The sequence below is a fragment of the Clostridium sp. CM038 genome (genome assembly GCF_055081105.1).
Map to the genome: position 1 here is coordinate 3,290,359 of NZ_CM143651.1, position 57,671 is coordinate 3,348,029.

Below are 57,671 nucleotides of genomic sequence, written 5' to 3' on the forward strand. Positions count from 1 at the left end.
CCCACCTTATACATGGCAATTACTGTATCATCAAAAGGTATTCGACTTGTAACCCCACTCATAGCCAAATCTGCAGTAGTCAAAGCACTTACTGCACCAGCTATATTTCGTTTAGCACACGGCACCTCAACCAACCCTGCGACAGGGTCGCATACTAGTCCTAAAATGTTTTTTATAACAATAGCAGCTGCATTTAGTGCCATAGCGGGAGTACCACCCATCATTTCCACTACAGCTGCTGCGCCCATGGCAGCGGCAGAACCACATTCAGCCTGACATCCACCTTCAGCTCCTGACATTGTAGCATTTTTAGCTATTATAATTCCTACTCCAGAAGCTGTGAATAACGCATTAATTAGCTCATCTTCAGTTTTATTTAACTTCTCTCCTGCTGTAATAATTACTGCAGGAAGTATTCCACAAGACCCCGCTGTCGGCGCAGCGACTATTTTTCCCATGGCTGCATTCACTTCTGAGCAAGAAAGAGCTCTCGCCATTGCTTTTATCATAAATTCACCTGTCAGTGTATTTCCCCCCTGCGCATACCTATTCAGTCTAATTGCATCCCCACCTATTAATCCACTAATAGATCTAGTTTCATTTGTAAGCCCATATTCCGCAGCTTCTCTCATTATATTTAGATTTTTCCTCATCTTTTCAACAATTTCACTACGCGTAAATCCACTTTCTTCTTGTTCACACCTTATTGTATATTCCGAAATCGGTATATTTTTCTCTTCACATACACTTAAAAGTTCTATCCCTTTGTTTACAAACATATTATTTCCTCCTCGCTGTATTACGACCGTTGCACTGGTGATATTTCTCTTATACTGTAAATATCCTCCATAGACTTAATCTTACTTAATACGTTTTCAGTTACTATGGTATCTGTCTCAAACACCATGGCTGCTTTTAGCCCTCTACTATTTCTATACACATTCATAAATGCTATGTTAACATTTCCATCATATAACAAGGTACTTACTTTTGAAATCATCCCTGGAATATCTTTATGGCTAATTATAATTGTTGGATAGTTACCTGTAAATTTAACTGGTTGGCCATCAACTTCAAATATCGAAATATTTCCTCCTCCAACAGACGACCCAACAACTTCAACTATTTTCTCATTTTTTTTTGTTATAATAAACTTTACTGTATTAGGATGAACATCTCCCAAATCGTCCTCAGCAAACTCTATTTGGAGCCCTTGATTTTTAGCTATAGCTAATGAGTCTTTAAGTCTATCATCCCAAGGATCCATCCCTAAAATCCCTGCTACTAATGCTCTATCCGTTCCGTGGCCTTTATACGTTTTAGCAAAAGAACCATGTAAAACAAATTTTACTGATATTATATTTTTCCCTGAAATTATAGCGGCAATTTTACCAAGCCTTGCAGCCCCTGCTGTATGTGAACTTGATGGCCCTACCATAATTGGACCCAATATGTCAAAAACACTATAGTTTTTCATTTGTTTCCCTCCTTGTAAGCATCTGCACAGTATAACGTAATTATTTTATTTCCAGGTGCTTTAGTATTTATAAAAGCAACTTCCGCCAGTAAATTCTCTTATTATTGAATTATCTGGTACTAAATCTTTATCTACATCTTTAAAAAAATTAAGAAAGCTTCTTAATCTACTTGCCTCATAATATACTGGACTTTCTTCCCCAACTTTATTAAGCTCGGCTAATGCAAATTTCTTAAGCACACAAAGCTCATATACTACGCTAGAATTAAACATTGCATCTGCCTGCTCTTGAAATACAAAAATATTTTTTTCCTCTCCACGTTTTATAGAAGGCCACATTTTCAGTGTATCTTCAACGCCGTATCCTCTTGATAAATAATCTCTAACTATTCTCCTTGTCATTCTTACGTCTGTTGTAGAAATCCTGTTGTGATCATCTAAATTAAGCTGTGTTAAAGGACTTATATATATTTTAAATTTACTATCCTTAGATATAGATGAAGTTAAAATCTCATTTAATCCATGTATTCCTTCTACAATCATAACTCCATTTTCGGGCATTTTAATTTTATTACCATGCCATTCCCTTTTCCCTGTTTTAAAATTAAAACTTGGTACTTCAGTCTCTTTGCCTTCCAGTAATAATTTTAAATCCTTATTTATAAGCTCTAAATCTAAAGCATATATAGATTCAAAATCATATTCTCCACTTTCATCTCTTGGAGTGATTTCCCTATTAATAAAATAATCATCTAATGAAATAAATATTGGTATTAAGCCGTTTACCCTCAATTGAATCCCTAATCTTTTTGAAAAAGTAGTTTTCCCTGATGAGGACGGTCCAGCAATAAGAACCAATTTCACCTTTCCCCGCTTATAAATCATATCCGCAATATATGCAATTTTCTTTTCATGAAGTGCTTCTGCTACTCTAATTAAATTAACAATATCGCCATTTACCACTTCATTGTTTAGTGCACCAACACTTCCAACACTTAGTATTTCTCCCCATTGCGCTGCTTCATAAAATACTTTAGCTAGTTTTTCGTGTTTATAAAATTTAGGGATTCTATCTGGTTCATCATTTGTTGGATATCTTAATATAAACCCCGGCTCATAGTACATTAAATCAAATATTTTTAATATTCCTGTTGAATAAGCCATAGGGCCATAGAAATAATCATATCTCCCATCTAGTTCATAAAGCTTTATCTCTTTTCCTGTTACATATTTTAAAAGCTTAACTTTATCTTGCATATCATACTGCGTAAAAATTTCCACTGCCCTCTCTTTTGAAAATGCTATCTTTCTTATAGGAATATCCGCTTTTATTATTTCGCTCATTCTGCTTTTTATATCATATATGTCATCAATATCTAGTGCAAGAGTCTTATGAATCTCACCAAATAATCCCTTACTTAAAGAATGTTCGATAGAAATTTTAGCTTCAGGGAATAATTCAGAAATTGCTTTTATTAGTACAAATTGAAGGGTCCTAACGTACGCCATCGTTCCGATTCTACTTGTAATATCTACGAGTTCAAAATCACCCCCATGCGTGATAGTACTTCCTAGCTCATAAAATTTATTGTTGATTTTACCTAAAACTACTGGAAAATCGCTCACTAAATTATTTTTTTTAATAATATCATTTAATATAGTTCCCTCTGGAACTAAAATGTTTCTACCATCCTTAAGTCCTATATTGAAACTACGCATACAATCATCCCCTATTTTTAGTAGTTATTACTATTATACTTTAGTTTTTAAAAAATGTATCCTTTCCCCCTTATAATTTTTGAGTTTAAAGGAAACATATACATCATATGTTAAAGAGGTGTTATTATGCTTATTTTAGTAATCAGAACTTTTGTCTTATACTTTACAGTAATATTTATTATGAGAATGATGGGTAAAAAACAAATAGGTGAGCTTGAACCTTTCGAACTTGTGATTGCATTGATGATTTCTAATCTTGCAACCTTCCCCATGGAAGATATAAGAATACCAATTATACATGCAGTTATACCAATATTCACTTTGTTATTTCTCCAAATAGCCACTTCCTATATTGAACTCAAAAGCGAAAAGGCTAGAAAAATTTTAACAGGTACTCCGAGCATATTAATAAAAAATGGCAAAATTGATATTGCAGAGCTCAGATGCCAAAGATTTAATATTAATGATTTATTCGAAGAACTTAGATTAAAAGGGTATTTTAATTTATCCGATATCCAATATGCTATTTTGGAGACTAGCGGTGAGCTATCCATATTGCCTAAAACTAGTATTTCTAATGCAACTAAGGATGATTTAAATATATCCATAGCCCAAGAGTCTTTGCCTATACCTTTAATTATGGATGGCAATATAAATTATAAAAATTTAAATCTTTTAAAAAAAGACATAACTTGGTTAAACAATATATTAAGAAAAAATAATATTTTATGTGCTAAAGATGTTTTCATAGGAATGATTGACTCTAAAAATAAGTTCTATTATCAACTTAAAGAAGGGAAAGATAAGAAAATATGAAAAATGTTATTGTAGCCTTCGGCTTATTTTTTACAATGATTATAGGCATATTTGTATCTATTAATCTTATAAATTATAATTGCGCCCATTTACAAAATTTGAATTCTTCCTTAGAAAGCTATATACTTAAAGAGAACTACGAAGATGCATACAATTTATCACTAGATTATGTAGCTGATTGGAAAAAAGCTTCTAAATTTTTAACTATATATATACATCATGAAGATACAGATCATATGGACAACGAGCTTTTAAAATTAACTCAATATATAAAAATGAAAGATAAGTCTGAATGTTTAGCCACTGTACATAGTATGAAATATCTTATAGATCATATAATGTCTCATGAAAAAGTATCTATAAGCAATATTTTTTGATTTTTTAAATTTATGGGTACAATTTATAGTAAAGGGGTAGAAAATAGTCCAATTATAGCTTATAATTATAACATATCATAAAAGTCCCGCAGGGACAATATATGTCCCTATTACAAAATTTGAAAGGTGGAATTAACATGGCTTTAGTTACTACTACTAATATGTTTAAAAAAGCTTTAGAAGGCAATTACGCTATTGGAGCTTTCAACATCAATAATATGGAAATAATTCAAGGAGTTGTTGATGCTTGTGCTACTCACAAGTCAGCTGTTATACTTCAAGTATCAGGCGGCGCTATGAAATATGCTAGACCTACTTACCTTAGAAAAATGGTAGAGGCAGCTGTAGAAGACACTGGTCTTGACATTGCTCTTCATTTAGATCACGGTTCAGATTTAGCACAATGTAAACTTGCAATAGCTTCTGGATTTACTTCAGTAATGTATGATGGTTCTCATCTTGATTATGAAGAAAATGTAAGAACAACTAAAGAAGTAGTTGAATATGCTCATTCTAAAGGTGTTGTAGTTGAAGCAGAACTTGGAAAGCTTGCTGGAATTGAAGATGATGTTAATGTTTCCGCAGCAGACGCAACTTATACTGATCCAGAACAAGCTGTAGATTATGTAACAAGAACTGGTATTGATTCTTTAGCTGTAGCTATAGGAACAAGCCACGGTGCATATAAATTCAAAGGCGAAGCTAAACTTGATTTTGAAAGATTAGCAAAAATCACAGAAAAATTAGAAGAAGCTGGAAAGCACAATTTTCCAATAGTTCTTCACGGAGCATCTGCAGTTGATCAAGATTACGTTACTATGATCAATGAATTTGGTGGCGAAATGAAAGGCGCAAAAGGAATTCCACTAGATATGCTTAGAAAAGCAGCATCTATGGCTGTTTGTAAAATAAATATGGATACTGATTTAAGACTTGCTATGACTGGTTCAATAAGAAAAGTTCTTACAAAAAATCTTGGCGAAATAGATCCTAGAAAATATTTAGGCGAAGCAAGAACTAACATAACTAAATTAGTTGAAAGCAAAATCACTAACGTTTTAGGTTCTTCTAATTCTTTAAAATAAATTAGATTAAATTCATTTAAATCTAAATTGTTAAAACAAAAATACCCACAGTATATTCTACTGTGGGTATTTTTGTTTTATTTTTTATTATATAGGAAACTATAATGTTTTTATACTTTTTTTCTTATCTATTTTTCAACATAATTGCTTACATGTTTAATAACCATATTAATTGTGCCATCACCATTTCTTTGTATTTCAAAGCGACTATTATCATGATACGTTTCTTCATTTACGTATAAATCTATATCTTTATCAATTTTTAGTCTTACTCTTTTTAGCTTTTTGTCTATCCACTCTTTATCAAGGCTAATATTTTCTGAAACTCCTTGTTCTGTTATAAATTCAACAAATTTTTCTTTAGTATCATTATTTTCAGAAAACATTTCCTCAGACAATTCTTTAAGATCAATATTATCTTCTTCTCTAAGCTTTCTTTTTATAGTACTTCTAACAACTTCTGCTTCATCTGCATTTTCTGCAAAGTTGTTTTGCGTGAATTTTTCAGCTGCCTTCACGAAGTTTTTAGTAACATCTCTTTCATTATCAATAATTGTGCAACCTAAGAAATTACTTATAAAGTAGTTTGAGCCATATTCCTCATCTTCTTTATTCTTGCTTTTTTTATCGATAACCATTAAATCAAAATTATTTTCATCTCTAATTGGTTTTAAAAACGTACATTTTTGTATTCTTTGAGAACTACCAGGTAACCCTGTAACCTGCGATACTATATCAATGCCTAACTTATTATCTACAAATTCGATAGTGTGCACATAGTTTTTAATATAATCCATTTTAAATATCCCAAGCATTGGTCCAAACTCTGTGGTAAAAGATACTATTACCAAATCACAGGAAGGAACGTTCCCAATAGATCTCATTAAAATAAACATCTGCCTTGCTAGTTCCTTAGATACCGCCAGTAAATTATTCTCACCATTTAAGTATTCTTGTGATAAATCTTTTACTATATTTCGATCGGAATTAAAGACTCCATACTTTAATTCTTCATCCTTTAAGCACTTCTGGATATGTTTCAGTAAATAGTTATATTTTTCTTCATCTAAGTCTAATGCATATTCATTCAAGATAGGTTCATCTGCATTGTTATCTAAAACATGAATAATAGCCTCATTTATATTAACTTCTTTTATATACTCCAAAAAAACACCACCTTAATATTTATCTAAGGCGCATTTAAACAAATAACAAGTCAATAATGCTAGTCCATTTATTTAAACGTGCCCAATTATTATACTATGTATCGTCACTTATAACAAAGTCATATATTGCTATTATCCTTAGTTCTTAACAGACTATTATTGTGACTACCTATTTTCCTGTATTGGAATTTGTAATTTTAAAGCAATATTAATGTTACTTTACTTAAGTTATGATATAATCACAATTAATGGTATAATAAAGAATTAATGATTAGATGTATAAAAATAGAAGCATAACAATTAATAACTGCTATGTTCCTAAGAGTGACAAGGAGGAACTACTTTGAGAGAAATAGAACTTAGAATTATAGATATTGATGTACAAGAAATCCGCAAAAAACTATTAAACATAAATGCTATAAAAGTAAAACAAGAAAATCAAATAAATAATATTTATGATTTCTGGGATAAAAGGTTACTAAACGGCAAAGGCTATGCAAGAATACGAACAGTGCATGATGAACTAACAAATTCCACGGTTCATTACATAACCACGAAAAAACTCATAAGCCAAGAAAAGTATAAAATTATGGATGAACACGAATCAGAAATTAAAGATGCAGCTGCTGCCAAGGGTATATTCGAATCCTTAGGTCTAGAGCTTATACAATCTATTAAAAAATATAGAGAAAGCTATAAATACAAAAATACTCTTATTGAAATAGATATAAATGAGAAGACATTTTGTCCTTTTCCTTACATAGAAATTGAAAGCGAGGATGAATTCGAAATTGAGGAAGTTGTGACTTTGCTCGGTTACCGATTAGAGGATACAACGGCTAAAAGCATTTATGAAATATTAAAATCAAAAAAATCATCAAAGGAACTATAATGTTTGGATATGTAACTCCATGTAAAATGGAAATGAAGATAAAAGACTACGAGAAATTCAAAGCTTATTATTGTGGCCTATGTAACTCTATTAAAAATAATTTTGGAAACCTACCAAGGCTTACTTTAAATTATGATATGACTTTCTTGGCAGTACTTTTGGATGCACTTTCAGAGAATAAATACAATTTTATTAAATTCAAATGTATTATGCATCCACTAAAAAAAAGGATTATGATTAATAATAACCAGACAATAGATTATGCCGCCTTTTGTAACATTACTTTAGCCTATTATAAGATAATGGATGATGTTTACGATAATAAAACAATGAAAAGTAAAGTTTTTTCAATGTTTTTAAAAAACTATTTATCAAAATCAGATATAGCATATAATGATGTAATGAATTATACAAAAGAAAAGCTTTTATTACTAAATACCCTCGAAGCGGACCATAAGGATCTATGCATTGATGAGCAGCTATCTATAGATGAGCTTTCTCATGTTTTTGCTGACCTTACAGGCTTTATAATATCATTTTATTATAAGACTGCTTCCTTTAAGGATGATTTATATTGGCTTGGGTATAATTTAGGTAAATGGATATATATTATAGATGCTTATGATGATTTAGAAAAGGATATAAAAAGTGATTCTTTTAATGCTATAAATTCATTGTTTAATACTGATAAATTAGATTTTAAAAGTTTTAGTATATCGATAGCACCCCGAATTGATTTTTTATTATCTACCTGCGCGCAGCAATGTTTAAACTATCTAAATAGATTACCTTTAATAAAAAATGAAGCCATATTATGTAATATACTAGAACTCGGACTCATGGAAAAAATGGATAAGGTTTTTAACGACATTTCAGAAGGAAAGTCTCCCACTTCTATAAGTGGGAGTAACATACCCTAACAAGTAGAAAACTTCAGTGGGGGTATAAATATCCTTCTGAAGTCGTTAATATTACATCACCGCAGGTGATGATTTAATAAAGAATGTAACATTAATAATTTAAAAGGAGTGGAATATAAAGATGATAAATCCCTATGAAGTACTTGGTGTAAGACAAGGCTCATCTAAAGAAGATATTAAAAAAGCCTATAGAGAGCTAGCAAAAAAATATCACCCTGATCAGTATGGTGATAATCCTTTAAAAGATTTAGCAGAAGAAAAAATGCAGGAACTAAATGAAGCCTATGATTCACTTATGAAAAATACTAGTTCTTCAAGTAGCAATGGTTCTTCTAACAGTTACAATTCGTCTAATAATTATGGTTCTAATTCAAATAATGACTATACTAATAACAATATATATCAATCTATAAGAATGGATTTAAATAGCGGAAATATCGCTTCCGCTGAGCAGAAATTAAATTCCATGAATACTAAAACTGCCGAGTGGAATTATTTAACGGGAGTGCTTCACCTCAAAAAAGGCTGGCATGATAGTGCTTATAATTTTATAAGCCGCGCTTGCACGCAAGATCCTAATAATATTGAATATAGACGAAGTTTTAATGAACTAAATTCGCGTACTTCAAATTATAGAGATAACTATTATGGCAAGCGTAACAATGATTTTGGCATGGGTAATCTATGTCTTAACTTGTGGTGTGCAGATAGTATTTGTGAATGTTTAGGCGGAGATCTTATATCCTGTTGCTAATTCTATTAATTTAGGAGATGATTTTTATGAAATCTAATAATATTGCTAAGGGTGGAATATTCGCAGCACTTAGTTTAATATTACTATATCTTTCTTCTATTTTCCCTACAAATAAATTTTTTATGTTAGGCATTGCTTCCTGTATTATTCCACTTTCAATTTTAACTACCGGAATAAAGAATACCATTGTAGTATATAGTGCTGTCTCCTTGCTTAGTTTATTTATTATACCTTCAAAGCTTATAAGCATTGCATATATACTAATTTTTGGTTCCTATGGCTTTGTGAAATATTTTATAGAAAAATTAAGGAGTATGATTTTAGAAATTGTGCTTAAGTTATTGTATTTTAATATAGCCTCCGCTATACTTATATTTATTTATAAATTATTTATATTATCAAAACTTCCTAATATAAATATATATTTAACAATAATTGTTATGGAGTTTGCCTTCATAGTATATGACTATGCGCTTACTGTATTTATATCCTATGCAAATAAAAATCTTGTTATGAAATTTAAGTAAATCACATAGCCTTGACACAAAATTCTATTTAAATTATAATGAATAATAATACAATCTTAAACAAATGATACTATAATAAATTGCTTTTATTAGGAGTAGTAGTATTTATAGCATTTTAAAGAGAGCTGCTGTTGGGTCATTAAGATAAATAATGTCCCATAGGTGTGAAGCAGTAATGATATAATATGAACTTGCCTATGAGCTTATTTTTAAGTAAAATCTTACTTGTAAGTAAAAGCTTACTTGTGAAAACAAGTACGGTTAAAACCGTTATATTCTTAAGTGAGGCGTAATGCCTAATTAGAGTGGTACCGCGGAATATTACTTTCGTCTCTTTGTTGAGATGAGGGTTTTTTTTATTTTCTAATTTAAAACTAAGTGGAAAAGATTAATAATTGTTTTTAACCTATAGATCATAATAAGGAGGAATACTAATGGCAAAATATACTACAACTATCGATGAAAAATGGCAACAAATATGGGAAGAAACTAACCTTTATGAATTTGATGAAAATAAAATTGATAAGAAGTTATATGTACTTGAAATGTTCTCTTATCCATCTGGAAGCCAATTACATGCGGGGCATTGGTTTAACTATGGCCCTGTAGATTCTTGGGCTAGAATGAAGAAAATGCAAGGATACAATGTATTTCAGCCAATGGGCTTTGATGCTTTTGGTCTACCTGCTGAAAACTACGCAATAAAAACAGGAGTGCATCCAAAGGATTCTACGAAGCAAAACATTATTAATATGGAAAAGCAATTAAAAGCTATGGGAGCAATGTTTAATTGGGATCATGAAGTTGTTACATGTCGCCCTGATTATTATAAATGGACTCAATGGTTATTCTTAAAACTATTTGAAAAAGGCCTTGCTTACAGGAAAAAAGCACCTGTAAATTGGTGTCCTAGCTGTAGTACAGTACTTGCAAATGAGCAAGTAGTAGATGGCTTTTGCGAAAGATGTAACACTGAGGTTACTAAAAAGAATTTAACACAATGGTTCTTAAAAATAACTGACTATGCTGATGAACTACTAGAAAAGCTTGATACCTTGGATTGGCCTGAAAAAACCAAATCCATGCAAAAACATTGGATAGGCAAATCTACTGGTGCTGATGTTACTTTTAAAGTAGTTGATTCTGATGTAGACTTTAGTGTATTTACTACAAGAGTAGATACTTTATTCGGTGTTTCATATGTAGTCATAGCCCCTGAAAATGAACTTGTAGATGTCCTCACTAAAAGTGAATATAAAGATGCTGTTGAATCTTATAAATATGATGCTAGAAAACAAACTGATATAGAAAGACAATCTATTACAAGAGATAAAACAGGTGTATTTACTGGTTCTTATGCTATTAATCCTATTAATGGACGCGAGGTTCCAATTTGGGTAGCTGACTATGTTCTAAACACTTATGGAACTGGTGCAGTAATGGCTGTTCCTGCTCATGATGATAGAGACTTCGCATTTGCTACTAAATACAAATTGCCTATTGAAAGAGTAATTATTGGTTTTAAAAGTGTAAATGGAGAGGGCGAAAATCTCCCTTATACTGAACATGGAAAAATGGTAAACAGTCAAGAATTTGATGGTTTATCTACCATCGACGGAAAAAAAGCAATTGTAAAAAAATTAGAAAGTATAAGTCTCGGCTGTGAAAAAGTAAACTTTAGACTTCGTGATTGGTTAGTTTCAAGACAAAGATATTGGGGCGCTCCTATTCCAATAATTCACTGCGAAAAATGTGGGGCTGTTCCTGTACCTGAGGATCAACTTCCTGTAGAACTGCCGTACAACGTAGAATTTGCACCAGACGGAGAATCACCACTTGCTAAATGCGAGGATTTTATGAATGTCCCTTGCCCAGTTTGTGGCGGCGCAGCTCATAGAGAAGCTGATACTTTGGATACATTCGTTTGTTCTTCTTTCTACCAATTTAGGTATGTAGATAACAAAAACAATGAAAAAGCTTTTGATAAAGAGTTAGTAAACAAAATGCTTCCTGTAGACAAATATGTAGGCGGACCTGAACATGCATGTGGTCACTTACTATATTCAAGATTTATAACCAAGGCTCTTCGTGATATGGGGTATTTAGATTTTGATGAACCATTCTTATCTCTTACTCACCAAGGTTTAATTTTAGGACCAGACGGAGTGAAAATGAGTAAATCAAAAGGAAATACTATTTCTCCAGACAAGTACATAAAAGAGTTCGGCGCAGATGTATTTAGAATGTACCTAATGTTTGGTTTTGGTTATATTGATGGTGGAGCTTGGAGTGATGATGGTATAAAAGCTATTGGAAGATTTGTTGATAGAATTGAAAGATCAATCGACACTGGAATCAGCGTTATGTCAAAAGAAGTTAATAACAAAGACTCTCTAGGCATAGAAGAAAAAGAATTAAACTACTGGAGACATTTCGCAATAAAAGGAGTTACTGGAGATACAGAAAAACTTCATTTTAATACTGCTATTGCAAGACTTATGGAGCTTACCAATGCTATATTAAAATATGTTAATGGAGACAATATAAATACTAAATTTTTAAAAGAAGTGCTTGTGGATTACCTTAAGATTTTAGCTCCCTTTACTCCTCACTTTGCGGAAGAGAAGTGGGAAACCTTAGGTATGGGTTACTCTGTATTTAATCAAATTTGGCCTAAATTTGATGAGTTTGCTCTTATAAAAGATGAAGTAGAGCTAGCTATTCAAATCAATGGTAAAATTAAATCCAGAATAACTATATCTCAAGATTTAGATGAAGAAAGTATAAAGAAAATTTCTCTTAAAGATGAAACAGTAATCGCTACCCTAGAAGGTAAAACTGTGCGTAAGGTTATTGTAATTAAAGGACGACTAGTTAATATAGTAGCTTCTTAGTAATAGCTACATACAGTTTTTACAGTTTAAATTCGAATTATTATAAAAGGAGAGTAGAAATTTTTAATTTCTACTCTCCTTTTCAATTTAAACTCCATACATATCTAATGTTTTTTGAGTTGCGCGAAGTAAGCTGCTAATCTCATAAACTTCTCCTTCTTCTATTAGCTTATTTAATTGTTCTCTATACCTAGCTGCATCCGTTGACTTTCCAATCGACGAAAGCACAAGTATATTATTCATTATATCCGACACCAAATTAGATTTTACCTCAAACAATTTTTGTGCATCTTTAATTTCGTCTTTAATTTCTAGCATCTGTTCATCTAATTGAAAAGCAGCATCTGCAGCATTTTTAAGTTTTGCCCTTATATTCTCTGGTATATCATGCTTATATTTATAATTTAGAGAATGCTCTACTGTAGCCCAAAAATTCATTGCCAAGGTCCTAATTTGAAATTCTGCTAGTATTTCGGTTTGACCATCAGCTAAGTTTACAGGATACTTTATAATCATATGATAGCTTCTATATCCACTACCTTTTACATTTGCAACATAGTCTTTTTCATAAACCATCTGCATGTCACGTCTTTCACGAATTAGATTTACCACTTTATCAATATCATCTACAAACTGACACATTATCCTTATGCCTGCAATATCTTCCATTTCATATTCGATTCTATCCAGAGGGATACCGAATTTATTAGCTTTCTCAAGAATACTAGATATTTCTTTAACTCTTCCGGTAACAAACTCTATAGGTGAATACTCATTTTTTCGTCTATATTCTCTTCTTATACTTTTAAATTTTACTTTTAACTCTTCTACACCCTGTTCATAAGGAATTAAAAATCTTTTCCACTCTCTTATTGCCATATACTCAGTCCTTTACATAAAATTTCATATCCACATTGTATTAACTTTTGATACTATTCTAATATTTTTAAAGGATCGAAGTTTAAATAATCACAAGAAGTAACTATATATTCTATGCCTTCTATATTTCCTTCATATAGCCTATTTAAAGATGGTCCATGTAAATGACCATATATGACCTTGCATACATTATATTCTTTTACTATTCTTATAAGTTCAGTTTTCTCAAACTTATCATTAGTAGGTGGATAATGAAGCATTACAATAAATTTATTATAACCCTTTTTCACTGCCTCATCGAGTGAAATTCGAAGCCTTATTAACTCTCTATTATATATTTTTTCATCATGAGTTGTAAATCTCGTATTTCCTGGGCAATTCCATCCCCGTGTTCCGCATATAGCAAAATCTTTATAGTTAAAAAAGTTGTTTTGGATAAAATCCATATCCGCGTAGAGAGAATTAAGCTTCGTGATACCACTCCACCAATAGTCGTGATTTCCCTTTATAAGTATTTTTTTACCTGGAAGCTTATGAATCCATTCTAAATCTTCCACACCATCAGAAATATTCATGGACCATGAAATATCCCCTGCAATTAGTACAGTATCCTCCGTTGAAACTTTGCTAAGCCAATTTTCTTTAATTTTTTCATTATGATTACTCCATTTATCTCCAAATATATCCATGGGTTTATCTGAATTTATAGATAAATGAAGGTCAGATATTGCCCACAACGCCATAATATACCTCCTTATTAATCGTTTAGTTTTTTTCCATTAATTGTCTATATCCATTACATAAGCAATAACCTTAGCTATTGCTACACTCATTAGTGCTCAAAGTTTAACCTTAGTCATTTTTTTAACGTCTCTATGCTATTATACCTTTATATTGATTGTATTAAAACTTCTATCACTAAAAAATTCTCCCCAACTTGCCTTGAACCCTTCTCCAGCTTCAAAAGATATTTTACTAAAATCTTTTTACCACTAAAAGAAAAAAGCAAAGTTAAAATATTAATTTCAACTTCGCCCTTTAAAAAAAATTGCTATTCTATAGTTAAAGAATAGTATTTTTTCTTTCCTTTTTTAATAAGTACACAACCATCTTTAAAATTTTCTTCTAAAAGTGTTGCATTCTTATCTTCAATCCTTTTATCATTAATAGTTAATCCGCCCTGCTCAATTAATCTTCTAGCTTCTGCTTTTGATGGCACCACTTTAGTGTACACCAATATATCCATCAATCCCGCATTCTTCATGTCGCACGGTATAGATACTTTAGGTACGTTACTCATATTAGTTCCACCACCAAATAATGCTTCTGCTGCGGTCTGTGCTTTTACAGCTTCTTCTTCTCCATGAATAAGTTTTGTAACCTCGAAAGCTAAAACTTTTTTAGCTTCATTGATTTTTTCATCTTTTAAAGCACTTAGACGCCTGACTTCATCCATTGGTACAAAAGTAAGTAATGATAAGCATTTTTCTACATCTAAGTCTCCAATGTTTCTAAAATATTGGTAAAAATCATAAGGAGATGTTTTATCTGCATCAAGCCACAGAGCGCCATTTACAGTTTTACCCATTTTAATCCCTTCGCTATTTGTAAGTAGTGTGCAAGTCATTCCATAAGAAGCTTTACTTTCTTTTTTTCTTATTAGCTCTATACCAGCAATTATGTTAGACCATTGATCATCTCCACCTAACTCCATAGTACATCCATATTTTTTATTTAACATTAAAAAATCATATCCTTGCATAAGCATATAGTTAAATTCAAAAAAAGATAAACCTTTTTCTAGTCTCTGTTTAAAACACTCAGCAGCTAACATCTTATTTACTGAGAAATGTACGCCTATATCTCTTATAAAATCTACGTAATTTAAATTTAAAAGCCAGTTTGCATTATTTTCAAGGATTGCTTTACCATCACTAAAATCTATAAGTTTTGAAAGCTGCGATTTTATGCAAGATATATTATGATCAATTTCTTCTTTTGAAAGCATTTTCCTCATATCTGTTTTACCAGATGGATCACCAATCATTGTAGTTCCACCACCAACTAAGGCTATGGGTCTATGCCCTGCTCTTTGCATATGAGCCATAAACATCATAGTAATAAAATGGCCAATATGTAGGCTATCCGCTGTTGGGTCATATCCTATATAAAATGTTACCTTTTCCTGTCCTAATATTTTCTTCATTTCATCCTCGTGAGTAAGTTGTTTTATATACCCTCTCTCTAAAAGCGTATCATATACATTTTCCATAATTTATTCCTCCTTATTTTAACGACATTTCAAAATGAAAGTCTTCCTCTTCTATACTATGGCATCCCAAAGTATAACAAAGAGAAAAGTTCAGTTGAAACCTAAGTCTCCTTTTGAAGTCGATATACTTATCTTCTGCGAAGCTGCGAGCACCGCAGGTAATGATTTAATACTGTGTTATTTTTTGAAATAAAAAAAACGCCTCCTAAGAAAGGGACGAAAAAATTCCGTGGTACCACCCAAATTGATTTAACAATCCGCTCATTCCTTATAACGTAAGGTCAACCCGTCTCAGCTTACTTTTTAAAAGCTTATTTCAGCTTAAAGCTCCAGAATGTATTTCACTATATTCCTTAACTAGTTCACACCTACCACTAGCTCTCTTAATAATTCCTACAGTTACTTTTTTCTTTCATAGCCTTTTAGATATAATTATTCATGTTATTAATTATATATGTGTATTTATAATATATCAAATGATATATTTGCTCGTTATAACTGATTAAAACCCTATATATACTATTTACGTTTATTTTCAACTATTTTCTCCATATACAATAAAAGCAGGGCTGAAAACCCTGCCTTACATTCACGTAAATAATATTCTATCTCTTTATGTGATATAATTCTTTAAAAATTGTGGTGGATTTAAGCATTCGCAACCTATATTCACATAAAATTCCAAGTTATACTTATTAGCTAAAATATCCATTTTAGAAAACAATTGTGCCGTATGCTCAAGTTTATCATCAATAATATTAAATACACCATCAACAAAGATGGTATCAATATCATAATCTCTAGAAAGCATACCGCACAAAAATCCATAAAAATCATCATGACTTTTTAAATTGAACTCATTTATTGCTACAAGTCTCATTTTTGTACTTAATTGCAACGTAGCTTTAGTATCATCATCAATATATACTATGTTTCCTTTAACTTTATCAACGGACTGGTTGGCTAATTTAATTAGAGCTTTAGTTTTACCTGAACCCTTTTTACCACAAAATACATGAATCATGTTAAACGCCTCCTATTTTATCTAATATAACCAGATAATTATTAAATAGGTCTACTCGTACACAATATTTTTATACATATTATATATTATTCGTAATATGTTCACAATATTATAGTTTTAAATAAAGTTCTTAATCCCTGGGAAAATCACCTTAAAAGTATTATCATCTTTTGAATCTACAAATATTACCTTACCATATTTTGAAAAATCTTTTTTCATTCGTGCAAATCCTCTTCCTGATTTTATAAATCTTTTTCTATCATCTAATGCTATTAACTTATCATATATCCACATATTCCTTTTTAAATAATTATGGGTATTAATTTCAGTTGAAAATAATAGGTTACCTGGACTAAATACGCTTACACTGTTATAGCTTACCACTATTTCAATTTCCTTATAAAATATAGTATAATCTCTATAAAGTATTGCGTTTTTTACAGCCTCATACACTGCAGCAATAGGATAATTTACTGGAAATATATTTTTAAAAAATTCTTCTGTCCTATCTAGCATATCTAATAAATTCCCTTGCACAATTATAACCTCATCAAAGTTATCGTTTACCTTATTTACTATCTTTATCATATTATGCGGTAAATAGATACTGTTAATTGAAGAAAATACCAATAATCCCCCTAGTGTTACTACCCTCTTATTATAATCTCTTTCAATAAAAGTTATTCCTGCATTGTCCATAAATCCTAATCTACTGTTATCATTTACTAAAATGCCCTTATTTAAAAAGTATTTATTAATTATATTAAAATCTAAACTACTAATACCACTATTTACAATAGGTATAGTTTCGATATTGAGACTTAGATTTTCTTGTAAACAAGAAATTAATTCTTCTTTTCTCATAGTATCTGTTGTGGAACCTCTCCTAATGTAAAATGCACCATTCTCCCTTAATTGATAGGGCCTTTGACCACCATCATATATAGTTATAATCGCCAAATTTTTGCTTTGAAATGTTACGAAATCTAGCGATACTGGAATAGGCGGTTCACATCTTGAACTTATAATTTGTTGTAACTGTTCTTCTTTAAAGTCACATACCTTAATACCTATGATTTTTTTCGTTTTATCCTCTACTCCAATAACAAGGTATCCTCTTCCTCCACGGGAGTTGGCTATAGCACATATATCTTTAGCTAATTCTCTTTTCCCACTTTCTATTAATATATCAATTCTTTGCTTGAAATCTAATTTTGTACCCTCATCCCTCTTTAACAATATGCTAATTTTTTTGCTATCCATATATTTCACTCCAACCGCGCTATAATGATATATTATGCTTATAGTAGTGCAATGTTTCCAAGTATTATACCTTACAACAAAAGACGATGGAATACCACCGCCTTTTTATTAGAAGTTTTTAACAACCCCTGTGTTCATTATTTTCACTTCAACTTCAACTTTTAGCTCAGTTTTTTTAATAATATCATCATTTTTTATCTTTGGATATTTTGCATGAAATTGCTCCGTTATATCAAAAATATCCATATTTAATGCCTTATATTTTGCAAACAGATTATTGCAGGCTTTCAAAATATTTTCTTCTGACTGCTCCTCAATTTTACTGATATTTTCTTTTGTAAGTGTAATTTCTTTTTGAGCTTCTGCTAAATCCACCTTAACTTTAATTTTCTTTTTCAAATGAACAATATTATTATCATAACTGATTTCTGTCTTAGTTTTACTTTTTAATATTTCTAAAGTAATAAATTTATTAGTATCACAGGGATTAGTTGTTTCTAAAGTACCACCTAAAATAGTGTTCATTAAAAAGTTAAAGCCTAACCCTTCATCTCTTTGTAATACGTTAACCATTTTATCGTCTTTAATTACAGCTCCGCCATTTACTTCTAAAGTCCCCTCTAAACTATCTTTTGGGATATCTATTATGGGTACTACATTTACTTTATCTCCAATTTTTCTTTGATTGTAAAACTCATTTAAACTTAGTTTTACAGCCCTTGAAGATGCTCCAATATTTTCTATAAGTTGCACTACAAATGATCCAATGTATTTATCTTCAGGCATATTTAGCTTCATAAGTTCCTGTGGATCTCCTTGATATACTGTAATATACGGTCTTATAAGAAATTCTTGATCACGATCCATAAAATCTATGAAATTATCAACACCGAATTCTGCAGCCTTTTGAGTAAATATTATGGCACTATTCTGTGTATAGTTTAATTTATAACTAGAAGTAGCATTCATATTTCTGACAGCTTCAAACATTGTTTTTCCTGTTGCTTTAAATAAGATTCTTTGATCCGCTCCTTGAGGTGATGTTCCTCTTACTCCCTTAAACGCTTCAGCATATAATATAGGATTACCGGTATTATCTGCATCTATTACTAATGCAGAAATAAATAAAACCTTATTAATATCCTTATAACTAAAACATGATGTCATAGTAAAACAATTCGTTATTATGCATATTATTACTAATGTTTTTTTATACTTATTCATTATAATCATCCCTATCAAAAATACTATTTGATATCTTGCTAAGATCTTTTCTATATAATATATCCTTAAATTTAAAGCTTTCTAGTGTACCTAAAGGGAATAAATATGGATATCCACAACTCTCTAGTCCCGCCATATGTGAGATAAAAATAAAAAATCCAATGTAAAATCCTGGTAACCCAAGCACTGACGAAAACACAATAATAATTATATTCCATATGGATAGAGCGCCATAAAGCTTAGGCACTAAAAAAGAAGAAATAGATGAAATTGCCACAATTACTATAGTGCTTTGTGAGGCTAAACCTGCTCCCACTGCAGCATCGCCTAAAATTAAAGCTCCAACAATGCTCATTGCCTGGCCTATGAGTTGTGGCAATCTTATTCCTGCCTCCCTAAGTAATTCAAAGAAAAAAGTCATTAGTAGTAGTTCTATAACAGTAGGCAAAGGTACTCCTGCTCTAGCGACTGAGAGTTTTACGGCAAATACCTCTGGGATAAGCGAAAAGTGAAAAGTAGTAATCGCCAAATATACCCCTGACAATAAGGTAGCTGAAAAAAAACTAAACACCCTCATAAGTCTTGATAGATTAGTAAAATACTTATTAGAATAATAATCATCTGGTGTTTGAAAATTATCCACAAAAAAATACGGTGCAGTAATTACAAAGGGGGTTCCATCTACGATTATTGCCACTTTCCCTTCTAAAAGCTTTGATGCTGCCACATCTGGTTTTTCGGTAGTTCCAATTGTGTCAAATGCGGTGTTCTTATTTTTTAATTCTTCCTCAATGTAATTTGTGTCTAAAATAAACTCTAATTTTATATTGGTCACCTTTTTCCTTATATAATCAACAAGTTTCTTCGGGGCCACACCTTCTATGTAGCATATTACTGCCACCGTATTAGATTTGCTCCCTAAAATTATCGGCTCAAATTTCAAATTTGAATTTTTTATTTTACGCCTAATCATTGATACATTATCTACAAAAGCTTCCGTGAATCCTTCCCTTGGTCCTTTAATTACATTTTCTGTAGAAGGCTCTCCCACACTCCGCCTCACATATCCCTTGGCCTCACAATAAATTGATTTATTTGCAAAAGAAAATATAAGCACCAAGTCTCCAGATAAAATGTGATCTATAGCCTCCTTATTACTATTAATATCTCCAATGCTATTAGCTGGTAATACTTCTTTTTTTATATACTCTAAATCTACAGTTGTAATTTTATGTTGTATTAGAGGGTTAAATATATATTCACTAATAAATTTAGAATCACATAAATCATCAATAAATACGCCGAATATTATTCCCATATCAGTCTCTATCTCTCTATATTTGATATCGTAGCTATTTTTTAATTTTTCTTTAATATAATCTATATTTATTTTTTCCATTTTAATCACCCAACTTATTATTTGTAATAATTAAGTTTAATATTCTCAAATTGGGAAATAATACAACTATATTGCAAATTTTATTACAATGCAATTTAGAATCAAAACAAGGAGGAGACAAGAAAACAAAATGGATAAGCTAAATACAAAACATTTAATGTTCATAATTTGGGGAACCTCCATTGTAGCAATGAAAACTTACCCCAATGTATTCATTATAAATGGAGGTAGAGATTCCTGGATTTCCGTCACTATTGCTTCTATTATTTTATTATTTTATTTTATTTATTTGATTTTTGTTTGTAAAAAAGGCAATTGCTATGATATGGACAAAATATACCATAAAGCCTTAGGTAAAACCATGGGAGACATCTTTTTAATTTTATTTATCATAACTTTAATTGTCAGCTTAATAGAGAGTTGCTCTGTAGAATCAAATGCCTTGCATCTAAATCTGCTTTCAGATACTCCTCCTTGGTTTTTTCTCTTGTTTATAATAATACCCGCCGTTTATATTACAAAGAAGGGTACTAGAGCGATAACTATAGTTACTATTTTAGTTATTTGTCTTACTATGATAGCTGGGATAAACCTAGCAATTCTTACAGCTAAATATAAAAAGTTTAGTCACCTACTTCCTATAATGGCGGATGGCGTCACTCCCTCTTTTATTTTATCTATAATAAAGGCCCTTGGATGTTACGGTAGTATAGCTGTTTGTATCCCATTTTTTTCTAGGGTAACTAATAAGTCAAAAATCACAAAGCATTGCGTTATTGCAATATTAATAGTAATACAAATGGAGATTTTCGCAAACATAGGCGTTTTAAGTACCTTTGGCGTAGTTAGAGCCTTGGAGATTAACTATCCTAAACTCATACAAACTCAGTTAGTTGATTATTTCGGGTTTATAGAAGGAGGGGAGTTTTATGTAATGCTTCAAATGGTAGGCGGTTGGTTTATAAAATATGTATTAGAGCTAACCGCTATCATGATTTTATTAAAAAAGCTTTCCTTCTCTAATAAATATTGGATATATATTATTACTTTATTTGTATTCATAATCTCCTATTTCATTTCCGCAAAAGTAGTATTATTGTATAAATTTTTAAATCTTTACGTCTATTTTTCTGTAATAGGCTTTATGTTAATACCAACAATAATTTTCACTGTATTTTACTTTAAAAGTAAAAAAAGCGCTAGAAACTAAAAAAAGTATATATTACTATTAATGCATTCACTTCGCTAGGAACTACTAATTTTATTTTTAATTAATCTGCTGAAAAACATAAATTCGCTAGCGCTCAAGCATATGTTTTTCTTAACGCATCTTAATTAAAACTAAAATAGGAAGTTCTAAAGCTTGCTTCAATACATTATACGTAATATATACTTTTTTTGCGCATAAAATATCTTATATTATCTATTAATTTTGCTTTTTAAAGCTGTTATTAAAGGTAATGCTAAAGCAATACCTCCTACTACTTGAAAAACATTAGTAGGTATGTCCTTTAAAGAAATAATTAAGGCTTGTTTAAGTGCAAATTCCTTAGAAATAAAAGTTAGTATAATAGCTCCCCCTAAATAATACATCGCAATCATCCAAATCCCTGCTACTACAAAAGCAAAGATATTATTTGAAAATTTATTTCCATTATAATTTTTTCTATAGGCAATTGTTCCAGCAATATACCCCATTGTACCTTTAATAATGAGTGTAAATGGTGCCCACATGGTATATCCATTTAATAAATCAAATAAACACATACCAACAGCAGAGGATATTGCTGCTTTTTTTCTTCCAAATAATATAGCTGATAAAAAAATCATACTATCTCCTAAATGAAGTACACCCATAAAAGTAGGTATATGTATAACCGAAGCAGCTATAAACGTAATCGCCGCCATTAGACTAATTTGTACTATGTCAATAGTTTTAATTGGTGATATTCTATTTTCCATGTTTATCCCCCCTAAAATTAAATCTTTAATATATCCTTAAGCGTCTTTCTAACATCATTATATACAACATTTATCATCTTTTCAAATGTATGCATACACTTTACACAAATATATTGCATATACTTTGCTAAAATAATAAATACTATATATAAGCCACTTTAGTAGATAACGCTACTTTAGTAGATAACGCCACTCTTATGGGTTTTTAATCTTATATTAAATTGTAATTTTAATAAGTGGAGGTGGAAATATGACCTTTTTACGTTGGTTAGGTGGATTTGTAGTGTTATTTTGGTTAATGGGAGTTCTTTTCAGCATAGGTGGAAGTTTAATTAATATCCTGCTAGTAGTTGCTGCGATTGTATTTGTAATTGATGTTCTATCTAGCAAAAAAAGAAACATGTAAAAACCTTCTAAACGTGAAAAAATCTCTTGAAATTAATTCAAGAGATTTTTCTTTATTTTTTATTTAGTCCTTATCTTTACCAATGTCTGATAAAATCAAGCCTTTATTATGCTCTGTCGCCCAGCTAATACCCCACTCATTTTGGAATACTAATAGGTTTCTGTCCTTAAGGTCTTTAACTATCCTAGCATCACTAGTCAAGTTGAGTTTTTCTTTATCTATATCTATATTACACTTTTCAATCCATCTTATATGTTTAAATGCTAACCTTTCTATCTTAATATCTACATTATATTCATTTTTAAGTCTGAACTCTAATACTTCAAACTGAAGTACTCCTACAACCCCAACTATGATTTGTTCAATCCCTATATGAAGTTCCTTAAATACTTGGATTGCACCTTCTTGAGCTATTTGTGTAACGCCCTTTATAAATTGCTTTCTCTTCATGGTATCAACAGTTCTCACCCTTGCAAAATGTTCTGGCGCAAAAGTTGGTATTCCTTCGAACTCAAATTTATTTGAAGAAGAACATATGGTGTCTCCTATGCTAAATATACCTGGATCAAAAACTCCAATAATATCTCCTGCATAAGCCGTGTCCACTATTTCTCTCTCTTGTGCTAAAAATTGTTGAGGTTGTGCTAATTTTATTTTATTACCGCCTTGTACATGATAAACATCCATGCCCTTTTGGAACTCTCCAGAACAAATTCTCATAAACGCCATCCTATCCCGGTGAGCTTTATTCATATTAGCCTGAATTTTAAATACAAAGGCAGAAAAGCCCTTACTAAAAACATCAATTTTCCCTATACTTGAATTTCTTGGTAACGGCGCTGAAGTTAATTGTAAAAAGTTATCTAAAAAAGGCTCAACCCCAAAATTAGTTGAAGCACTTCCAAAGAACACCGGAGTAAGTTCTCCTTTAGCAACTTTGTCCAAATCAAATTCATCCCCTGCTACATCTAAAAGCTCCATATCTTCCATAAGCTTTTCATATAATGTTTCACCAATAAGTTCGATTGCCTTTTCATCGTTAATACTTATTTTTGTCTCTTTAGCTTCTATTTGGCCATGCTTTCCATCATCAAAAACAATGATTTCCTTTGTACGTCGATCATAAACCCCTTTGAAATCTACCCCACAACCTATAGGCCAATTTATTGGATAAGATCTAATTCCAAATTCATTTTCTATTTCTTCCATAAGTTCAAATATATCTCTAGTTTCTCTATCCATCTTATTAATAAATGTAAAAATAGGTATTTCTCTAATGCTACAAACATGAAATAGCTTTCTTGTTTGTTCCTCGACCCCTTTTGCACCATCAATAATCATTACAGCACTATCCGCTGCCATGAGGGTTCTGTAAGTATCTTCACTAAAGTCTTGGTGACCTGGTGTATCAAGTATATTTATACAAAAATTATTATAATCAAATTGCATAACTGAAGATGTAACAGAAATACCTCTTTGTTTCTCTATTTCCATCCAGTCAGAAACTGCATGTTTAGAGGCTTTTCTAGCTTTAACTGAACCTGCAAGCCTTATTGCGCCCCCATATAATAATAATTTTTCCGTCAGTGTAGTTTTACCAGCATCCGGATGGGAAATTATAGCAAATGTTCTTCTTTTTTCAATCTCTTTTATGTAATCCGCCAAGGTCATCACGCTCCTTTTATTTTTTTACATGCACATATATATATTCTTACAACCACTCTCTGAACTGCTAGTGGTTCTAAATTTCACTTTTCATTTCTCTACCTATCAATTCTAGCTTTAATCAAGAAATCTGTCAACTAAGGTTGTACTACCCGCTGTGAGCTATATATTATAGTATGAAGTTTCTTATTACAATTCCACCTGGAGAATTTTATACTTTATCTTGGTATAAATCCTATTTTCTTTTGCATTTTCCTTAGTGTCTTATTAGCCACATAGTTAGCTTTTTCCGAACCCTTTTTATAAATTTCTTCTAAATAAGCTTTTTTCCCTATGTATTCCTTAATCTTTATCTGTATAGGTTCAAGTTCTGCAACTATTGCTTCTGCTACATCTTTTTTAAATTGAGCATAACCTAATCCTTCATATTTTTCTTCTATTTCACCTATAGAAATACCAGTTATAGCCATTAATATAGTCATTAAGTTCTTAACGCCTAATTGTTCGTCGTTATACTTAACAACCCCTAAGCTATCTGTAACTGATCTGTTTACTTTCTTTCTTATAACTTCCGGTGGGTCCATTATTAAAATGAATCCATTAACATTCTCTCCTGATTTAGACATTTTTTTAGTTGGTTCTTGTAGATCCATTACCTTAGCCCCCGATTTACCTATATATGGTTCAGGTATTACAAAGGTATCACTATAGGTTTTATTGAATCTTTCAGCTATATCCCTGGCAATTTCAAGATGCTGAGTTTGATCTTTTCCTACAGGCACTAAATTAGTTTGATATAATAAAATATCTGATGCCATTAGCACCGGATATGTCAATAATCCTGCTCCTACACTCTCACTGTTTTTAGATTTTTCTTTGTATTGAGTCATTCTGCTTAATTCTCCCATGTAAGTAGAACAAGTTAAAAGCCAAGCAGCTTCACTATGTGCGGATACATGTGATTGAATAAACATAGTATTTTTCTCTGGATCAATACCTGAAGCTATGTAAATAGCCAACATTTCTAAGGTTCTTCTTCTCAAGTCCTTTGGTTCTTGCTTTACTGTAATCGCGTGTAAATCCACCACACAAAAATAGCATTCATATTCTTCTTGTAATTTAACCCAGTTTTTTATAGCTCCTAAATAATTTCCTAGTGTTAAGTCGCCCGAAGGTTGAATCCCACTAAATATTACCTTTTTATTTTCTTCCAAAATAATCATCTCCTATAATAATAATAATAATAATAATAATAATATATTGATCCGAATGCTAATTCTTGTTCATATGCTTTCTAATCAATATCTTATTTTTTCATTATTCTAAATGTGCTAAATACAAAAAAAGCCCTATGGATAAATCCATAGGGCGTATATACACGGTACCACCTAACACTTACAAGCTACATTAAAGCTTCTACTTAAACAGATACACTTGTATATCCTACCTTTATAACGTAAGGCTTACGTCAAGGACTACTGCATTTCATCCCGAGTCTTAGAGATCCATTCAATTTAAACATAGTTATCGTAATTCCACCATCAACGACTCTCTGTGAATCTGTTTTTAAATTTACTTACTTCTCATCAAAGACTATAACATTATAAGTTATTTAAATTATATTATGCCTATTCACTTAAATTGTCAATAATAATTTTAAATTTTATGCTTTCCAAAGTCCGTGTAAATTACAGTATTCTCTTACGAATACCACTTTTTCTTCTAACTTAAATTCTGCTTCTGGTTTATCACCTAGTTTTAAGTATTTTCTGTACACCTTATTTTCTGTGTGTACTTCAATAAATTCAATATGATGTTCTTCAAGCATTGGGTGCTCAACTGCTCCAACCTTAACCCTAATTCCACCTTCTATTTTTTCAATTACGGGAACATGTTTTTCAGCTGCTGCATCCTGAGTATTTTCTACTTTAAGTGTCATTGGTTTTCCACAACATACTAAAGTTCCGCCAGCGTTATGAACAACTTCAACTATATTTCCACATACATCGCATTTGTAAATTTGTCTTAATTCAGTCATTTTTATTCCTCCTTTAAATTTGAAAATCTATAAAATACTTATTATATTTTTTCAATTTATAACCGTTATCTATTGATAGTAATTAGATATATATTATTCTACATTTGTTTGAAAATTACCTCTTTTTTTTGAATTTTATTTACATATGTATTTTATGCTAATTCAATTCATTATATGCACCAATATGATTTAACGACATTTCAGAAGAAAAGCCTCCTATTTCTATAAGTGGGAGTATAATTCGCCTTCTGAAGTCGTCAATGCATCTTCTGTGAAGATGTTTCAGCTCCGCAGGAGATGATTTAACTAATATTACCTTCATTTTTTTCTCTCTTTCGTGGAATACTATATAATACAATATAATATAAAAGGAGGTATGAACATGGCTAAGGACCTTAAGAAGCAAACAAAAGTATATGCACCCTACGATAGAGATTTTTATGAATTAGAAGAGAAGGAGATAAGATCTTACTCTGAAAATGATTCTACTATGCTACCAAACCCAGTAACTGATCCTATAGTTTCTATGAATATATCCAATGTTGAATTTGACTATACCTATAATGGTGGCCAAGAAATTCCAGATACAGAAGACTAACTTGTTTTAAAGCTATAAAAACAGATGACTTCTTATTAGAAGTCATCTCAGGTTGTTTACAAACCCAGTATAATTTTTTTATTATACTGGGTTTTTTACATGCAATTATGCGATAGCATTTTGAGTTATGGATAAATTTAAAATAACAACTATCTTCTTAGTTAGAAAATCAAAAAACAGTAAAGATAGCAGGCTAGCTATCTTTTTCATATTCTGCACTGCTGCTGTAAGCAGACACTGCTCTTGCACATTTTCTAATCCACGCATATGGCAATAGCGAAGCCCATGCAGTTGTTTTGAATCTGCGAAGCTTCGCTCTATAGTTTCTTTTCTTCTTCTATATATATTTCTGCCTTTATCTGTTCTGGTGAACTTTACAACATCTTCTTTATACGTTTCCCAAACATGTCTTCTAATAGTTTTAAACTTGCTTTTTGCAGAAAAGCATTGAGCTCTATTTGGACATATCTCGCAATATTTTGCATTACCAACATATTCTTTATATCCTTCTCTTGTTGTCGTTTTATAATGTAAAGCCCTTAAGTCAGGGCATACGTAAATGTCCTGCTCTTTAACATATTGGAATTTATTTTTTGTGTACATTCCTTTTGTATGTGGAGACCTACGGTATCCCATTACAGATTTTAATTCCCTCTCATATAGTTCTTTACATATAAGATTTGTAGCATAACCAGCATCTGCACCAACATATTTTGTATTAAAATTAAACTTTTTTATTTGCACATCTAATCTATCGATATAAGGATCAACATCATTTATGTTTCCAGGAGTAACATACACATCAGTAATTATATTATGTCTGCTATCGACAGTTCTGTGATCTAAATATGAGAAGCCTTCCGGCTTGCCATCTCTCATCATATATCCACTGTCGGGGTCGGTTGTGCTAACTTTAGTTTCTTTTATTTTGGTAACAGGTTCTTTTTCTTTTAAAGGTTTTTTACCATGGTTTATTCTATCTTCTTCCACTGCTTTATTAAGTTCAGATACATATTCTTTCGGCGTTTTTTCAACTTCAATTTTCACAAGCTTTCGCTTATTAGCATTTGCTTTTAGGTGTGTAGAATCTGTGTAAAGTATTTTACCGGTTACCATCTTAAGATTTATAGCCTTAAATACTACTTCGTCAAATATTTTTTGAAACACATCTGTACCTTTAAACCGTCTACGTCTATTTTGGCTAATTGTTGAATGATCTGGAATAGGATCAGTAAGACTTAGTCCCAGAAACCATCTATAAGCCACATTTACTTCAATGTCCTTTACAAGTTGTCGTTCAGATTTTATTCCAAATAGGTACCCAATAAACAGCATTTTAAAAAGTATAACAGGATCTACGCCAGGTCTTCCATTATCTAAGCAGTAATATTTTTTAGTCAGTTCTCTTATAAAAGAGAAATCCATGTATTTATCTATATTTCTCAGAATATGGTCTTTAGGAACTAAATCTTCCAAATACACCATTTCTAGTTTTTGTTGTGTGAAGTTCTTTTCATTAATCATAATAATGCCCTCCGAATTATAAAGTTTGTATACTATATATATTCGACATCGATGTCCTAAAATCCTTTTTGAATATGAAAAAAACACTCCAATTTTAAATTAGAGTGTTTTACATTTTATGTTTGTCAACGGTCTGAGATGACTTCTTATTAGAAGTCATCTGTTTTTTTAGATTATAACTTCAACTTTATGCACTCCATCAATAAATGGAACCAATCCATCTTCGCATAAATTACCATCAAGCCAAATTCCTTTGTTTCCCTGGCGCTTAACCTCAATCACATATTCGAATTTATCTTTTTTATATATAATCTCATACTGTGGCCATTCCTCTGGCACACAAGGTTCAATGGTAAACCCTTTTCCCGCCTTTAGTTTAAACCCTAAAATTGCCTCTATTCCCGTTCTATACATCCACCCTGAGGTTCCAGTATACCAACTCCACCCTCCGCGTCCTACATGAGGTTCTTTTCCATAAACATCAGCAGTCATTACGTAAGGCTCAGTTTTATATCTTTCACACTGAGGCAGTGTTTTTGTATGATTAATAGGGTTTATCATATTATAGAGCTTTGCCGCCATGTCACCTTTGTAAAGTTTAGCAAAGGCAAGAATTACCCAAGTTGCAGCGTGTGTATATTGTCCACCATTCTCTCTAACTCCCGGCACATAGCCTTTTATATAACCTGGCTCCAAAGTAGATTTATTAAAAGGAGGAGTTAAAAGCAAAATCATTCCATTATCTTCTTTTATTAAATAATGTTCTAATGACTTCATAGCCTCCTCTGCCCTTTCTTTATCTGCAGCTCCTGATATAACTGCCCATGATTGAGATAGAGAATCTATCTTACACTCTTCATTTTGAGATGAGCCTAGTGGCGTGCCGTCATCAAAATATGCTCTCCTATACCAATTACCATCCCATGCGTTTTCCTCTAGATTTATCCTTATATATTCTTGCATCTCCTTGTATTTCTGTAATCTTTCATCATCGTTTTTATATGTGCAAGCTTCAAAGAAATCTCCAAGAATATCATATAAGAACCAACCAAGCCATACGCTTTCGCCTTTGCCCTTATTCCCAACGGTACTCATTCCATCATTCCAATCTCCACTACCCATTAGTGGGATTTTATGAGGACCGAATTTAAGGCTTTTATCTATAGCTTTTATGCAATGTTCATATATACTGCCTGTAAAATCTGCCCTTCCTGAAATATTATATCTTTCATCTTCACCGTCTGTTAGTGGCGTATCCATTAAATACTGAGCTTGCTCATCAAGAATATCAAAATCCCCTGTGTTTTTTATATAATCCATAGTGACATAAGGTAGCCATAATAAGTCATCGGAGAACCTTGTTCTTATACCACTATCTACAACCGGATGCCACCAATGTTGCACATCACCTTCAACAAATTGCCTTGAAGCACTGTATAGAATCTGTTTTTTAGTCATACTTGGCTCAATCATGCCTAGTGACATAACATCCTGAAGCTGATCTCTAAAGCCATAAGCTCCACCAGATTGGTAAAAAGCAGTTCTCGACCATAACCTGCACACTATAGTTTGGTACATTAGCCATCCATTAAGCATTAAGTCCATACTCTTATCTGGCGTCTTAACTTGCAACGTATGAAGTAATTTGTTCCAATATTTCTTTACATTTTCGAGTTCAGTATCCACTCTCTTAAAATCTTCAAATTCGCCAATAGTTTTAGAAATATTTTCTAAATTCTCATTTTCACCAAGCATCGCTACTAATTCAATCTCCATATTAGGTTCTATATGAATTTTTGAAGTAACTGCAAGACATGGATCAAGTCCCGCTCCTACATTGTTTGAAAGTCTTACTCTCTTTAGTACCTCAGGTTCCTCTACACTTCCTCCTCTGCCTAAAAATTCACTTCTATTGCCAGTAAAGCTTTGCTGCCCGCCTCCAAATAATCTTAAGAAAGCATTTATTTTCCCAAAATGCTGACTATAACAATTTGTAGCATATATATATTCCTTCTCTTCATTCAAATAAGTAACAATATGCTGAGCAGTATGCTCTCGTACAACCCCCATTACAAGTTCTGCGTAGTAGGTTATACTTATATCTCTTGCTATATCACTATTATTCTTAAGTTTTATTTTGCATAGCTTAACGTTATGCGACCTAGGCACAAACATGGTTATTTCACCCATAATTCCAAAAGCTTCATGCTTGAAATTTGAATATCCAAAGCCATGCTCAATTAAGTATTCTCCCCCATCCCTTATTGGTTTAGGTGTAATGCTCCACACATTGCCATAAGCATCATCTCGCAAATATATGGCTTCTGAGCATTCATCACTTACCCAATCATTAGACCAAGTAGTAATTTTATTTTCGCGGCTATTAAGGTGCCATGTATAAGCTGATCCACATTCTGATACATGGAATCCAAAATCACCATTTGAAATTACATTTATCCAAGGTGCTGGTGTATTATTAAAATCTTTAAGTAGAATAGTATAGTTTTCACTTTCTACATTAAAGCCTCCTAAGTCATTAAAGTACTCTAACGGTTTCATATTAAACTTGTGCTCTTTCCATTTAAATTGATTTTCTACAATCTGTAATAATGGTTGTTTTTCTATTTTCTTTAAATTGTTCTGAATTTGAGATACTAACATTCCCTTGCGGGAATCTATAACTATTCTAGCTATAGCTATTAAAAGCTCTATATCCTCCTCCATAATAGTAGCCTTATTAAGTATAAAGAGCCCTCCAGGTTTATTTTCTTTATCTCTTAAATGACTACTGCATACAAAATCCTTAATATCAGTTTGTAAAGGCTGATCATATGAGGCTTTTTGAAGATTTATTATTACCAAATCAACTCTTAACCCTTTAAGGCTTAAGTATTCATGGGCATTTAAAAGTTGACGAACGAGGTCTTTATCTTTGCTCTCACGAACTATAAGTAGAATTATAGGTAAATCTCCTGAAATACCATACCCCCAAAGCGTAAATTGTCCCTTCTTTACATTTTTTATATTTTCTTCTCTTTGTTTAAAAGTGGAATTTAAAAATAATATTTTAGAAGCCATTACTTGGTATAAATTTGCTTGGCTAGATTTTATACCTAGATATTTCATTTCTACCTGAGTTTGGCTCCACGCTAGTTCAAACACCGCATTTACATTGTGAAGTTCACTATATTTCTTAGCTAAACTTATTACTTCCACTTTACTATCAGCTATCGAAGTAGTGAAAGCTATAATGCACGTTTCACCAGGTTTTATATTTACTCTTCTTCTCATACTTACTATAGGGTCAAGCACCGCTCCTACAGTATTGGATAAAATTGAGTCCTGCTTCATTGCTATAGGGTGTATTGTATTTTCACCACGCCCTATGAAACTCTCTCTGCTAGTCTCATATTGAACAGTTCCTACGGTAGTTCCCTCCGTTGCAACAGTTTGCATAATCCAAGGTTGCTTTTTACCCTTAGCCCTAGGTCTTCTCGTTGCCAAGATGCAGCTAGGATTATCTATATACTCTGTTTTTACAAATAGATTTCCAAAAGCTGGATGGACTATGTCTGCATCATAATGAGCTAGAGTTACTTCTAAATAGCTTGTTATTTCTAAACTTTTAATTTTGGTACCATGATTTGTAATGGATAATCTTCTTACCTCTGAGTCATCCTCTGTAGACACAGTGATTTCCGTGCGAGTAGTAATATTACCATCGCCCCTTGTAAATTCAGCTTTGTCTAAGGAGAATGTTACTTCATAACTATTCCCTACCTTTTTACAAGGTTCATAAGCTGCACTGAAGTATTCATGTTCATCGATATCTTTGATATACACGAACATGCCTGTATTGTCTTTAGTGACATCTTCCCTCCATCTATAAATCATAGTTCTATCCCGCATGGCATACCCTGACCCACTATTAGAAATCATTAGCGAATAACTTCCATTAGAAATTAAATGTGTTTCTGGAGTTTCCGTTTTAGCTGTAATATATTTTCTAACTATAATCTTTTGTTTTCCTATAGTAGTTTCTGATATATTAAATTTATATTTTCTATCATATACCACTCTCTTAGAAATTTTCTCTTGAAGCAATAATTCTGTAGCTTTGACTTTTGGCAAAGTATGAAATCTTTTTTGAAGAATATTATTTAATAATACATTGTCTATTGCCATTAAGCTCATACCTTCATGATGAATCATGAAGCACTTAATAATAGCCTTAGGTTCCTCCTTTAACATTCTGTTTTTAGTGTAATCTACCGCTTCATAAAAACCATAAGTTCCTTCTAATCCTTCCAAAGCAAGGCTCTTAAGATTATCATAAGATCCTCTAAAATCAGTTTGCAGTGCCATAACAGTAGCGTATGGCGCAATAACCAATTCATCTTCGAGTCCTGACTTGAGTCCTACTCCTGCTACCCCAAATGCCTTGTATTGGTAATTTGAATTTATATCGAAATTATAAAATGCAGATTCAGATATTCCAAAAGGCACCCCTCTTTCATTACAATATTTCTTTTGTGCCCCAATTACAGCTTTATAAGTTTCATCTAGCATTGTTTGTGGATAATTTTTCATTATAAGTAGGGGCATCATATATTCAAACATGGTACCACTCCAAGAAACTAATCCCTTACTTTTACCCATAAGAGTCATAGACCTACCAAGCTTAAACCAATGTTTTTTAGGAACATCTCCTTTTGCTATGGCTACAAAGCTAGCCTGCCTTGACTCAGAAGCAAGTAAATCGTAATAGCTTTTACCTAGACTATCATTCTCAACATCATATCCAATTCTAAACAGTTCTCTTTCTTCATCATACAACATTTTAAAATCAGTAGCTTCTGCCATTGAATTTAGTCTTTCTTTTAAGCTCTCAATGCTACTAATAACCACTTGAGCTTTTTCTTTTGTATTTTGTAGTAAATCTTTTAATTTTTCTAAAGATTCATCACTTTTTGACATGCCATTTAACATATTTAATATGTTGGCGGTTTTTTCTGGAATACAATTTATTGCTGTGTTTTCGATTAAGCTTTTTAAACAATTACTAATGTCTATATCAAAGTTCTTTTCATGGATAAAATCAAGCCAAGGGAAAAATTCATTTATTTCCTCTAAGAACCTATCTACATCACCTTTGAGTTTTTTATTCCAATATGGCTCCTTGCCTTTTTGTACTTCCGTAACCCTTGATGCTAAATCTACAAGCACAGTCCTCCAAGAATAAAAATCTGTTTTGTCATTGCCTAAGGTGACAATCACTTCATGATATAATTCTTTCATTTCCTTGGATTCTTCTATTTCTTCACTAGCAAGCCTTATTGTGTCTTGCAAACCCTCCACTTGCACAAGGTTAAATATCGGATTACGCAAATATTCTTCTAGCGATTGAGAAACCAGCCAAAGATAACCAACTAAGTTCCCACTATCCACAGTGGACACATATCTAGGATAGAGTGGAGTTTTAGTTTTAGTATCATACCAATTATAAAAATGGCCTTTATACGTAACCATGTCCTCAATTGAAGTCATAATTTTCTCTATTCTTTGTGTTACTTCCATAATACCTATATACCCCAGATCATAGGCAACTATATTTGACGTTAATTCCATACCCATATTAGTGGGTGAAGTTCTCTGGGCTAATCCATTAGGCGGATCTTCTTGATAATTATCTGGTCCAAGCCAATTATTTTCGTCATTGACAAAATCCTCAAAATACGCCCAAGTTTTCCTACTTAATTTCCTTAAAAAGATCTTTTCTTCAACCATTATATTAAAAGTTTCTAAACTTCTATCGCGACTTATAACATATGCAATTACAGGGCTTAAAAACCAAAGCACACAGGACGGTATACTAAGAAACCCAATACTCAAGCTTGAATTAAATGCTAAAAATAAAATCAAAAGTGAAATTGCACTTTCAATCCACATAAAAGCTATGAAATTTTTAAGTTTTTTCCCTAGTTTCACCTCTACGTCCGCTGCTGTCTGCCACTCTAATAAATTTTTCTTACTTATCATCATTCTATATAATGTTCTAATTATGGCATCCAACATCATATACGCTTGAAAAGGTATAAAACAAATAATCAAAAATATTTGTTCTATAGCCATAGACCCATTTTGAATTTTACCCGATAAACTTATACCTGCAGCAGGAGAAACTACAGCTTCGGATACATCAAAAAGTATAGGTGCTAGAACAGCAACAAATGCTGCAATAACCCATTTATCCGTCCCATCAGGCAATATTCCACCTAATGCAAGTATGAGCAAAATTGTAATGGAGGGTGCGAGTAAGCTCCTCCTCAAATTATCAAATATTTTCCATTTAGATATTTTATTTATTGGCGAATGTTTTGTAAGCCAAGGTAATAATTGCCAATCACCTCTAGTCCATCTGTGTAATCTCATACAACTAGAATTGTAATAAGCTGGGTATCCATCTATGAATTCCACATCAGTAACTAATGCAGTCCTAACATAGCAGCCCTCTAACAAGTCATGGCTTAATACAGTATTTTCAGGTATTTCATCTTTTAACATATAATTAAATACATCTACATTATAAATCCCTTTTCCAGTAAAAATCCCTTCCCCAAATAAATCCTGGTATACATCAGATACAGCAGTAGTATAAATATCTATACCCGTTTCCCCAGAAAATATCTTTGAAAATAGAGTTTTGTTTGCGCTAAGAATAGACACTCCTACTCTCGGTTGCATTAAACCGTAACCTCTATCCACTTTCTTTTTACTATTATTTATGACAGCATTGTTTAGTGGATGAGCCATAGCACCTATAAGTTTTTTTGCAGAGTCCCTTGGAAGCTTCGTGTCCGCATCTAATGTAATAACATATTTAACCTTTCTAATGTTCAGAGGATTGCTGCTTACTACATCGTAACTAGTATTCTCGTTACCTCTTAAAAACTCATTAAACTCCATAAGCTTTCCGCGTTTTCGTTCAAATCCAATCCACTTGTTTTCTTTTTCATTGTACTGTCTATGTCTATTTAGAAAGAAAAATATCTTTTTATCAGGCTTGCAATACTTTTTATTTAAACTTTCTATGGCTAAAAGCCCAACATTAACTATTGACTTATCTTCTACTTCCTCCTCAGTATCACTATCTTTAAAGTCCCCCAGTAATGCAAAAAACAAATTTTCCTGAGCATTGGCTAAATAGTATACTTCTAAATCATTTATTAATTCGACTACCCTACTAGGATTATTTAATAGTGTTGGAATTACTACAACCGTACTATATCTTTCTGGTATTACTTCTTTGAAATCCATTTTAGGAATAAAAGAAGGAGTACTCAGAACACTCACACTCCAATTGAAAATCGATATTACTATTTCGCTACAGGGTACTAATATAACAATTATGGCAAGACAATATCTCCATAAATCTTTATTACTATCATTTAATAAGCTACTCGCAATAATTAGACATATTATTAACGTTGTAAATATAATAATAGTACCTATATAAAAATTTTCTACATTCTTCTTTATGCTGTTTTTGAGCCTCTCTATACCAGTATTCTCATATCCTATTTTTTGCTTTAATTTATTTAGTCCCTTATCTATCAAATAATATCCAACATGTTGTTCATAGGTATTATTCTCTGAAAATTCACTTTCTTCGCAACATTCAATAGCTTTTTTTGCTATATATGATTCTGGAAGCTTTATATTTTTAGATATTTTTTCTATTTCGTGTCTATACTTATCTCTAGATTGAAAATCCATTTTTCTATAAATGTGCGAAGGATCTTCTCTCAAAATACCCTCTACAGCACTTAGCTTTTCAAAATAATTTTCCCAATTTAAACCTTCAATAACCCTTATACTATTAATTGAATTTGCCATAGATATTTCAAAATTAGCTTCCATTTGATGCTCTAATACTATAATTTCTTCTAGGCTTGTTTCCTGCGCTCCAAGCCTTTCATCTATAAAATCATAAACCTCTTTAGAATCAATACCATTATCCCTTAACAATTTCAATAATCTTTCTGTAAAATGAGAATTGAATGTAAATTTTTCATTTTCTAATAAATATATCTCTTTGACAATTTTATCTTCATTAAAAGCATTGATTAACCGCTCTGCAACTTTTTCTGCTTCTTTTTTATCTTGCTTCGCTTTAACAATTTTTTCAGTTATCCTACTAATATTTTGAATTAATGCTATTCTTAACATTATAGGAATAGCCCAAAGTTCACCAGACGTCAGTACAGCACTCCTTTGATAGGCCCTAATAAAATTTTCAATAACTGTTTCATCCATCCTACCGTCGGTGTGAGATGCTATTTCTATAGCAATATGATAAACTCTTGGATAGCCCTTCATGAAACCTTTGTATATCACCGGTAAGTCTTTATAATAATTTTGTGGCATGTTATATTTTATACTCTTATACTCCTTCTCTACCAAGTAAAGATTATCCAAAAGCCATTCAGAAGCAGGCAATACATCTTTTTTATTTTTTTCTTCTTTATCCATGCTATCATAGCCATTTAAAATCTTTTCATAACTTCTATCTAAATTACTAATAAGCTTTTTCTTACAATTAGTATTTTTCACATCAGCATAATGACGTGCCATTTCGAAAGCATGTTTCTCTAAATCTTCTCTATTCACATTTATGGTTGGAACATCTTTTAGTAAATTTTCCTCTTCATAATAACTCAGATTTTTTCTTATCACTATGTAGATTAAAATACTTATTACGGCTATTGCCCCTAATGTAGCATATGGCATTATAAACACCCTTTCAACACTTTTTGTTAATAATATTTGTAAAGTTTTAGACCTAGTTGAAATTATTATCTCCAACTAATTGTTTAATTATTAGTAAAAACAACAAAAAAACTCACAATGAAACATTGTGAGTTCTTCTTGAATGTGCTTAAGTTATCTTTTTATTAAATTTTATAAAATTCTTCAAATGATTTCGTAACATAAGTATGGTCTATTACTCCGCCTAGTTCTCTTATAGAATGCATAGCTAGAGTTGGACTTCCTATATCTACCGAGCGTATATTTAAATGAGTTGAAGATATTGGTCCTATAGTTGACCCACCACGTGCATCAGAACGATTAACAAATTTTTGCACCGGCACCCCTGCTTTTTCACAAACTAATTCATAAACTGCATCAGAGTTACTATCAGTTGTGTAGTTTTGATTAGCATTAATTTTTATAACTGGGCCTTTGTTCATATAAGGCTTATTTGTTGGGTCATTCTTTTCTGGACTATTAGGATGAACAGCATGTGCATTATCCGCTGATATCATAAAAGATTTAGAAATTGATCTTAAAAAATCCTCACGATTTTTATCTAAAGATATTGTAATACGCTCTAATATATTAACTAGCATATTTGAGTCCGCACCTTGCTTTGTTGAGCTTCCTACTTCTTCATTATCAAAACAAACCATTACATTTGTTGCCTCTGCGGCTGGCGCTATAGCTAGTGCTCTTATTCCTGCATGTACCATAGCTAAATCATCTAATCTTGAGCTTGATATAAATTCATTGTTTAACCCGATAATTGAACCCTTTTCGTATTCATAAAGGAATAAATCAAAATCTATAATTTCTTTATGATCTACAGATAATTCCTTTGCAATGGCACTCATAAGATAATTATCTTTTTCTAATTCGGTGCTCACCATTGAAAGTAGTGGCAATGTATCCTTTTGCTTATTTAGTTCAATTCCAGTGTTTATTTCTCTATTCATATGAATAGCTAAATTAGGAATTATCATTATAGGCTTTTTAATATTTACTAACTTAGTTTCTGGATATAGAATATTTTTGTCTCGCAAAGTTACCCGTCCAGCTATTGCAAGAGGCCTATCCATCCAAGTATTTAATATAGGTCCGCCATAAACCTCTGTGTTTAATCTTACATACGTATTATCTACTACCATTTCTGGTGCTGGTTTAATTCTAAATGTAGGTGAATCTGTATGAGCTCCAATAATTTTAAAGCCATTTTCTTCGATTTCTCCCTTTCCAACTACAAACGCAATTAGTGCGGAGTCATTTTTAGTCACAAAATATTTCCCGCTTTTTTTAAGGTTCCACTTTTCTTCTTCTTTAATTTCTACAAAGCCTTCTTTACATAAATCTTCTTTAACCTTTGCTACAGCATGATAAGATGTTGGACTATCATAAATAAAATCAATAAGATTTTGGGCAAATTCTAATTCCTTATTCATATATATTCCTCCAATGAGTGTTAAAGCACATAGTTACTTTGCTTATCCCCTTCTCTATTATAACAAGTTTTATAATAAAATTTCTATAAAATCCAAATAAATGCTATAATTAATTATCGAATATATGTTTAAAATTAACTTTTTAAATTATACTATATAATCAGAGGTGAAAAATATGTTATCAAAATTTTTAATTTCAAAATTCGTAAAAAATTCGGAGGATGTTAATAATAAAAAAGTAAGAGAAGCTTATGGTTACCTGGGCGGCTTAGTTGGAATTATAGTGAATTTAGTTCTTTTTACTACAAAACTAATTATAGGAATAATATCAAATAGTATAGCAATTACTGCAGATGCCTTTAATAATCTTTCAGACGTTGCTTCTTCTGTCATTACAATTCTAGGTTTTAAACTAGCTAGTAAGCCACCAGACAAGGAGCATCCATTTGGTCACGGAAGGCTTGAATATATTTCCGGCCTTATAGTTTCCTTTTTAGTAATACTAGTAGGTTTTGAATTTATTAAAACCTCTTTTGATAGAGTAATTCATCCCTCAAAAGTAATATTCAAACTTATACCCTTTGTATTAATATTAGCCTCTATAGGATTTAAACTTTGGATTAGTGGATTTAATAAGACCATGGGCAAGGCTATAAAATCCTCAGCCCTTGAAGCTTCTTCAACTGATGCATTAAGTGATGTTGTTAGTTCAAGCTGCGTTGCACTATCACTACTTCTGTCTATTTGGATTGACTTTCCCATAGATGGATACATAGGAATCCTTGTATCCTTTATCATAATATATGCTGGCTACAAGCTTATTCGCGAAACTATGAACCCGCTTCTTGGTGAGGCTCCTGATAAGGGTTTAGTAAACGGCCTTAAGGAAAAGTTACTAACCTATGATCATATTACCGGTGCTCATGATCTAGTTATCCATAACTATGGTCCAGGTAGATGTATGGGTTCTATCCACGCTGAAGTTCCCTGTGATATTTCTATAGTTAAAATTCACGAGATTATCGACACAGCTGAAAAAGAAATTTCTGAAGAATTTAACCTATATCTAGTTATTCATATGGACCCTATAAATACAGATGATGAAGATGTTAATGCCTCTCGTTTGGAACTATTAGATGTATTAAAGTCTTTTTCTATAATAAAATCAATTCATGACTTTAGAGTTGTAGGCGAAGGCGAACATAAAAATCTTATTTTTGATGCTGTAATTGATTTTAACCCAAGCTTTACAGATGTTGATGGACTTAACCTAGAAGATGAAATCAATAAAGAACTAAAAAAATGCTACCCAAATTATAATGCCATAATGACCTTAGATAGAGATTATTTAGGGGTCCAATAAACTTAAAAAAGTATATATTACTACAGATGCATTCTCTTCGCTAAGAACTACTTCAATGCATTTCACGTAATATATACTTTTTTTGCGCATTAGAGGATTCTATCGCTGATGGAGCACTATATCTTATATCTATGTCTATTAAACCCTCCGATTATATAAATAAATTTTATTGTACAATAAAATTACAATATCGACACAAAACATATATTCTTTTCTTACAGGATATTAAGAATATGGTGTTAACTTAACCAGTTATTTTTTTGCCTTTATAAATAAAAACTGGGGGTTTTTAGTTAATTTATCATATATATTAGGCTCTTCAGTTTTAAATTGTTCTACTGGCATAGGTTCCAATAGTTTTTCTATTGTAAAACCCGACTCAATTACTGATGCTATAATTTTGCTTAAAGGTCTCCTATAAAATTGAACTTTTACTTTTCCCTTGTTTGTCGTCCATTCATCATCTAATAATTCTGTCAAAAAGTAATTTTCCTTGCTAGATAGCTTAAAATCCATAAACGGATGATGGACGGAAAAAACCAGTTGCCCTCCGTTCTTTAGAATTCTATTAAATTCACTCATTACCACCTCCCAATTTTTAATATAGTGAAGTGCCAATGATGATAAAACAACATCTATAGATTCATCATCAATAAAATCTAATGGCTCATTCAGATCTGCCCTTATGATTTTAGCTTTATTCCCAACTCTTCTTTTAGTCATTTCTATCATGTTTGGACTGAAATCTAATGCAATTACACTTGCACCCTTATCTAATAGCAACTTGGTATACCACCCCGCAGCACAACCTGCGTCTAGAACTTTCTTTCCTTTTACATCTGGAAGCATTGATACGGTTGCAGGTCTTTCATAGTAGGCATTAAATGGTTTTGTATCTACATATTTAAAATAATGTTCAGCCATTTCTTCATAAGCATTAAGCGAAACTGAGTCTTTATTTATAACTTGCTTCTGCTGTAGTAAATTTTTCAATATAATTCCTCCTCACTAATTGTAGCACTAACCATTGAGTTCTATAGAACCCTAGCTTATGTAAAAAAAATTTCTCAAATTACTTAGGAACGCATAATAGTTATTAACTGTTATGTGTTCCTAAGGAATATTCTATTCTTACTATTTAAAACTATATGAAGTTCCCGCCGTTTTATAACCAGTCTTTTTTACTAATACATAACTTTTCCCTACTGTTTTTCAAGGAATTGGATTTTCCTTTAAAAGACTTTTATTAGTAATATATATTCTCACGTCGCTTTCTTTTGTTGAAAACATTTTTTGCTTTTTTTGCAAAGCATGCTTGACATTTAATGCAAAGTACACTATGCTTAAAATGCAAAGCGAACATTGCAAAGGAGAGATGAGATGAAAACATGTATTCAGGAACTACGAAAAAAACATAAATTATCTCAAGAAGAACTAGCATTAGCAGTTGGTGTTACAAGGCAGACAATCACATCCCTAGAGTGCGAAAAATATACAGCATCACTTGTCCTTGCATACAAAATATCAAAATATTTCAATTTGAAAATTGAAGAAGTTTTTAATTTTTCAGAAGTGGGGGAATTATAAAATGGAAGAATATCGAAAAGTAATAAAGAAAAAAATAGGACTTATGTTAGGATTTAATGTGTTGGCAGCTGCCTTTATCACATTAATTGGAATCTCGGAAAATATGACAGCAATAATTAATGAACCTATTACTGATTTTATACATGGGTTCCAATTAGGTATCTTCATATTTTTGCAATTTGTCATGGTAATGTACATTATGAAATATGGAAAATCATTGAAAAACGAAGATAAATTAAAGAAACTGTATATAGTTGAACATGATGAAAGAACGACACTTATTAGAAATAAAATTGGTGGCGTAGGTTTTAACTTTTCCTTAGGCGTAATTGCAACTACCGCAATTATGGCTGGATTCTTTAATCAAATGGTTTTTGTCACTTTACTTGGTGTTCTAATTTTTATGTCACTCGTAAAAGGATTCTTAAAAGTATATTACAGAAATAAATTTTAGGAGGTATATTCAGTATGAAGAGAGGAAATTATAATAAGTATTTAATCATTGCTAGCTTTTTTGGTTTCATCATATGTTTCATAGGACATTTCATTCATTTGCCCTGTATTATTGTGGGTTTCTGCTTTGGTGCTTGCATAGCATCCTCTACCATTGGTTTATATGCTTTAAATCATGATATAAGTAAATTAAAAAACTTTAAAAGGAACCTTATCAGAAGAATTGCGAATAATTAACCGAATATTGTGTATTTTACTAATAGAGGAAGCATAAGGCTTAAACACAGCCTTATGCTTATCTTTTATATTCAAATAAGCAATTTCTTTTAATTTTATTTACATTCATTATTTTGATAAACAAACTAAACTATTGACTACTTATTTTTAAATTTTAGCGATATTACATATTTAACTACCTAATATAAAATAATAAGAAAAGTAATAAAAATTGTAAAATACAATCAGATAATTCTAAATTAAATGCTTTAACTTCACACAAAACTCACAATCATACTTTACAATTAACGGAAGAGGTGTATATATGAATGAAAAAATACTTGTAATTGAAGACGATTTAGATATACAAGAAATCATACGTGAATTTTTGTGCGCAAGTGGATATGTTGTTGAAGTAGCTGAAGATGGATTAAAAGGTATCGATATATTTAATTCAAGTAAGTTTGATTTAGTGCTTCTAGATATAATGCTTCCTAAGATTGATGGCTTTGTTGTATGTGAAATTATTAGAAAAACATCTAAAATTCCAATTATAATGCTAACTGCTTTAGAAGAGGAAGAAGATCAGATAAAAGGTTTCGAATTAGAGATAGATGATTATATAACCAAACCTTTTTCAGTTAATCTTTTAATTAAAAGAGTGGAAGCGGTAATTAGAAGAATAAATGCTCAAGACGAAGAGTTAAAACTTAGCTTCGAAGATATTCTAATTGATACTACATGCTTTAAGGTTTGGGTTGGTGGAAAAGATATAGAACTTACATCTAAAGAATTTGAAATTCTAAAGATATTCATTGAAAATAAATGTAGAATTTTAACAAGAGAGATAATATTAAATCAGCTTTGGGGATATGACTTTTATGGCGATGCTAGAGTTATTGATACTCATATTAAAAACCTAAGGTGCAAGCTAAAGATTGATTATATTAAGACGATTAGAGGTGTTGGCTATAAACTTGAAAAATAAAATGAAAAAAAGTATTACTTTTAAAATTTTTACAATCACATCTATATTGCTAATAGTATCAGCCATATGCATATATTTAATAATATACTTTATGTTACCAATTTATTATTATAATTATAAACAAAACAATGTAGAAACTGGACTAACGAAATTAACTAGTACTGTACAAAGCCTTTCAATGGAAGAAGCAAAGAAATATTTTGAAGAATTTAATTTAAAATATACTGTTAACTTGAATATACAAGATTTGAAAGGGAATATAATATATACATCTTTAAATTTTATATCAATTGATATGTCTCAAGATACTGCTATACCAAAAGACTCCTTACCACTTTCAAACAAAGCATTAGTGCGAGGTAGTATAAATTCAAATTCAAGCACTAATGAAAATCTTATCAGTATTATTTCAAAACAGATAAAATTTTCAGAAGATAATGAAAGCTACACTATAAATGTTATCATTCCCTTGCAGCCCATAGATGAAGCTTCAAAGGTTTTATTAAATTTAGTGCCCTTAATTGGAATTGTAGTCATTATTATATCAGTGGTAGGTTCCTTTATATATTCAAAGAAAATTACTAAGCCCTTAGTTGAAATAAATAAGAATGCTATACAGTTGGCAGCTTTAGATTTTGAAAAAAGCTGTGAGGTAAATAGTGAGGATGAAATAGGAGAAATTGCATTAAGCTTAAATGAATTAGCATCCAATTTGCAGCATACAATGGGTGAACTTAAAAATACTAATTTAAAGCTTTTGGATGATATTGAAAAAGAAAGGGAAATTGAAAGGAAAAGAAGAGAATTTACTGCTACAATTTCACATGAATTAAAAACTCCTATTACAATAATAAAAGGTCAACTTGAAGGTATGCTTGGAAATATAGGAATTTATAAGGATAGAGATAAATATATGAATAGATCCTTAGTAGTTTTGGATGATATGGAATCAATGGTTAGAGAAATACTTGAAATATCAAAATTAGAAACTCATGGGTTTAAACCACAATACACTGAAATAAATCTATCCTATCTAGTTAACAATTGTCTTGAAAAACTCAGCTATCTTATAAGTCAAAAGGATATAAGTTTAAATTCAAAAATAGCTGAAGAACTATATATTCAGGGAGATGAAAAACTAATTAAAAAGGCCATAGCTAATATTATTAATAACTCCATCACACATACAGAAAGAAATGAGAAGGTTCTTATAAATTTGTATGAGGATAATTATCTAATAGTATTAACTGTTGAAAATGAAGGTATACATATAGACGAAGAGGAATTTGAAAAGATCTTTAACCCTTTTTATCGTATAGAAAAATCTCGAAACAGGAGTACTGGTGGTAGTGGGTTAGGGTTATATATAGTAAAAAAGATACTAGAGGCCCATGCTTTAGAATATAAAATTACTAATACTCAGTCAGGAGTTTGTTTTAAAATTATTTTTAACAGAAGCAATTAAGCTTCTGTTTTTTTGTGCCCTGCATATTAGTACCAAGTTATGAGTTTTACCTACTTGATTCATGTTAAAAACATCTTAACTTCACCTTAACTACATAATTAAAAACTATAATAACATAAGAAAGATAAGAAAAAGAAGGAGGGTAACAAATGAATTTTATTAAAAGATCAATACTAAGTGTTACTAAAAGGAAAAGTAAAACTGTACTATTAATTCTGATGTTTTGTGTTATAGCTAATATGGTGCTAGCTGGATTAGCTGTACAATCAGCTACTTCTAAAGTTGGTGATCTTGCTAGACAAAAACTTGGAGGGTCTGTATCTATTGCCCCTGATTATCAAAAGCTAAATCGTGGAAAAGCAGCAGATGATCTACCTAATCTAAATATGGAGGATATAGATAAACTAAAATCCTTAGAGCATGTTAAATCATATAATTATTTACGGTCAACAAATGCTATGGCAGAGAACTTTAAACCCGTTAAAACGAAAAAAGATGACAGTAATGATAGTGAAATGAATCAGGCATTGCCTGAAGGTACGTCTATTCCTGATTTATCAGTGGAAGGTACCTTATATTCAAATCTTCATCCTGATTTTACTGAAAGAAAAAGTAAATTGGTTGAAGGACGAAATTTAACAAGTAGCGATGAAGGAAAAAATGTAACAATGATAAATAAAAAACTAGCAGATGCAAATAATTTAAAGCTTGGAGATAAAATAAAAATAAAAGCTGAACACGGAGAAGAAACTTTAGACTTAGAAATTGTAGGATTATATACAGCTGAAGAAACTAAATCTGATCCTATGATGGATGGTGTGATGGCTAAATATACTTTTTGGAATCCTTCTAATAAAATATATACACCTGTTTATGTAGCATCCTTAGGTGATTCTTCATCTAAAGGTACTATTCAAAAAGCTACTTATTTCTTGGATGATCCTATAAACATTGAAAATTTTAAAACAGATATAAAAAATTCCGGTATAGCACTAGATGATTTCAAAATAGATGCACAAGATGAGCTGTATAAAAAGCTGATGTCACCTATTGAAAGTGTTGGATCATTTTCAAAAACCATAGTTATTATAGTCGCCATTGCTGGTACAGTAATTTTATCACTTTTAATAAATTTATCACTTAAAGACAGAAGATATGAAATTGGTGTATTGATGTCTCTAGGAGAAAGTAGATTTAGAATTATTGGTCAATTATTATTAGAACTAATAATTGTTGCCACCATAGCTTTTAGTATAGCTACATTCACCGGCAATAAGGTATCGCAGAAAGTAGGTAATACTTTATTACAAAATGAAATAAAAGCAAATGAAAAGGAAAAAACAGAATCACAATCAGGAGTTATGACGGTAGGTAATTCACCAGTGTTTGATGCTGAGGCTATAGACAAAATTGATGTTAGCGTGAGTTCAAAGGATTTACAAAAATTATATCTAATGGGATTCATTATAGTGATTTTAGCAACATCAGGTTCAGCTGTTTCAGTACTTCGATTTAATCCAAAAACCATATTATCTAGAAATGATTAAGGAGGCTTTATAAAAATGAATACAATATTAGAATTTAAAAATGTGAGTTATCATTATCAGGATGGTTCAAAAAAAACAACGGTTTTAAAGCAAATAGGTTTTAAGTTCGAAAAAGGAATTTTTTACACAATACTTGGCTCCTCTGGTTCAGGAAAAACTACATTTCTTGCTTTAGCTAGTGGTTTAGATACATCCAAAGCTGGAGAGATATTATATGAAAAAAAGAATATAACAAATATAGGGCTTACTAATTATAGAAATAAATATATTGGTATAGTATTTCAATCCTACAATTTAATACCTTATATGTCAGCTCTACAGAATGTTTTAACAGCAATCGAAATAACAAAGAACAAAATAGAAAATAAAAAACAAAAAGCTTATGATTTACTAGAAAAGATGGGCTTAACAAAAGATGAAGCCCATAGAAACGTATTAAAGCTAAGTGGTGGACAGCAGCAGAGAGTAGCAATAGCACGCGCTCTTTCCTCAGAAGGAGATTTGATAATTGCAGATGAACCAACTGGAAATCTTGATGCTGATATCGCAAGTGATATAGTAACTATATTTAAATCACTTGCTCATAAAGAAAATAAGTGTGTTATAGTAGTTACGCACTCTAGTGAAGTAGCATCCCAGTCAGACGTTATACTTAGACTTAAAGGTGGTGTGTTAGTTAAAGCTTAAATTTTATTAGAGAATCCTTTTATGTGAAATACTCCCCACCTATGAAGATTAAATCATCTCCTGCGGAGCTTCACCGCTTCGCATGCAGCGAGTTTCTTTTTTCTTGTATATTCTATGGCCTGCCTTATTTCAATGGATGCAGGAGTGGGAATTGGTCCTTTACTAATGGGAATTATAATACCTATAGTTGGTTTTCGTAGAATGTATATGACACTAGCTGCTATTGTGTTTTTGTCTATCTTTTTATACTATTTTATATACGGAAAAAAATCAGCATCTATACAACAGTCTTCAATTGGAAATCAAGAAATAAAACTAGATAATATAAATGAATTAATTTAACGACATTTCAGAAGGAAAGTAGCCTACCTCTATAATGGGTATGAAGAACATAGCTGTAACCAGAAGCAATAGGAAAGTCCCAAATTTTATTTTGGGTCAGTAATTCTAAACTCTCAGTTTTTCGATTTAGGATTACCGGGCTAAAATATCTGTCAAGAATTTGTGTAGCTCTTTTATCTGTCCTTTAAGTCGTTCCATTTCCTATATTCACGATTTTAACCTTTTCATTTACTATATAATTTAAATCACTAAATCATAATGCTTTTCTTTATTACACATAAAAATACCCTACCGGGTAGACTTTTTTAAATCGTCTACCCTATAGGGTACATTATAAATAATCAGAACTTTTTATTTTTATCTGAATTTAATTTATTTATTGTAAAGCACTAAAGAAGTTTGAGCAGGAACTACGACAGAATCACCCTTAAACTTTCTAAGAGTTTTTACTCCTGCTTTTTCTCCATCAACAACAATATTCCACTTAGCATTTTTAGGTAGCTTTATTGTTGTTTTAGTTTTATTTGCATTAAAAGCCACTATAATGCTACTCCATTTATCTTTGTTTTCATTATCTGTAATAGAGTATGCTACAACATTAGCTGCAGTGTCTATAAATTTTAGTTTTTTCGTAATCATATTAGCAGAATCCATACTAAATGCTGGATGAGCTTTCTTAAGTTCAATTAACCCTTTTACATAATTTACAGTATCTTTATTATCAGACATTCTATTCCAATCAAGTAAATTTACACTGTCATCTGCATTATATGAGTTTGAATTTCCACCCTTTGTTCTTAAAAATTCTTGACCTGCCTGGAAGAAGGGAATTCCTTGGGAAGTAAAAATAATACTGTTTGCTAATCTATCCATTTTTAATCTTGTAGCATCTGTATCATTAGGATTAGTTAGAAGAAGTTTATCCCACAATGTGTTATTGTCATGAGCTTCTACATAATTAACGGATTGTAATGGATTAACCTTTCCCCAAGTGTTTATAGCCGTTGAAAAATAAGTTGCACCTACGATACCTTTTTTAATATCTAATTCTGCTCCAGTTTTTCCATTAACGAAGCCTGCTCCTGTTGCATCAAATACACTACCTTTTATTCCATCTCTTATGGTATCATTGAAAAAACTTATATTTGCTAATTTATCTGCATTTTTCTGATCCGATTTATCTTCTGGTTTCAAAGTTGCACCCATGTCCCAACCTTCTCCAATAACTACGATACTTGGATCAATAGAATTTAAGGCTGCTCTTACCTCATTCATTGTTCGTGTATCAGTAAGACCCATAAGGTCAAATCTGAAACCATCTAAATTATATTCCTTAGTCCAATAAACTACAGAGTCCACAATAAACTTTCTTGCCATGGAATTTTCTGAAGCTATAGCATTCCCACATCCACTTTCATTAGCAAGAGTGCCATCATTATTATATCTAAAATAGTAACCAGGTACTATTTTATTAAAATTTGAGTCTTCAGCACTATACATATGGTTATAAACCACATCCATAGTTACTCTTAATCGTTTATCATGTAGGGCTTGAACAGCTTCCTTTAATTCCTTAACTCTTACATTAGGATTATAGGGATCTGTTGAATAACTACCTTCTGGAGTATTGTAATTTTTAGGATCATATCCCCAATTATACTGTGGTGCTGAAGAGGTCTCATCCACACTTGCATAATCAAATATAGGCATAAGCTGCACATGTGTTACCCCTAGATTCTTTATGTAGTCAATTCCAGTTTTTGAACCATCAGGTGTTTTTGTTCCTGTTTCAGTAAGTCCTAAGAATTTTCCCTTGTTTTTGATACCACTACTTGTATCAATAGAAAAATCTCTAACATGGGTTTCGTATATTATTGCATCATTTAATTTTGTAAACTTAGGTTTTGTGTTAGGTTCCCATTTATCCGGATCGGTATCCTTTAAATCTATTACAGCTCCTTTGTCTCCATTAGCTGCAACAGAACGAGCATAGGGATCTACTGCCTCATTCCATTTGCCGCCAACATTAACCTTGTAGGTATAAAATATGTTTTTCTGGTCTCCCTTTAATTCTGCTATCCATGTTCCTTTTCCACCTTTATTCATATTGATTTCAGTGCCAGTTTTATCATCCCATTTTTTGTATACTATAAGCTTTGTCTCAGTAGCAGTGGGTGCCCATACTCTAAAGCTTGTTTTAGCCTTAGTATAAGTGTTTCCTAAATCATTTCCTGAGTAATTGAACAGTTTATCAAACCCAGCACATCCCATTACCTTTCCTAAGGTCACATCCTTATCTTTAAAACCTTCTTTAGAAATTGTAAGCTTCTGACTTAAAATAGCATCTTCTAAGAGTTCTATTTGAGCTGTTTTAGTCAAACCATCTTTTACCGTAGTGCTTGTAACAGCCTTAATCACTAATTCTTTACCATCTGCCTTTACCGTAATTCCTTCATTATCTTTATTGGTAAATGGAAATAATAAACTTGTTTCTATGTTTATGTTCTTCATGTCATCTAACTTCACAGCTGAAAATACCCTTTTTGTACCTCGTGCAAACGTTTTCTCATTTGGAAACAAAAAAAATGTATTTGTAACCACTAAAACTAATGTCAATAATACAATCAGTACTTTGTTGGATTTGAATAATCTTTTTAGCTTCATAATAATCCCCCTTAAAATTTATTCTTTTACTATATTATATCATTTATGTTTCGTTGATAAATCATAATTTTTAACCACCTTTCTATCACATATTTCTATATTATATTGGAATATCCTTTTTTTACATGAATCTTATTAAGGGGTACGGCAACGATCCATACAAAAAACCACGGTATGACCTTCAACATTATAATGTCCATTTTCATCTGTATAAATAAATCTAATTATATTTAAATATTGTTTCTTCGATAAATTGACAAACCTACATCCAAAATAATTATCTTGATACCAACTTTCCGAAGCTCAATACGATTCACTGCTGGGTTACCACCCAGTCAATTCTACCTTACTAACTTTCTGTCTACGCTTAAAATGTTACGTTACCGCAACATCTCTAAGACTCGATACAAAGCGATTTGCTAAATCTTACCTTGACAGGATTCCCACCTGCTAGAATATACGCCCTGTCGGGACGGGACGCACCACGTATGTCGGCTGTACCCGATGGTAGTATTATATACGATTTTGAAACTAATAAAACTATAATTTGTGATATAGATTTTTACACTAAAAATCTTTTTATTAATACCATGGGACATATGTGGGGTTCGTCAAGATTTATGTCCCCAGAGGAATTTGAAAAAGGTGCAACTATTGATGAGATTACAAATGTTTTCACAATGGGCGCAATGGCTTTTGAAATTTTGGGTAACAACTATAACCATAATATTGAGCAATGTAAAGCTTCAAAAACATTTTCAAACACTAAATTTAAGTTATTGAAAGTTTTCTCTTTGTTACAGTATAGTATCCACACTTATAGAAGTGAGAGACTTTCCTTTTAAAATGTCGTTAATAATAATGCCATCTTCCATTCTAATGATTTTATGACAGAATTCAGCAATTTGTTCATCGTGGGTAACCACTATTATGGTAGTATTATTAGTTTCATTAATATTTTTCAACATATTAATAATATTTAAACTATTATTCTTATCTAAAGAACCTGTTGGTTCATCTGCTAAAATAACATCTGGCGTATTTACTAAAGCCCTTGCTATTGCAACCCTTTGTTGTTGACCACCAGATAACTGAGTAACTTTTTTATTTGCATATCCATCTATACCAACTTCTTTTAAATGTTTTAATGCTAATTTTTTAATTTCATGTTTATTTAATTTTTTATTCTTACCTAAAAGTAAATTTCTATATAAAAGAGGCATTTCAACATTTTCTATAACGTTATAATCTGTGATTAAAGAAAAATTTTGAAATATAAATCCCATCTGGGTATTTCTTATTATAGCTAATTCTTTATCTTTATAATTTGTGATATCCTTACCGTCAAATATGTAGTTTCCGCTAGTACATTTGTCTAAACATCCAATTAAATTTAATAATGTTGATTTCCCAGAGCCTGATGTGCCTAAAATAGCAATCATCTCACCTTTTTCTATATTAAAATTAACCTTATTTAAAGCGTGTACAGTTTCTTGTTTATCTCCATAGTCTTTCATGATATCTATTAGTTGTATGTAACTCAAAATTAATTCCCCCTTATTAAATCAGAGCTTTCACGGAAACTCCTTAGCTCCTGTGATTACTCATTTTTAGTATCATTAATTTTTGTTGATTCCCCCACTTTTTTTGCATAAAACACTTGACAAGCCTGTAAAATTTTGCGGTCCTCCTCTTAAAGACATGTTTTAATAGGAGGATTATTTTATGCTTAAAAATTGGAGCTCTCATGCTGATTATCAGCAATTTATTATTTTAAATCTCTCATGTTTCTACAAAGCTTTTCCTAAAAAAATTATAGAACTTGAACCTTCTATCTCTAAGTTGTATTGCTTAGACTTAGATATTCTTAGAGAGATATTAAAACCTTATTATTCTAATATTGGTAGACCTGCAACTCTTCAACCTGAGATATTTCGTTCATTTTCTTTAATGCTTTTTCAAAAGGAAACAAGCATTACCAACTGGGTTAAAAAGATTCATGCCTGTGAGTTACTTGCAACCTGTATAGGCTGCACTAAAAATAATGTCCCATCACTTGGTGCTCATTATGATTTTATCTCTAGATTATGGCTTTCAAATCTGTCTACCGACAGGGTAAACCTAAAAAAAATATATTCGTATAAGAAGAAACCCTCTAAAATTAAGGCACCCGGGAAAAATAAAAAGCTTCCTAATAAAAAAACTGGTGTTGTTAAGAGAATTTCAGATTTTTTTGAAGCTGGTCGCTCATTTTCCCTAAGAGCCGAAAGGCTGCTTCAAAAAATATTCTCATTAGTTGCTGTAGAACCCTCTTTTAATCTTAACTTAATAGAAAAAGATAACCTTACAGTTGGCGGCGATGGTACTTGTGTTCACTGTAAGTCTTCTTACTATGGTTCTAAAGTTTGTGACTGCCGTGAAAATGGAATTTACGATTGCAAATGCCCTCGTAGACTTTCTGACATAAATGCTAATTGGGGTTGGGACAGCCATGAAAATCGTTGGTTTTATGGCTACACTCTCTATGCTTTATCTGTCTATAATAAAAAATATAAGATAGATCTACCTATTTATCTACGATTTGTAGAGGCAAGCAGACACGACAGTGTCACTGGAATAGTAGCATTAGCTGAATTTAGAGAACTGTTACCGCAGTTCACTATATCAAATTATGTTCTTGACTCAGCTAATGATAACTACCCTACATATGAATTATGTTCTAAATGGAACATTAATCCCTTTATTGATCTGAACTCCAAAAACAAAGGAAATTCAAAATATCCAGTTACTCTAGATATTAATGAAAAAGGATTTCCTATCTGTATTGGTGGCCATGAAATGGTCTATAACGGTTATGAAAAAAGTCGTTCACGCCTTAAATGGCGTTGCCCTTTAGTTTTAAAAAAGGTTGCTAGTTGCTCTTGCTGTGAACAGTGCTCACCTTCACCTTATGGGCGAGTAATCTACACTAAACCATCATGGGATTTGCGGTTGTTTACTCCTGTGCCTCGCGGCTCAAAACAATGGAAAACTATTTATAAAACTAGAACCTGCTCAGAACGTATAAACAATCGTATTCTAAATGATTATAAAATTCATACTTTACGAATACATGGTAAAAAACGTTATTCATTTATGACTATGATTGCTGGAATTAATATTCATCTAGATGCAAGACTTAAAGTTTCAGGTTTTAGTATTTTAAATTTATTAGAGTAGCTGTTTGACAATTAAGTACTTTTTTCTGAAAATTCCTGCATCGTGTAGGCTTGTTTGCTATACCTATTTTTATTCCTAACTGCTCTCTGAACATAAAATTTATAGCACTATAATGACTCTATACATAATTAAGTTTTACATATTAGTTTCCGTGACTACTCAATCAACAATATTTTTCTTTAATATATAATATTTATATATTAAAAATGTTATAAACACTAGAGTAAGAGAGATAACAAAAGAAGGGATAATAGATTTAATAATTGATAATGGGGTTAAATTCATTTTTGCTATATTATTTATAATAATTAGAATAAGAATAGATATAAAATTAGTTATAATTAGTGACAAAGATATTTCTCCACATACTAATCTTGATAATTCTTTACTTGTTGATCCTACTGCGAATCTAATCCCGTATTCTCTCTTTCTAAAAGTAATATAACTTATTAATATACCTATAAATCCTATGAAGGATAAAATACATAATAAAAACGAAAATGTTAATGTCATCATAATCCAAGGTTTGCTCATATTGTATATTTGAGTTATCAATTCATTAACTTCAATATAATCAAGCAATGTATTGCCATCCTTGAGTTTTGAAAAATAAGTTGTAAATTTATTTAAGTCATGTACGTTTTTCGTTGAAACAACTGTATTACTAGATTTCATTTTAAAATTAGTAATCTCATCATAAAAGTATTGTTTATCAAATGGTATAATAATGGAATCCCTTAAAGAAATAATCGATGATTTATCACCTATCCTAGAATTCCAAAAAACAGCATTTTTACTTATTATTCCTATAATTTTCAATTTGAAATCTTTTGATTGGTTATTTTGCGACATTTTAGTAGTAATTACATCCCCTACATGCCATTTGTTTGATAAATTATTACTAATAACAATTGGAATCTCATCTTGATTTTTTTTGTAGCTAAAAATTTTATCGCTACCTTTACAAATATCGATATTATATAAATCAATAGCACCTCTATTGAAAAAAATAGCATTAATCTCACTTTGATCGACTTTAACTTTGTTTATAGAATAACTTCCGATTTTATCAACCATTTTATTATTTGAAATTTCTTCATATATTTTGTTAATTGAATTCAGAGGATCTTCATTTTGTGAACCTACCGACATTCTAAGTAGTACTGATGTATCTTTACTAACTAATTTATTAATGCTATCTTTTACTTCTATGTTTTTATTTATTAAAGTAAAAGCAAAATTTAAAGATATAAATACTATAATTAATTGAAGAAAAACTAATTTAAACTTTATACCTTGCTTTATTATAGAGTTAATTAATATTCGTAATCTAAACATACTATTCCCCTTTTAATTCTGTTATAAGATTTAACTTGAAAAACTTTTTTACACTTATTATTGATATTAAAAAACTCATTATAACAGTAGCTAAAGAGGTTACTATTATATTTAAATAACTAAATTGTATATGTTGTATATTTAAAATACGTGTAAAATTATTTTTAACAAATGGCGTTAATAAATTTGCAACTATAAATGCAGAAACAATAGCACATAATGATACTAACATAAGTTCCATAAATATTTGTTCCCAAATTATTTTTCTGTTTGCACCTAAGGCAATACTAATTAAAATGTTTTTTTTGTTTTTCAACATTAAATAAAACACTAAAATAATTATATTACTTACTGATACTAATACAATTAAACAGCTTACAAATGTAGTTATAGACACAGTAGTATAAAACTGAGATAAGTCTTCGCCTATTTCAACTTGAGTTGCCTTTATATTGGGTAACTTATTAACATCATTTAATATTTCATTCATTTCATTTTTACAATTATTATTGTTTTTCAATAAATATATCTGAATTGTTTTTATGTTTTTTTTCATTTTATCAGGTAAAGATTCTAATGGAACAAAAACAGAACCTAGATAATTAGAAAAATTACTTAATTCACCGGCTGTGCCTATAATTTCAAATTTTTCCCCGCCTAAATTAATATAATTGTTTTCACTTATTTTATTAGTTTCTACACCTTTACCAATAACGGCAATTTTAGCTTTTGACTTACTTTCACTTGAGTTTAAATATCGTCCGTTGGTAATTGTGGGAATCCATTCTGGTGTTTCATTAAATATTACTGGTTGAATTGGGATTTCAAATATTTTATCATCTACAGGTTTCTCTGCAATTAAACCGTCTATTCTGATTGATGTTGTTTTTGAATGTTTTTTTAAAATATTCATTAATTTATCATAATGTATTTCATTTGAATCATTATTAATATTTACAGAAATCAACTGTTGGTGTTTTATTTTACCATTTGTATAATCGATATTCATATCTTTGCTACATTTTAAAAAAGTAAATCCAAATGAAATAACTAACAAAGCTGAAAAATAACCTATATATATTAAAAAATAATGAAAAAAATTGCTTTTTATTTTTCTTGAAATTAATTTAAACATTGCTTCACTCCACCATTAAGTTTATAGTATTAGAAATAAAATATATTTGATTTCCTTTTAATGTTTAATATAAAGTACTTGTCCATTATATTTGATATTAACTGCGAATATTGTAACATTATGTATAAAAAAACATTTTTCTTAAAACTTTTGGTGAGGGAGCCATACGTGTACGGTCACATTGTGACTACATCGTTGTTTATAGGTGTTATATCAATCCTGTTTATTTTTGAGATATTTCATATATTATTTTTATAATCTCCTTGAAGTATCTTCTAGCAGCATTACCATGTTATATTTCGTAAAATATATTGGTTTATTTTAAGTTACCTATCCCATAACTTGGTACTTCAATAGACTTACGTCCTTTATATTTCCCCTCTGTTACTGCAATTAATATGGCTTCCTTTAATGATATAAATATAATGACACTTTCAAAGGCCCATTAGTTTGCGTTCGTCTACGGTATACCGTAAACGAACTAAAAAAAGAGCATTTCTGCTCTTGATATCCTAATAATTATTTTTACTTTAACTATACTAGGAAAATACATATCCCCATAAATTATATTTACAGATTAAATTCCTCTGCAACAACCCTTATAGCCTTTAATTTGTCTCCAGTTTTAATAGCACAAGTAATTCTTATTTCTGATGTAGTAATCATTTTAATTTCAATATTGTTTTTGTTAAAAACCCTAAACATTCTAGCTGCTACTCCAGAGGTCGTCTTCATTCCTAGCCCCACCACTGAAAATTTAGTTATCTCCTCATCAACTATAACTTTATTATCTGCTATTAAGTTATCTATAATTTCTAAACTATCCTTTAAGCTCTCTTTAGGTATAGTAAATGATACACTTACCCTTCCATCTATAGGTGATGTTTGACTTATCATATCTATATTGATTCTTTTACTTCCTATCGCTTCAAATATAGTAGACAATATATTCACATCTTTAGGTATACGCTGAAGTGTTACTGCAACATCCTCATCACTAGTTGCTATTCCTGTTACTGGTTTATTTTCCATATTCATATTTTTTACCTCCTTAATTACAGTTCCTTTAATATCACTATTACTGAGCCCTACATATATAGGTATACTATATTTTTGGGCAAGTTCTATAGACCTTGAATGCATTATTTGAGCTCCCAAACTTGCTAGCTCAAGCATCTCTTCATATTCTATTTCATCTAATTTTTTAGCCGCACTGTATGCTCTAGGATCTACACTATATATTCCAGAAACGTCCGTATATATTTCACACCTGCCCTTAAGCTTCACAGCCAAAGCAACTGCAGTAGTATCAGATCCACCTCTGCCGAGTGTTGTAATATCACCTTCCCCATTTATTCCTTGGAAGCCAGCAACTATTACGATTTTGCCTTCTTTTAAGCTTTTTTTGATCTTGCCACCGTGTATATCTTCAATTAACGCTTTACCATATTGTCCACTAGTCTTAATCCCAATTTGGTATGCAGTATAACTTATGGCATCATATCCAAGTCCCTTAATTGCCATGGCGAG

47 protein-coding genes and 2 other annotated features (2 of these 49 only partly in view) are annotated in these 57,671 nt (G+C 31.2%); of the genes, 22 read left to right on the forward strand and 25 right to left on the reverse strand.

Annotated elements, in window-relative coordinates:
* The 3 genes in view from sdaAA to ACWJKS_RS15170 are tightly spaced (at most 60 nt apart) and all read right to left on the reverse strand, a layout consistent with a single transcriptional unit that may run on beyond the window.
* Positions 1–779, reverse strand: the 5' portion of a protein-coding gene (sdaAA, locus tag ACWJKS_RS15160) for an L-serine ammonia-lyase, iron-sulfur-dependent, subunit alpha (RefSeq protein WP_216301876.1). Its footprint begins 112 nt before the window's first position; 779 of the gene's 891 nt are visible here — the first part of the coding sequence; it begins with the start codon at positions 777–779; its stop codon lies off the left edge, out of view.
* Between the two features lie 20 nt (positions 780–799).
* The gene (sdaAB, locus tag ACWJKS_RS15165; RefSeq protein ID WP_165412671.1) at positions 800–1,477 is read right to left on the reverse strand and encodes an L-serine ammonia-lyase, iron-sulfur-dependent subunit beta; all 678 of its coding nucleotides are present in this window, start codon (positions 1,475–1,477) and stop codon (positions 800–802) included.
* Between the two features lie 60 nt (positions 1,478–1,537).
* A complete protein-coding gene (locus ACWJKS_RS15170) occupies positions 1,538–3,196 on the reverse strand; it encodes a nucleoside kinase (RefSeq protein WP_462959885.1) in 1,659 nt (552 codons plus the stop codon).
* A gap of 126 nt (positions 3,197–3,322) precedes the next feature.
* Between ACWJKS_RS15170 and ACWJKS_RS15175 the strand changes: the two genes are divergently transcribed.
* The 3 genes from ACWJKS_RS15175 to ACWJKS_RS15185 all read left to right on the forward strand — a co-directional run bounded on the left by ACWJKS_RS15175 (position 3,323) and on the right by ACWJKS_RS15185 (position 5,474).
* Positions 3,323–4,012, forward strand: coding sequence for a DUF421 domain-containing protein (locus tag ACWJKS_RS15175; protein WP_216301874.1), 690 nt, complete (start codon positions 3,323–3,325; stop codon positions 4,010–4,012).
* Positions 4,009–4,389 (forward strand): DUF4363 family protein, encoded by a 381-nt coding sequence (locus ACWJKS_RS15180; protein ID WP_165413649.1) that lies wholly within the window; start codon positions 4,009–4,011, stop codon positions 4,387–4,389. The genes ACWJKS_RS15175 and ACWJKS_RS15180 overlap by 4 nt, the downstream gene beginning before the upstream one ends.
* Positions 4,390–4,526: 137 nt before the next feature.
* Positions 4,527–5,474, forward strand: a complete 948-nt coding sequence (locus tag ACWJKS_RS15185; RefSeq protein WP_165413650.1) for a ketose-bisphosphate aldolase — start codon at positions 4,527–4,529, stop codon at positions 5,472–5,474.
* Positions 5,475–5,602: 128 nt separating this feature from the next.
* Here the strand turns inward: ACWJKS_RS15185 and ACWJKS_RS15190 are convergent, their stop codons facing one another.
* A complete protein-coding gene (locus tag ACWJKS_RS15190) occupies positions 5,603–6,640 on the reverse strand; it encodes a nucleoid-associated protein (protein WP_462959886.1) in 1,038 nt (345 codons plus the stop codon).
* A 343-nt stretch (positions 6,641–6,983) separates the two neighbouring features.
* Here ACWJKS_RS15190 and ACWJKS_RS15195 point away from each other — a divergent pair, with 343 nt between their 5' ends.
* The 5 genes from ACWJKS_RS15195 to leuS all read left to right on the forward strand — a co-directional run bounded on the left by ACWJKS_RS15195 (position 6,984) and on the right by leuS (position 12,627).
* Positions 6,984–7,532: a class IV adenylate cyclase gene (locus tag ACWJKS_RS15195; protein ID WP_462959887.1), complete on the forward strand. Its 549-nt coding sequence runs from the start codon at positions 6,984–6,986 to the stop codon at positions 7,530–7,532.
* Entirely contained in the window at positions 7,532–8,452 is a 921-nt protein-coding gene (locus tag ACWJKS_RS15200) for a DUF5685 family protein (RefSeq protein ID WP_462959888.1), read from the forward strand. The genes ACWJKS_RS15195 and ACWJKS_RS15200 overlap by 1 nt, the downstream gene beginning before the upstream one ends.
* A gap of 124 nt (positions 8,453–8,576) precedes the next feature.
* On the forward strand, positions 8,577–9,206 hold the full coding sequence (locus ACWJKS_RS15205; RefSeq protein ID WP_220286203.1) for a J domain-containing protein: 630 nt from the start codon (positions 8,577–8,579) through the stop codon (positions 9,204–9,206).
* A 26-nt stretch (positions 9,207–9,232) separates the two neighbouring features.
* Entirely contained in the window at positions 9,233–9,733 is a 501-nt protein-coding gene (locus ACWJKS_RS15210) for a hypothetical protein (RefSeq protein ID WP_253198072.1), read from the forward strand.
* A gap of 76 nt (positions 9,734–9,809) precedes the next feature.
* Positions 9,810–10,071 (forward strand) — a binding site (T-box leader).
* A 96-nt stretch (positions 10,072–10,167) separates the two neighbouring features.
* Positions 10,168–12,627 (forward strand): leucine--tRNA ligase, encoded by a 2,460-nt coding sequence (leuS, locus tag ACWJKS_RS15215; RefSeq protein WP_462959889.1) that lies wholly within the window; start codon positions 10,168–10,170, stop codon positions 12,625–12,627.
* Positions 12,628–12,714: 87 nt separating this feature from the next.
* Here leuS and ACWJKS_RS15220 read toward each other — a convergent pair whose 3' ends face one another.
* The 7 genes from ACWJKS_RS15220 to ACWJKS_RS15250 all read right to left on the reverse strand — a co-directional run bounded on the left by ACWJKS_RS15220 (position 12,715) and on the right by ACWJKS_RS15250 (position 20,688).
* A complete protein-coding gene (locus tag ACWJKS_RS15220) occupies positions 12,715–13,506 on the reverse strand; it encodes a GTP pyrophosphokinase (RefSeq protein ID WP_165413656.1) in 792 nt (263 codons plus the stop codon).
* A gap of 53 nt (positions 13,507–13,559) precedes the next feature.
* Positions 13,560–14,249, reverse strand: coding sequence for a metallophosphoesterase (locus ACWJKS_RS15225; RefSeq protein WP_462959890.1), 690 nt, complete (start codon positions 14,247–14,249; stop codon positions 13,560–13,562).
* A gap of 308 nt (positions 14,250–14,557) precedes the next feature.
* Positions 14,558–15,778 carry a tyrosine--tRNA ligase gene (tyrS, locus tag ACWJKS_RS15230; protein ID WP_462959891.1) on the reverse strand — a complete coding sequence of 407 codons (1,221 nt, stop codon included), beginning with the start codon at positions 15,776–15,778 and terminating at the stop codon, positions 14,558–14,560.
* Between the two features lie 209 nt (positions 15,779–15,987).
* Positions 15,988–16,203 (reverse strand) — a binding site (T-box leader).
* Between the two features lie 188 nt (positions 16,204–16,391).
* Entirely contained in the window at positions 16,392–16,802 is a 411-nt protein-coding gene (locus ACWJKS_RS15235) for an ATP-binding protein (protein WP_216301864.1), read from the reverse strand.
* A 117-nt stretch (positions 16,803–16,919) separates the two neighbouring features.
* Positions 16,920–18,065 (reverse strand): AlbA family DNA-binding domain-containing protein, encoded by a 1,146-nt coding sequence (locus ACWJKS_RS15240; protein WP_216301863.1) that lies wholly within the window; start codon positions 18,063–18,065, stop codon positions 16,920–16,922.
* A gap of 108 nt (positions 18,066–18,173) precedes the next feature.
* Positions 18,174–19,289, reverse strand: coding sequence for a Ger(x)C family spore germination protein (locus ACWJKS_RS15245; protein ID WP_462959892.1), 1,116 nt, complete (start codon positions 19,287–19,289; stop codon positions 18,174–18,176).
* Positions 19,282–20,688: a spore germination protein gene (locus tag ACWJKS_RS15250; RefSeq protein ID WP_462959893.1), complete on the reverse strand. Its 1,407-nt coding sequence runs from the start codon at positions 20,686–20,688 to the stop codon at positions 19,282–19,284. The genes ACWJKS_RS15245 and ACWJKS_RS15250 overlap by 8 nt, the downstream gene beginning before the upstream one ends.
* 130 nt (positions 20,689–20,818) lie before the next feature.
* Here ACWJKS_RS15250 and ACWJKS_RS15255 point away from each other — a divergent pair, with 130 nt between their 5' ends.
* The gene (locus ACWJKS_RS15255; RefSeq protein WP_462959894.1) at positions 20,819–21,898 is read left to right on the forward strand and encodes a GerAB/ArcD/ProY family transporter; all 1,080 of its coding nucleotides are present in this window, start codon (positions 20,819–20,821) and stop codon (positions 21,896–21,898) included.
* Positions 21,899–22,107: 209 nt separating this feature from the next.
* Here the strand turns inward: ACWJKS_RS15255 and ACWJKS_RS15260 are convergent, their stop codons facing one another.
* A complete protein-coding gene (locus ACWJKS_RS15260) occupies positions 22,108–22,650 on the reverse strand; it encodes an ECF transporter S component (protein WP_462952789.1) in 543 nt (180 codons plus the stop codon).
* A gap of 250 nt (positions 22,651–22,900) precedes the next feature.
* Between ACWJKS_RS15260 and ACWJKS_RS15265 the strand changes: the two genes are divergently transcribed.
* Entirely contained in the window at positions 22,901–23,056 is a 156-nt protein-coding gene (locus tag ACWJKS_RS15265; RefSeq protein ID WP_216301858.1) for a DUF5670 family protein, read from the forward strand.
* Positions 23,057–23,119: 63 nt separating this feature from the next.
* Here ACWJKS_RS15265 and ACWJKS_RS15270 read toward each other — a convergent pair whose 3' ends face one another.
* The 4 genes from ACWJKS_RS15270 to ACWJKS_RS15285 form a co-directional block, all read right to left on the reverse strand.
* Positions 23,120–24,721, reverse strand: coding sequence for a peptide chain release factor 3 (locus tag ACWJKS_RS15270; protein WP_216301857.1), 1,602 nt, complete (start codon positions 24,719–24,721; stop codon positions 23,120–23,122).
* A 218-nt stretch (positions 24,722–24,939) separates the two neighbouring features.
* A complete protein-coding gene (trpS, locus tag ACWJKS_RS15275) occupies positions 24,940–25,935 on the reverse strand; it encodes a tryptophan--tRNA ligase (protein ID WP_216301856.1) in 996 nt (331 codons plus the stop codon).
* Between the two features lie 449 nt (positions 25,936–26,384).
* Complete coding sequence (locus tag ACWJKS_RS15280; RefSeq protein WP_216301855.1) at positions 26,385–26,759, reverse strand: desulfoferrodoxin; 375 nt, start codon at positions 26,757–26,759, stop codon at positions 26,385–26,387.
* 157 nt (positions 26,760–26,916) lie between these two features.
* Positions 26,917–27,081, reverse strand: a complete 165-nt coding sequence (locus ACWJKS_RS15285) for a hypothetical protein (RefSeq protein ID WP_462959895.1) — start codon at positions 27,079–27,081, stop codon at positions 26,917–26,919.
* Positions 27,082–27,141: 60 nt separating this feature from the next.
* Here ACWJKS_RS15285 and ACWJKS_RS15290 point away from each other — a divergent pair, with 60 nt between their 5' ends.
* Positions 27,142–27,357: a hypothetical protein gene (locus ACWJKS_RS15290; protein ID WP_220319570.1), complete on the forward strand. Its 216-nt coding sequence runs from the start codon at positions 27,142–27,144 to the stop codon at positions 27,355–27,357.
* 105 nt (positions 27,358–27,462) lie between these two features.
* Here ACWJKS_RS15290 and ACWJKS_RS15295 read toward each other — a convergent pair whose 3' ends face one another.
* From ACWJKS_RS15295 to ACWJKS_RS15305, 3 genes are all read right to left on the reverse strand, one after another.
* Entirely contained in the window at positions 27,463–28,881 is a 1,419-nt protein-coding gene (locus ACWJKS_RS15295; RefSeq protein ID WP_462959617.1) for an IS1182 family transposase, read from the reverse strand.
* 168 nt (positions 28,882–29,049) lie between these two features.
* The gene (locus tag ACWJKS_RS15300; RefSeq protein ID WP_462959896.1) at positions 29,050–37,671 is read right to left on the reverse strand and encodes a GH36-type glycosyl hydrolase domain-containing protein; all 8,622 of its coding nucleotides are present in this window, start codon (positions 37,669–37,671) and stop codon (positions 29,050–29,052) included.
* 164 nt (positions 37,672–37,835) lie between these two features.
* Positions 37,836–39,137, reverse strand: a complete 1,302-nt coding sequence (locus ACWJKS_RS15305) for a M18 family aminopeptidase (protein ID WP_462959897.1) — start codon at positions 39,135–39,137, stop codon at positions 37,836–37,838.
* 175 nt (positions 39,138–39,312) lie between these two features.
* Between ACWJKS_RS15305 and ACWJKS_RS15310 the strand changes: the two genes are divergently transcribed.
* A complete protein-coding gene (locus tag ACWJKS_RS15310; RefSeq protein ID WP_462959898.1) occupies positions 39,313–40,500 on the forward strand; it encodes a cation diffusion facilitator family transporter in 1,188 nt (395 codons plus the stop codon).
* A gap of 252 nt (positions 40,501–40,752) precedes the next feature.
* Here the strand turns inward: ACWJKS_RS15310 and ACWJKS_RS15315 are convergent, their stop codons facing one another.
* Positions 40,753–41,493, reverse strand: coding sequence for a class I SAM-dependent methyltransferase (locus ACWJKS_RS15315; RefSeq protein ID WP_462959899.1), 741 nt, complete (start codon positions 41,491–41,493; stop codon positions 40,753–40,755).
* Between the two features lie 387 nt (positions 41,494–41,880).
* Here ACWJKS_RS15315 and ACWJKS_RS15320 point away from each other — a divergent pair, with 387 nt between their 5' ends.
* From ACWJKS_RS15320 to ACWJKS_RS15355, 8 genes are all read left to right on the forward strand, one after another.
* Positions 41,881–42,087, forward strand: coding sequence for a helix-turn-helix transcriptional regulator (locus ACWJKS_RS15320; protein ID WP_216301849.1), 207 nt, complete (start codon positions 41,881–41,883; stop codon positions 42,085–42,087).
* Between the two features lies 1 nt (position 42,088).
* The gene (locus ACWJKS_RS15325) at positions 42,089–42,541 is read left to right on the forward strand and encodes a hypothetical protein (protein ID WP_462959021.1); all 453 of its coding nucleotides are present in this window, start codon (positions 42,089–42,091) and stop codon (positions 42,539–42,541) included.
* A 14-nt stretch (positions 42,542–42,555) separates the two neighbouring features.
* Entirely contained in the window at positions 42,556–42,777 is a 222-nt protein-coding gene (locus ACWJKS_RS15330) for a hypothetical protein (protein ID WP_462953605.1), read from the forward strand.
* A gap of 304 nt (positions 42,778–43,081) precedes the next feature.
* Positions 43,082–43,744, forward strand: coding sequence for a response regulator transcription factor (locus tag ACWJKS_RS15335; protein WP_462959900.1), 663 nt, complete (start codon positions 43,082–43,084; stop codon positions 43,742–43,744).
* A complete protein-coding gene (locus ACWJKS_RS15340; RefSeq protein WP_462959901.1) occupies positions 43,734–45,209 on the forward strand; it encodes a sensor histidine kinase in 1,476 nt (491 codons plus the stop codon). Before ACWJKS_RS15335 ends, ACWJKS_RS15340 begins: the two co-directional genes overlap by 11 nt.
* Positions 45,210–45,358: 149 nt before the next feature.
* Complete coding sequence (locus ACWJKS_RS15345) at positions 45,359–46,756, forward strand: ABC transporter permease (protein WP_462959902.1); 1,398 nt, start codon at positions 45,359–45,361, stop codon at positions 46,754–46,756.
* Positions 46,757–46,771: 15 nt separating this feature from the next.
* The gene (locus ACWJKS_RS15350; protein WP_165412462.1) at positions 46,772–47,443 is read left to right on the forward strand and encodes an ABC transporter ATP-binding protein; all 672 of its coding nucleotides are present in this window, start codon (positions 46,772–46,774) and stop codon (positions 47,441–47,443) included.
* 144 nt (positions 47,444–47,587) lie between these two features.
* Entirely contained in the window at positions 47,588–47,785 is a 198-nt protein-coding gene (locus tag ACWJKS_RS15355; RefSeq protein WP_165412461.1) for an MFS transporter, read from the forward strand.
* 372 nt (positions 47,786–48,157) lie between these two features.
* Here ACWJKS_RS15355 and pulA read toward each other — a convergent pair whose 3' ends face one another.
* Positions 48,158–50,449, reverse strand: a complete 2,292-nt coding sequence (gene pulA, locus ACWJKS_RS15360; protein WP_462959903.1) for a type I pullulanase — start codon at positions 50,447–50,449, stop codon at positions 48,158–48,160.
* Between the two features lie 488 nt (positions 50,450–50,937).
* Here pulA and ACWJKS_RS15365 point away from each other — a divergent pair, with 488 nt between their 5' ends.
* Positions 50,938–51,294 (forward strand): hypothetical protein, encoded by a 357-nt coding sequence (locus ACWJKS_RS15365; RefSeq protein WP_462959904.1) that lies wholly within the window; start codon positions 50,938–50,940, stop codon positions 51,292–51,294.
* Here the strand turns inward: ACWJKS_RS15365 and ACWJKS_RS15370 are convergent.
* Positions 51,247–51,993, reverse strand: a complete 747-nt coding sequence (locus ACWJKS_RS15370) for an ABC transporter ATP-binding protein (RefSeq protein ID WP_462959905.1) — start codon at positions 51,991–51,993, stop codon at positions 51,247–51,249. The two genes, ACWJKS_RS15365 and ACWJKS_RS15370, sit on opposite strands and share 48 nt — an antisense overlap.
* Positions 51,994–52,174: 181 nt before the next feature.
* On the opposite strand from ACWJKS_RS15370, the gene ACWJKS_RS15375 reads away from it, so the two are divergent.
* Complete coding sequence (locus tag ACWJKS_RS15375; RefSeq protein WP_462959674.1) at positions 52,175–53,668, forward strand: hypothetical protein; 1,494 nt, start codon at positions 52,175–52,177, stop codon at positions 53,666–53,668.
* A gap of 159 nt (positions 53,669–53,827) precedes the next feature.
* Here the strand turns inward: ACWJKS_RS15375 and ACWJKS_RS15380 are convergent, their stop codons facing one another.
* From ACWJKS_RS15380 to ACWJKS_RS15390, 3 genes are all read right to left on the reverse strand, one after another.
* Positions 53,828–55,006 (reverse strand): FtsX-like permease family protein, encoded by a 1,179-nt coding sequence (locus tag ACWJKS_RS15380; RefSeq protein WP_462959906.1) that lies wholly within the window; start codon positions 55,004–55,006, stop codon positions 53,828–53,830.
* A gap of 1 nt (position 55,007) precedes the next feature.
* Positions 55,008–56,141 carry an ABC transporter permease gene (locus tag ACWJKS_RS15385; protein ID WP_462959907.1) on the reverse strand — a complete coding sequence of 378 codons (1,134 nt, stop codon included), beginning with the start codon at positions 56,139–56,141 and terminating at the stop codon, positions 55,008–55,010.
* A gap of 570 nt (positions 56,142–56,711) precedes the next feature.
* On the reverse strand, positions 56,712–57,671 hold the 3' portion of the coding sequence (locus ACWJKS_RS15390) for an aspartate kinase (protein ID WP_462959908.1). The gene runs 240 nt beyond the window's last position; the window shows 960 of its 1,200 coding nt (coding positions 241–1,200); its start codon lies off the right edge, out of view; the stop codon is at positions 56,712–56,714.

Excerpts from the sequence above, each read along its gene's own strand:
- sdaAB (WP_165412671.1), bottom strand. The coding sequence starts at position 1,477 with ATGAAAAACTATAGTGTTTTTGACATATTGGGTCCAATTATGGTAGGG.
- ACWJKS_RS15170 (WP_462959885.1), bottom strand. The coding sequence starts at position 3,196 with ATGCGTAGTTTCAATATAGGACTTAAGGATGGTAGAAACATTTTAGTT.
- ACWJKS_RS15175 (WP_216301874.1), top strand. The coding sequence starts at position 3,323 with ATGCTTATTTTAGTAATCAGAACTTTTGTCTTATACTTTACAGTAATA.
- ACWJKS_RS15180 (WP_165413649.1), top strand. The coding sequence starts at position 4,009 with ATGAAAAATGTTATTGTAGCCTTCGGCTTATTTTTTACAATGATTATA.
- ACWJKS_RS15185 (WP_165413650.1), top strand. The coding sequence starts at position 4,527 with ATGGCTTTAGTTACTACTACTAATATGTTTAAAAAAGCTTTAGAAGGC.
- ACWJKS_RS15200 (WP_462959888.1), top strand. The coding sequence starts at position 7,532 with ATGTTTGGATATGTAACTCCATGTAAAATGGAAATGAAGATAAAAGAC.
- ACWJKS_RS15210 (WP_253198072.1), top strand. The coding sequence starts at position 9,233 with ATGAAATCTAATAATATTGCTAAGGGTGGAATATTCGCAGCACTTAGT.
- leuS (WP_462959889.1), top strand. The coding sequence starts at position 10,168 with ATGGCAAAATATACTACAACTATCGATGAAAAATGGCAACAAATATGG.
- ACWJKS_RS15220 (WP_165413656.1), bottom strand. The coding sequence starts at position 13,506 with ATGGCAATAAGAGAGTGGAAAAGATTTTTAATTCCTTATGAACAGGGT.
- ACWJKS_RS15225 (WP_462959890.1), bottom strand. The coding sequence starts at position 14,249 with ATGGCGTTGTGGGCAATATCTGACCTTCATTTATCTATAAATTCAGAT.
- tyrS (WP_462959891.1), bottom strand. The coding sequence starts at position 15,778 with ATGGAAAATGTATATGATACGCTTTTAGAGAGAGGGTATATAAAACAA.
- ACWJKS_RS15235 (WP_216301864.1), bottom strand. The coding sequence starts at position 16,802 with ATGATTCATGTATTTTGTGGTAAAAAGGGTTCAGGTAAAACTAAAGCT.
- ACWJKS_RS15240 (WP_216301863.1), bottom strand. The coding sequence starts at position 18,065 with ATGGATAGCAAAAAAATTAGCATATTGTTAAAGAGGGATGAGGGTACA.
- ACWJKS_RS15245 (WP_462959892.1), bottom strand. The coding sequence starts at position 19,289 with ATGAATAAGTATAAAAAAACATTAGTAATAATATGCATAATAACGAAT.
- ACWJKS_RS15250 (WP_462959893.1), bottom strand. The coding sequence starts at position 20,688 with ATGGAAAAAATAAATATAGATTATATTAAAGAAAAATTAAAAAATAGC.
- ACWJKS_RS15255 (WP_462959894.1), top strand. The coding sequence starts at position 20,819 with ATGGATAAGCTAAATACAAAACATTTAATGTTCATAATTTGGGGAACC.
- ACWJKS_RS15260 (WP_462952789.1), bottom strand. The coding sequence starts at position 22,650 with ATGGAAAATAGAATATCACCAATTAAAACTATTGACATAGTACAAATT.
- ACWJKS_RS15265 (WP_216301858.1), top strand. The coding sequence starts at position 22,901 with ATGACCTTTTTACGTTGGTTAGGTGGATTTGTAGTGTTATTTTGGTTA.
- ACWJKS_RS15280 (WP_216301855.1), bottom strand. The coding sequence starts at position 26,759 with ATGACTGAATTAAGACAAATTTACAAATGCGATGTATGTGGAAATATA.
- ACWJKS_RS15285 (WP_462959895.1), bottom strand. The coding sequence starts at position 27,081 with ATGAAGGTAATATTAGTTAAATCATCTCCTGCGGAGCTGAAACATCTT.
- ACWJKS_RS15290 (WP_220319570.1), top strand. The coding sequence starts at position 27,142 with ATGGCTAAGGACCTTAAGAAGCAAACAAAAGTATATGCACCCTACGAT.
- ACWJKS_RS15295 (WP_462959617.1), bottom strand. The coding sequence starts at position 28,881 with ATGATTAATGAAAAGAACTTCACACAACAAAAACTAGAAATGGTGTAT.
- ACWJKS_RS15300 (WP_462959896.1), bottom strand. The coding sequence starts at position 37,671 with ATGCCATATGCTACATTAGGGGCAATAGCCGTAATAAGTATTTTAATC.
- ACWJKS_RS15305 (WP_462959897.1), bottom strand. The coding sequence starts at position 39,137 with ATGAATAAGGAATTAGAATTTGCCCAAAATCTTATTGATTTTATTTAT.
- ACWJKS_RS15310 (WP_462959898.1), top strand. The coding sequence starts at position 39,313 with ATGTTATCAAAATTTTTAATTTCAAAATTCGTAAAAAATTCGGAGGAT.
- ACWJKS_RS15320 (WP_216301849.1), top strand. The coding sequence starts at position 41,881 with ATGAAAACATGTATTCAGGAACTACGAAAAAAACATAAATTATCTCAA.
- ACWJKS_RS15325 (WP_462959021.1), top strand. The coding sequence starts at position 42,089 with ATGGAAGAATATCGAAAAGTAATAAAGAAAAAAATAGGACTTATGTTA.
- ACWJKS_RS15330 (WP_462953605.1), top strand. The coding sequence starts at position 42,556 with ATGAAGAGAGGAAATTATAATAAGTATTTAATCATTGCTAGCTTTTTT.
- ACWJKS_RS15335 (WP_462959900.1), top strand. The coding sequence starts at position 43,082 with ATGAATGAAAAAATACTTGTAATTGAAGACGATTTAGATATACAAGAA.
- ACWJKS_RS15345 (WP_462959902.1), top strand. The coding sequence starts at position 45,359 with ATGAATTTTATTAAAAGATCAATACTAAGTGTTACTAAAAGGAAAAGT.
- ACWJKS_RS15350 (WP_165412462.1), top strand. The coding sequence starts at position 46,772 with ATGAATACAATATTAGAATTTAAAAATGTGAGTTATCATTATCAGGAT.
- pulA (WP_462959903.1), bottom strand. The coding sequence starts at position 50,449 with ATGAAGCTAAAAAGATTATTCAAATCCAACAAAGTACTGATTGTATTA.
- ACWJKS_RS15365 (WP_462959904.1), top strand. The coding sequence starts at position 50,938 with ATGTCGGCTGTACCCGATGGTAGTATTATATACGATTTTGAAACTAAT.
- ACWJKS_RS15375 (WP_462959674.1), top strand. The coding sequence starts at position 52,175 with ATGCTTAAAAATTGGAGCTCTCATGCTGATTATCAGCAATTTATTATT.
- ACWJKS_RS15380 (WP_462959906.1), bottom strand. The coding sequence starts at position 55,006 with ATGTTTAGATTACGAATATTAATTAACTCTATAATAAAGCAAGGTATA.
- ACWJKS_RS15385 (WP_462959907.1), bottom strand. The coding sequence starts at position 56,141 with ATGTTTAAATTAATTTCAAGAAAAATAAAAAGCAATTTTTTTCATTAT.